The following is a 57,454-nucleotide window of genomic DNA, read 5'->3' on the forward strand; positions in this document are numbered from 1 at the left end:
CGCCCGGCCCCGCGACGACGCAGGCGCCTTCGCCCGGCGCGCCGGCCGTGGCTCCGGCTCGGTCTTCAGACGTCCTCACCGCGCAGACGGGCGACCGCGTCACCGGCTACAAGACGGACCGGACGACCTCGGTCAAGCTCAACAAGCCGATTCTGCAGATTCCCATCGCGGTGCAGACCGTGACGCGTCAGACGATGGACGATCAACAGACGACCAACGTCAGCCAGGCGATCATCGGCAATGTCAGCAGCGTCGCGCCGCTGCCGATGAACTGCACGCTCTTTCAGAATCTCATGATCCGCGGCTTCCAGACCGGCACGCTGTCGATGGCGCAGCTCTATCGCAACGGCGTTCTCGTGCCGAACGAGCGCTGCCCCAGCACCGCGAATCTGCAATCGATCGAGGTCGTCAAAGGGCCCGCCGCCATGCTCTATGGCCGGATCGAGCCCGGCGGCCTTGTCGACATGATCGTCAAGCGCCCCTTGGAGACGCCCTATTACTCCGTCCAGCAACAGGGCGGCTCCTTCGGCGTCGCGCGCACGACGCTCGACGCCACCGGTCCTTTGACCGAGGACAAGAGCTGGCTCTATCGCGTCAACGCCGAATATTACCATAATCCGTCCTTCATCGATTTCGCCCAGGACGACAGATGGTTCGGCTCTGCGACGCTCACCTATCATCCCACCCAGAATTTCAAGCTGAACGTCGACGCCGAATATCAGGACCTCTATTACGTCGACAATAATCCGAACATTCCCGCCATCGGCTATAATGCGGCGCCCATACCGATCAGCCGCTACCTCGGCGATCCGAGCATCACCGTCAACAATCCCGACCACGATATGCGCCGGTTCGTCGGCTATGATTGGAAATACGATCTCAACGAAGACTGGAGCGTCACCAATCGATTCGCCTATAACAATACGCGCTCGATCCAGTCGAGCATGTTCAATATTTGCGTCAATGCGCCGCCTGTTCCCAATCCCTCGCTGCCGCCGGGCGCCTGCCCCGCGAACAGCCCGTTTGGAACCTCCACTCTTTCGCTCAATTACGGGCCGGTCGCCCTCAGAACCATTACCGGCAATCTCGATCTGAACGGCAAATTCTACACGGGCCCGCTTCAACACGCGGCGCTGTTTGGAACCGATCATGTGAGCTTCGCCAATGTCGCCAATATCTATCAGGCGAACGTCGCCCAAAACATCAATGTCTTCGCGCCGATCTATACGCCCTTCGGCCTGTCGCGGTTTCTCATTCCCGCGAATGGCGCCGCAGCGATCAGAAAGCAGGAATGGCAGGGCTTTTATGCCCAGGACATGATTTCGGGCTTCGAGGATCGCGTGCATTTTCTGATCGGCGGGCGCTACGACTTCGCCTCGGCGATCAGTTCGGTCGGACAGTCGAATTCGGCCATCATCAACAATGCGCTCGATCGCGCCAATGTATTGGGCGTTACGACCAAGGATCGCTTCTTCAGCCCTCGCGTCGGCCTTGTCGTTCAGCCATGGCCCTGGCTCTCGATTTACGGCAATTACACCCAGTCTTTTGGCGTCAACAATGGCGTCACCAGATCGAACACGCCGCTCGGCTCGCAGCAGGCGATCCAATGGGAAGGCGGCATGAAGGCCGAATTCTTCGACAAGCGCCTGCTCGCCACCGTCGCCTATTTCGACATTAAGAAATATAATCTGGCGCAGAATACGCCAACCGCTCCCAATGCGCTGAGAGGCTTCGTGGTCGATCTGCTCGACGCCGAGAGCCAGGGCGTGGAGATGGACGTCACCGGGAAGGTCGACGACAATTGGAGCGTGATCGCGAATTTTTCGCATTTGAGCACGCATGTCACCAAGGGTTCGATCCTGCCCCAGAACGATCCCTTCGACATTCGCACGCAGGCCCCCGTCGTCGGCAAGCGAATGCCCGCCGTGCCCGACAACATGGGGAGCCTCTGGCTCAAATATGACGCCGATGGCGACTTCAGGGGCTTGAGCGCTGGCGGCGGCTTCACCTGGATAGGGAACTCCTGGGTCGATCCGGCCAATACCTACCTCAATCCGGCCTATACGCTGGTGCGCGCCATGGCCTCTTACCGCTTCGCGCTCGGGCCGACGCATGTCACGGCGCAAGTGAACGTCGATAACCTTCTCAATCAGAACTACTATTACGGAACGTCCAATTTTCCGGGCCGCTACGCCGGCACGGCCGGCGCGCCCCGGAATATTCTGGGTTCGCTGCGCATGGAGTTCTAGAGCGCTTCCCGATCACATGGAAATCATGTGATCGATAAGGAATCGCTCAAAATCAAAATATTGGAGCAGGTTCTCATCGAAAAAGTCGTCAACTTTTTCGGAGCCTGCTCTAATCGTCGCGATCAAGCCGCGGGCGGGGTAAAAATTCCCTGCCCCGCGGCGACCCGCGAGCAACGCGCCTCTTCCTTCCGCCATCCGCATCGCGCCGCTTCCGTTCTCGCAAGCGGCGCGTTGCGGCTGTCTTGCGTTTGCGCCTTTTGTGGAGAGGATATTAGGAGCGAGACTTACAACCTTTTATATTGCGAGCGCTTCGTTCGCTCGCGCAAATGTTCGAGCGCCTTCGCCAAGCGGCGCTCCACCGTTCGCACCGTCACGCCAAGATAGCGGGCGATCTCCGACTGGCTCATCTCATCGAGCCAGTAGCAAAGAAAGGCGTTGCGGCACGGCGGCGGCAATTCGTCGAGGAAGGCTTCCAATTGCGCCACGGCGATGCGGGATTCAATCTTGGGCGCGGGTTCGGCGACGTCGCCGGATTGCGTCTGGCCTTCGCTGGAGAGATAGCGCGCGCGCGTCATTTGCTTACGCAGCGCGTCCACCGCCGTATTGCTTGCGACGCGAAACAGATAGGCTTTTGGATGCAAGCAGTCGGTGGCGCGTCCTTCCTGAAGCAGTTTCAAGAAGGCGTCCTGCACGACATCCTCGGCCTCGTGGGAGCCGACGCGCTTTCGCGCATAGGCGCGAAGGCTGCGCGCCTGATCCCGATAAAGTTTTTCCAAAACGCTGCTGGCGGCGTTCATGACCCTCTCCATGAACTGGGCGCTCGGCCAAACATCATAAAAATGGACGTCTAGGCCTGGCTTGAGGCGACAATTTCAAAGCTGCGATAAGGCGGCGAAGCACGGTGCGACCGCTCCCTCCGTCAGAAATGGCTAGGAGGCGGGAGCGAACGTCACGCAGTCGTCGCGTCTCCGCGAGCGATCAAATCGAGATGGCGAGATCATCAGGCGCGCGGCGACGAATGGGCGTTGCGCAAAGCGCCGAGGTGCAATCACGAAAATCGATCGGCCGGGAGGACGTCAGCGTGAGTTGGGCGGGCCGCGGGGCGAGAAAGAAAGCGGCCTGCGGAATATGCTTGAATCGGCTTCGGCGAAGCGCCAAACGAGCGACGCGCTCGCAGGCGAATAAAGCAGCGTCTCCGCGCCGGTTCGAGCGAAAATGGCGCCGCTGCAGCAAGACCAACAGGTCAAGACGCAGCAGTCGCCGCGCTGCTCGCTGTGGGGAAGGCTCGTGTCCCCGGCGGAACACGCCGCGCCTGCTTCTATGCCGAAAGCGCCCGCTTGCGCATGCGGTGGGACCAGCGCCGAAATGATGAACAGCCAGCACGTCAAGGCGCCGATCACAGCGCGCGCCGATAATAATTTGAGGCAGGAGACGTGCATGGCGGGCAGTATAATCAGCGCCAGAGAAATCACAATCAAATTATGCGGATTATTAGGCGCCTCCGTTCGGCTCCCCCTTCATCGCGTCCGCAGCTTGACTTGGCGGGGCGCCGCACCACTATGGCCCGCTTCGGCCAATCTCTTGCTTGCGGGCGCCGGCTCCCCTCCGCGCGAAGGCCATGAGCGAAGAAAAGACCATTCTGATCTGCGGCATTGGGCAAACCGCCTCGGCTGTCGCGTGGCGCCTCTTCAGGGAGGATTACGCCGTCGCCCTTCAGCAGGAGACGCCGCCTGCAACGCTCCATCGACGGATGGCTTTCTCCGACGCCTGGTTCGACGGCGTCGCGAGTCTCGAAGGCGTCGAAGCCCGACGCGCGCAGACGAGCGGCGATTTCCTCCTGGGGCTTCGTTCTCGGCAATTCATTCCGATCCTCGCGCAACCGCTCGAAGAAATCGTCGGGCGATGGCCGTGGGATGTCATCATAGGGACTGAAGTGCTTGACGCGCGGGTCAAGCTGAACGATTTCGCCGAATTTTCCATCGGCCTCGGCGCAGGCTATGTCGCGGGCGAGAATTGCGACCTCGTGATCGAGACGTCCGGGCCCGATCCAGGCGCCAGCATTCGCGCCGGTTCCGCGCCCGACAGAGGCGCGGCGGCCAGCGATAAAGATCGATGCCGCGCGGTTCTTGCGCCTGACTCGGGCGTCTTTCGGCCTGCCCGCGCGATCGGCGAGATCGTCGAGCGGGGCGACATCGTCGGCGAAGTGGAAGGAGCGTCGGCGCCGGCGCCCATCCATGGACGCATCGGCGGAATGGCGCGCGCCGGCCGCGCCGTCGTTCGGGGGGAGACGATCGCCGAGATCTTCGGCGCGAGGGCGACGCCAACGACGGGCGTCGACCGTCGCAATCGCCTCATCGCCCGCGGCGTCGCCTTTGCGGTGGAGATGGAGTTCGAAGGATGGGCTCCTATTTCGTTCGACGGCCGCGGTTGACCTGCCGCCGCCGGATGATTTGAACGAGCGGCTCAGAGCGAAGGATAAAATGCGCAAAATCTGGCGCAAGCTCACCGCGCGATCCTGGCTCCTATCGCGCTGGCGCTATAAGCTCCACGGCCTCGAATTGCGCGGCCGTCCAGGCGATGCGGCGTGGTATTTCGCCTATGGCTCCAATATGCATGAGAGCGTCTTTCTGGAGCGCCGCGGCATGCGGCCCAGGGAATGGCGCGTCGGGCGCATCCGGGGCTATCGCCTGCGCTTCAACCTCGACGGCCGGCCGTTAGGGAAGGCCGCGCCCGCCAATATCTGCGTCGATCCCGATGCGGAAGTCTGGGGCGTTCTCTACAGGATCACCGGCCGCGACATGCTGCGCCTCGATGCGAGCGAAGGCGTGCCCGGCAAAAGATATAGGCCGATCTTTGTCGTCGCGGAGGACGCAGACAGCCAGCCGGTCGAAGCCGTCGCCTATTTGGCGCAAGGCAATGAAAAAGACGGCCGCCCGTCGCTGCGCTATATTTCGCTGCTGCGCGAAGGGGCGCGGTCGCGCGGCCTGCCCGAAACGTGGCTGCGACTGCTCGACAGCGTGGAGCATGCAGAGTGAGGACGGCGGCCGCCTCGGCCGCGGGGGCGAAGCGCTATAAAGTTGGCCTAAATTTCGCTTCGTCGCCGGTATGATTTCGGATCATTCAGCCGCCGCGGCGCAAAAGACCCCGCTTTTGACGATGATCGAGGCGCGGGTGCTGCGGCATGATCATGGCCACGGCCTTTCCACCCTGTATTTTGGCGACGGCGAGCTGCGGGTGCCGCTGGTGGGCGCGCCGGTCGATTCCGGCGTCGTCGTCACCATAGACGCGCGTGACGTTTCCATCGCTTTGTCGCGCCCGATGGACGTCTCCATCACCAACCGCCTGCCGGGCGCGATCGTCGATATTCTGCCGCTTGAACTTCCCTTCGCGCGCGTGACCTTCAACCTCGGCGAGACGAATCTCTTCGCGCTCGTTACTCAGGAGTCGGTCGAACGCCTGGCCCTGGAAGAAGGGCTACGGGCTTGGGCGATGATCAAGACCGTGGCGATCAGCAAGGAATGGGTTAAGGCCGCCGAACCTCCGAAGCCGCGCCGCTGGACCGTGGTTCATAATTCGGATTGAGCGACGCCGAAATCTCCTCGATGGACGATCGAGCCTGGGAGCGCGTTTTGCGCTCGATAGACGAATAGAGCGCGACAAGCCGCTCGCCAAAAGGCGTCAATTCCGCGCCGCCGCCCCGACGGCCGGGAAAAGTCGCAAATACAGGCGCTTCGAAAGTGCGATTGAGCGCATCGACGATCAGCCAGCATTTGCGATAGGAGATGCCGGTCGCCCGGCTCGCGCCGAGTATTGACCGCTCCTTGCGGATCGCGGCGATCACCAGCAAATCCTCTTGGGCCAACCGGCCGCCATTCGAGAAATGCAGGGTGATCTCGACTTCCGTCGCGCCCGTGGAGCCGTCGTCGTTCATCATTGATAGATTCGCGCCTCTCCGGCAGGAGAAGAAACCATGTCATGGCCACGCCGCATATCCCACCAAGCGTCGAGGGCCTCCACGCTGGCGTCGATGAATTCGGCAAGCGGGCCTGCGAAGCTATTCCAGTCTTCCGTCACATGTTGCGAAACCGTGGTGATCACCGGAACATCGGCGAGCATCGCGGCGCGAAAGGCGTCGCAAAGGCCGCCGCGCGCGGCCTCCAACTTGCCGAATTTGCTCAAGACGACGACGTCCGCGCCCGCTGCGACCGCCTGCTCCACGAGAGCGCAAGCTTTCGCGAGACCGCCGGGGTCGAGATTGCAAGCCTGCGAGCCGGCCCCCAGATTTTGCGAGATGGAGAAGGTTTCGCCGGAGACGATGTCTTTGACGCTCAAGCTTTTGCATGCGCCGGCGTCATTGCATCGGGATATTTCGACGACGCCCGCCACGCGCAATCCGCCGCGCGCGAGCCTTTGCGCGAAGCCGGCGAGGACATTCTGGATCGCGACGCCCGGCGCGCCTTGCAGCGCGGCGATTCGCCTTGTTGGTCGATCGAATTCAGAAACGCTCATTTGAACCTCCGCGGCGTCAGTGAAGCGTCGCTTCTTTGGACGCAAAACGTCGTCTCGCGCGCGCCATCCCCGCCTTGACGGCCTTCGCCGTCGCCGTCGCGATGGCGCGGCCGCGTTCATCGACGCCAAACCAAGTGGCGTTTCGTCCGCGCGGATCGATTTCGACAAGCTTGACATTCGCTGGCATCAACGTGCCATCGCGGGCGACGCCGCGCAAAAAGCCGTCCATCGGCGCGCTGATGGGAAGGCCGTCGAGATGGCCGAGCACATAGCCCTTGAAAATCCGCGCGCCAATGTCGAGCGGCGTTCGCCATACGCCTTTGCGCTGCGTATAGATGAAGCGCTCCCTGCCGACGCCGCCGAGATCGCGCGCCATGCCGTCAGCGACCTTGGTTCGCCCGATGTCTACCAGCTCTCCCGTGCTCATGGGGTGCGTTTCGATCGCTATGTGGCAATTGCGGTCGACAAAGAAATTCGGGCCGACGCCGACGGCGAGGCGCGCGAGTCCGCGCAAATCCGGGGTGACGCGATATTTCTGCATGCGCGCGTCGACGATCACGTCGGGTGCCCGCAGGGCGAAGAGATCCATCAGATGCAGGGGCGTGACGGCGACCCGCATCGGCCAGCTCAGGGTGGCGACAATCTCGAGCGCCGACGCCGCATGCTGGCCGATGATCCCGTCCACCGTCGCTTCATCGTCGAAAAGCGCGTCGTGAAAAGCCATGCCGCGTCGAATGACGGGAGGATAAGGATCATGACTGAGGATCACCTGAAAGCCATCCCACGCCAGCCGCGAGCCGATGGCGGAGGCGATCTCATTCGTTCCCAAAATGATCGCTAATGGCTCGTTCTGATCGCAGAGAAAATTCTGGCGCCGACGATCGCTCATGGCTGGAGGCTCCTTGTTCGGGAGGGCCAGGAGCAAGCGCCGCGCCAGCTGCGCAAAAATTCTATTTATTATTATTAATCAAAGATATGATGTTCCGCGTACGATATGGCGCGCGGCGGCGGCGGGGCGCCTCTATCTATATTGTATAATATATAGCTGTCGGCGCCTCATATATTGGCGAAAATATAACAAAGCGAACGGCCATCCCCTAGCGCGCAATGAACGGATAGCGGTCCGCTTCATCAGCGCCGGTCAACCGCCGAGGATGATGAGGAGAGCGGCGTCGGGATTGTCGCTTGCGCCCATCTCCTTCGATCGGCGCGTCGCAATAGCGCAGGTCAAAGACGCGCTGCGCGAGAATAGAATCGCGCTGGCCGACATCCTCGAAGCACAAATGGCGCAGGGCGACAGCAGCGCGCCGCAGCGGCGATTCTCCTCGTCAGCCTTTCGTTATATATTTAATTTTCATATATAAGCAAACTGCTGTTTAACATGGCATATAGAATGAAATTCTGGCATGATTGTTTGTAGTCAAAAAAGATAACTTTCCGATATTTTCATAATGCTAAAAGCAAATAGCGCTACGGGAGCAGCATATTGATGCATCGTCGCCTTTCTGACATTGGCTTTGTCGTCTTCTGATCTTTGAGAGGCGCGTTCGCTCAGCTTCCGGCGCCTTGGGGAAGGATTGCGATCATGTCGCTCATCAAGGAAGTCGATTACGGCACGCCGGCGCCCAAATCCGAAAAACTGGTGACGCTGACGATCGACGGGAAGCATGTGAGCGTTCCCGCGGGCGCGTCGATCATGCGGGCGGCGATGGCGATCGGCGTCGAAATTCCCAAACTCTGCGCCACGGACAGCCTCAAATCCTTCGGCTCCTGCCGGCTGTGCCTCGTCGAGATCGAAGGCCGCAATGGTCTGCCCGCCTCCTGCACGACGCCGGTCGCCGAAGGCATTTCGGTAAAAACCTTCACGCCGCGCCTCGACGCCATCCGCCGCGGCGTCATCGAGCTTTATATTTCCGATCACCCGCTCGACTGTCTCACTTGCGCCTCGAATGGCGACTGCGAACTGCAGTCGATGGCGGGCGCCGTCGGCCTGCGGAAGGTGCGCTATGGCTATGACGGCAAGAACCATGTCTCCGCGCGCAATCACGGCCGTCCCAACGAGCAGTGGAAGCCGAAGGACCAGTCGAACCCCTATTTTACTTACGATCCCTCGAAATGCATCATCTGCAATCGCTGCGTGCGCGCCTGCGAGGAAGTGCAGGGAACATTCGCGCTGACCATCGAAGGCAGGGGCTTCGACAGCCGAGTCTCGCCCGGCATGAGCGAAGCCTTCATGGAATCGGAATGCGTTTCCTGCGGCGCCTGCGTCAAATCCTGCCCGACGGCGACTCTCGTCGAGAACTCCGTCATCGCCATCGGACAGCCGGAGCATTCCGCCGTGACGACCTGCGCCTATTGCGGCGTCGGTTGCGCTTTGAAGGCGGAGATGCGCGGCGAGGAAGTCGTGCGCATGGTCCCCTGGAAGGACGGCAAGGCGAATCACGGCCATAGCTGCATCAAGGGGCGCTTCGCCTATGGCTATGCGCTGCACCGCGACCGCATTCTCTCGCCGATGATTCGGCAAAAGATCACGGACCCCTGGCGTGAGGTGAGCTGGGAAGAGGCGATCTCCTACGCCGCCTCGGAGTTCAAGCGCATTCAGGCGAAATACGGGCGCCTCGCCGTCGGCGGCATCACGTCCTCGCGCTGCACCTGCGAGGAAACCTTCCTGATGCAGAAGATCATCCGCAGCGGTTTCGGCAATAATAATGTCGACACATGCGCGCGCGTCTGCCACTCGCCGACAGGCTATGGGCTGAGCCAGGCGTTCGGCACGTCGGCCGGCACGCAGGATTTCGATTCCGTCGAGGAGGCCGACGTCGTTCTCGTCATCGGCTGCAATCCGACCGATGCGCATCCCGTCGTCGGATCGCAGATCAAGCGCCGGCTCCGCCAGGGCGCGAAGCTCATCGTCATCGATCCGCGCCGCACGGAAATGGTGCGCACGCCGCATGTCGAGGCCGCGTATCATCTGGCGCTGAAGCCCGGAACGAATGTGGCGATGGTCACGGCGCTCGCGCATGTCGTCGTCACCGAAGGCCTCGTCGACGAGGAGTTCGTCCGCGCGCGCTGCGATTGGGACGAATATCAGGACTGGGCGGCTTTCGTCGCCGACGAGCGCAACAGCCCCGAGGCGGTCGAGAAACATACGGGCGTTCCCGCCGCTCTTGTGCGCGGCGCGGCGCGGCTTTACGCGACGGGCGGAAACGCCACGATCTATTACGGCCTTGGCGTCACCGAGCACAGTCAGGGATCGACCACCGTCATGGCGATCGCCAATCTCGCCATGGCGACGGGCAACCTCGGCCGTCGCGGCGTCGGCGTCAATCCGCTGCGCGGGCAGAACAATGTGCAGGGCTCATGCGATATGGGCTCCTTCCCGCATGAATATCCCGGCTACCGCCATGTCTCGAACGACGACACGCGCCTTTTATTCGAAAAGGCGTGGGGCGTCGCGCTCGATCCGGAGCCCGGCCTGCGCATCCCCAATATGTTCGACGCCGCCATCGACGGCGTGTTCAAGGGGCTTTACGTGCAGGGCGAGGACATTCTGCAGTCCGACCCCGACATCAAGCATGTGTCGGCCGGTCTTGGCGCCATGGAATGCGTGATCGTGCAGGACCTCTTTCTTAACGAGACGGCGAATTACGCCCATGTCTTTCTTCCCGGCGCGAGCTTTCTCGAAAAGGACGGCGTATTCATCAACGCCGAGCGTCGCGTGCAGCGCGTGCGCCGCGTGATGAGGCCGAAAGCGGGCTATGCGGATTGGGAAGCGACGCAGCTCTTCGCCAATGCGCTGGGGTGCGGCTGGACCTATCGTCATCCCAGCGAAATTTGGGACGAGATCGCGCGGCTGACGCCGCCTTTCGCCGGCATTTCATATGAACGGCTGGCGGAAGTCGGGTCGGTGCAATGGCCTTGCAACGACGGGGCGCCGGAAGGCATGCCGATCATGCATATCGACGGCTTCGCGCGCGGCAAGGGCAAATTCGTCATCACCGAATATGTGCCGACCGACGAACGGACGGGGCCGCGCTTTCCGCTGCTGCTCACCACGGGACGCATCCTCTCGCAATATAATGTCGGCGCGCAGACGCGCCGCACGGCGAACAGCCATTGGCATCCAGAGGATGTGCTGGAGATTCATCCCCATGACGCCGAACAGCGCGGCGTGCGCGACGGCGATTGGGTGCGCGTGCAAAGCCGCGCCGGCGAAACGACGCTTCACGCCAAGATCACCGATCGCGTGGCGCCGGGCGTCGTCTACACGACGTTCCATCATCCTCTGTGCCAGACGAATGTCGTCACGACCGATAGTTCGGATTGGGCGACCAACTGCCCCGAATATAAGGTGACGGCCGTGCAGGTTTCGCCTTCGAACGGCCCGACGGAATGGCAGGAGCGCTATCGCGAAATGGCTGAGAACAGTCGGCGCGTCGAAGCCGAGGGCCTCGCGGCGAAATAGCTCGCGGCGTATCGAGCGGCGCGCAAACGCCCGGCGACAGGCTTAGAGCTCCTATGGTCGCTGCCTATTCATCGGTTGGCGTCGCGCGGCGCGCTCGATCCGGCTCAATCTGGGCTGGCCAAAACACCTATATTCAGCCACTATATAGCGCAAATAATGAGGTTCCCTGGCCATTAAGAGCGCCGCCCGACCGGGGCGAGGAGATCTTCCCGCATCCCGCGGATCGCGGATCCACGCTTCTCTCAACCCCCCTCCCAAGCCACGCCGTTCCGAACAGGAGATTCCAGTGCTTGATCTTTGGCCTTCCGCGCTGGTCGAATTGACGCCAGACGAATGGACAGCGATCTGGCTCTCGCTGAAAATCGCGACCGTCGCCACATTGGCGAGTCTGCCTCTTGGGATTTTCGCCGCCTATCTGCTTGCCCGCTCGCAATTTCCCGGCAAGACGCTCGTCAATGGCCTTGTCCATCTTCCGCTCGTCCTGCCGCCCGTCGTCACCGGCTTCGTGTTGCTGCTCCTCCTTGGCCGGAAGGGATTGATCGGCGCTTATCTTGCCGAGATCGGCATTGTGTTCTCGTTCCGCTGGACCGGCGCGGCGGTCGCCTGCGCGGTCATGGGATTCCCGCTCATGGTTCGCGCCATGCGGCTCTCTTTCGAATCGATCGACCGGAGGCTGGAGCTCGCCTCCGAAACCTTAGGCGCCAACCGGCTCTGGACCTTCTTCATGGTGACGCTGCCGCTCTCCACGCCGGGCGTCATCGTTGGTTCGATTATGGCGTTTGCGAAGGCGCTTGGCGAGTTTGGCGCCACCATCACCTTTGTCTCGAACATACCTGGGGAGACCCGGACGATCTCCGCGGCGATATACAGCTATACGCAGGTTCCTGGCGGAGACGAAAACGCGCTGCGCCTCACTCTCGTATCCGTCTTTATCGCGCTCTTTGCGCTCGTCGCTTCCGAAATCATTCAATGGCGCGCGGAGAAGCGTCTCGGGAGCGTCGAATGATCGAGGTCGACGTCAAACTTAAGATCGGCGCCTTTTCGCTTGACATCGCCTTCAGCAATAAGGCGAACGTCACTGCCCTCTTCGGCCGGTCGGGCTCGGGAAAATCGGTGACGCTGAATATTATCGCCGGCTTGATGAAGCCGGACTCGGGCTATGTCCGGCTCGATGGCGAGCCGCTGGTCGACGTCGAGGCGGGCGTGTTCGTTCCCGTGTCGCGCCGGCGGATCGGGCTTGTGTTTCAGGAGTCGAATCTCTTTCCGCATCTGACCGTGAAGCAAAATCTTCTCTATGGCCGCTGGTTCGCGCCGCGCGGCGCGCGCCGCATCGATTTCGACGCGGTCGTCGAAACGCTCGGCATCGGCCAGTTGCTGTCGCGTCCGCCGGCGCGCCTGTCTGGCGGCGAGAAACAGCGCGTCGCCATCGGAAGGGCGCTGCTTTCCTGTCCCAGGCTGCTGCTGTTCGACGAGCCTCTGGCGTCGCTCGATATGGAGCGCAAGCTCGAGATCATGCCGCTGATCGAGCGCATCCGCGACGAATTCAAAGTTCCGATCGTATATGTGTCCCACGCGGTCGAGGAAGTGGTGCGGCTCGCGCCCTGCGTCGTGATCATCGAGTCGGGGCGCGTGAAATTCATCGGCGATCCGGCGATCGTCTTAAGCCGCTTGGAAAGCGCCCCCGCCGAAGATCGCTTCGAACTTTCCTCGGTTCTCACCGCGCGCGTGGACCGCGAGTCGAATGGGTATGGGCTGACCGCCTTGAAACATCCGGCCGGGACGATCTGGCTCGCAGGACCCGCCGGCCCGGTCGGCAATGAGGTGCGCGTCGTCGTGAAGGCGACGGATGTCGTCCTGTCCCTCGCGCGGCCCGAGGAGATCAGCTCCCGCAGCCTGTTGTCGGGCACAGTCGCAAATATCAAGCTTGATGGACCGCTTGCGACGGTGGAGATCGAACTTTCCGAGAATAATTACCTGCTGTCGATGATCACCAAGGGCGCCCTGGAGGAACTCTCTTTGAAGCCCGGCTCGCCTGTCTATGCGCTGTTCAAATCCGCGGCGCTGGACGAACGATCCCTGGGCGTCAGGAAGGTCGAGGAAATGACCGCGCCTCCCGCCAAAGCCGACGCCGGCGCGGCGCAGGCGGCGTTCAAGGACGCTTGAGTCAATCGGCCGCTTCGCGACCCCGGCGTTAGATTGGTTCGCGCCGCGACGCCGGCGCGAACCGCTCGGCGCGGCTCAATTCTGCGCATCGACGATGCGATAGGCTGCGTGGCAGCCAACGCAATTACGCATGACGTCGCCGAGACGCGCGAACGAACGGTTTCTGTCTTCGCCATTGGCGACGCCCTGCGCGAGGGCGTCGAAGCCCGCCCGCATCGGCCGTCCAAATTGCCGCCATTGCTCGGGGAGCTTTTCGGACAATGTCGCCGGCATGATGTTTTCGGCTTGAAAGCGCCGAGCGCCTCTCGCGGCCGCCGCTTCGGCGGCGGCCGCGGCGTCGCCCAAGGCGAGCGCCGTGACGATCCGCTCCACGCTCTCTACAAAGAGCCGCATCTGGCCAAGGACGAAGGCTTTCTCGGTGGCCGTCAATGCGACAGGCGAGCGCGTTTCAATCTCTTCGCCGATGGCCTGCGTCATCGCGATCGACATGCTTAGGCAAACCGCCATCACTCTCACTGAGCGCCGCATAGCTATCCTCATTCTTGAAGGCCGCGCGGTTCCCGCCACGCCCGCTCTTCACGTCTCGACATATGTCTTCGGGCGACGCCATCGGCGGTCGTCGCGAAGCCATGGCGGTTCAAGATCAACCGTTGATGATCGCCCTTCTTGAATTGTTGACGAGCGCGCCGGTCGACGCCACGCTATGAAGTCGCGGCGCGTGTTCAATGGCGTCCTCCAGAATGGCGTCGGGGATGAGCGGAAACGTCTCCGCCGCATATCGCTCCGCGAATGACGGCGCCATCTCGGGACAGAGGAATATGTTGTCCGCGCCGCGCGCGCCCGGCGCGATCATGGTGACGTCCCCGCCGAGCAGGAGCGAATTCTCGGTGATCAGGAAAGCGATGCGCGGCGGCAGTTTCACGCAACCTGTGGTGCGGAAGAACATAAAGAACGGCTCGTCGTCGCCTTCCCTGCGCCTGTCGACGGCGCCGGCGCCAGCGGGCCGCCGGCCTCGCTCTCCGTGCGTTGCAAGAGTTCGAATCTCATTTGCGATGGACGTCGCCGACTTGACGACGATCGCGACGATTTTGCTCTGTTCGAGCGCAATGAGGGGAATAGCGCCGCTGTCGATCTCGAACCACCGCAGGATTTGCGCTGCGCGCGTCGTGGGCGGATGCGGCCACAAATCTTGCCTGACGGTTCCGCTTTCGTCGCCGGGAAACATGCTGACGCCCGCGCATGCGAGCCCAACGGCAAGATCTCGGTTGTGGACCCGTCGCCACGAGGATGGCCTGGCGTTACGCAATTCATTCTTCCTTTTGGAAAACGCCGCATCGAGGCGCGCGCCTCAATCGCGCAGCCTTTGCGTTTGGAGCGTTTAGAAGATCGAGGCGAGGGTCGATCCGCGAGCGCTCGTCGGCGATCCGCCCGAATTCGCTCCGCGCCGCATAGGCGGAGCGAGTGTCCATCTCGGAATTCTCAGGGGCGCAGAAGAGGCCAAGCCGCGAGGCCTTGCTCAATATCGCCCCTCATTGTTGAACCGCGCGCTGGCGAATCCAACCAGCGGGCGAATCGCCTCCAAGGTCGCCGCATCGCTCCCTCCTGACCACGGCCGAGCGGCCAACGGGCTCGCATTCGCCCGTTGCGCATAGACCCTCAAGCTATATCGCTAAAAGAATAGCTGTGGGTCGGGTCGGCTGAAAGGCCAAATTTGAGGCAAGCCCCTCGCATTCCGCCTCCGTGCTCGCCACAGCCGCGGTTCGGCCTTCTAAGGGGCAGGCGAGGAAGCGCACTCAGGCCGGGCGCGCGCCGGTGTGGATGATCGTCCCGACATGCTCGCCGCGCAGCGCGGCGGTGATCCGACCCGGCGCCAAACCGTTTACGACCTGCACGTGCTCGAGCTGGCGTGCATTTGCCATGACCTCGACGAGCGCATGGTCGAACGGCAGCGAGCCCTTGAGCTTTGCGAGGTCGGCGGCGCTTGTCTCGCGGAGCAACTGCGCCTTCTCACCGCCGGGGGCCTTGGGATCGGCGGTATATACTCCATCGACGTCCTCGACGATCGTAAGGCCGGCCGCTCCAAGCGCGTCGGCGAGCAGAAACGCGCCCGTGTCAGCCCGGTGAGTCGGGATGCGTGAGGTCGGGAACTCGTGGTGGTGATAGGGAGGAAAGGCGCTCCCCACGACCGCGCGAGCGGAAGTGAGGTGGATCGCGAGCTGGTTCGCGACGGTGGGATGCTCGACGTAGGAGACGCCCTCAGGCGCGAGCAGTGACGCGAGGATGTGGCCGTTCTGGCCAGCCTCGCTCGCGGCGAGCGGGGCGAGCGACCCGACCGGCAGGCCGAGGTCAAGGCCGACGCTGTAGATGTGGCGGGCGCGGATGCCGGCGCCGGTCAATATGAGCAGACGGTGCTCGGGCAAGAGCCTCCGAAGCTCGTCCACGACGGGCAAGATCGCCTCCGCGCCGCGATCCATAATGGAGCGCCCGCCGATCTTCACGACCTGAAGCCAGGGGAGGAGACGGACCGGGCGCTTGCCGGCGATGGGGCTGGTGAGTGCGCCGTCGAGAAGGGTCTGACGCGCGAGCGGCGAGGCGACGTGTTTGATGCTGGTGGTGTGTTCGGCCATGATGGCGGCTCTCTAAAACGAGTTCGTTCAAGCTTCTTTATTGCCCATCATTTTAGTCCCAAAAGTCTGCAACTTTTGGGAATGATGACTAGCTCGCGGTGATAATGGTGCCGATGTGCTCGCCTGCGAGCGCGCGGGTCAAATTGCCAGGGACGAGGCCGTTCACGACCTGCACTTCGCGGACATGGCGCGCCGTCTTGAGCAGATCGAGCATCGGGAACTCGAGGATTGAATCATGCAGGCCCTGCGCCTTCATCTCGTCAACCGAGATCTTCGGGATGAAGGTGGCGTCCTTCGAGGTTTTTGGATTGGCGGTGTAAAGACCCTTTTCGTCCTTCACGAAGATCATCGCCTTGCAGCCGAACTGCTCGGCGAGGAGGAAGCATCCGGCGTCGGTGCGGTAGGGCGGAATGACGCCGTCAGGGGCGGCGCGCATCCAGAGGCCGTAGGGCGGCATGCCGCTGAAGATGACGGCGTTCACCTCAGCGAGGTAGAGCGGCACCGCCGAGAGTCCGGCGCCGTCGACAGCGGAAATGCCGTATTTCGCGAGAAGCTGTCCCAGGATCACGGCGTTCTGATTGGCGACCGAGGCGCCAAGCTGCGAGAGCACGCCCGCGGGCAGGTTAAGCCCCGCCGCGATCGAGTAGAGATGCCTTGCCCTTGTGCCGGCGCCGGTGCCGATCAGCAGCTTGTGGGCCTTGCGGACGGCGACGATCTCGTCCACGAGCGGATAGAGGGCCGCGCGGCCGCGGTCAATGATGCTTTGCCCGCCGATCTTGATCACCGTCGCGTCCGGCAGAATCCGGAAATCCTCCGCCGCCTCCGCCGCCGCAAGAAGCTGCGCGTCGTTCAGCGATCGCTGCATGAGCAGCGCATCGAGCCCTGCTGTCGTATCGGCCATGGCAATGCCTTTCATCGTCTCAGTTATTGTTTTTCGTTCAAGCAAAGGGATATGTATTCTCCAATTCCACCACAATATCTGAAATTCATGCATTTTTTACACGACGCGGGGGAAGCGTCGCGCATTGCCCCCTGCCTGGGGAAGAACGACAGAAAATGCAAAAATTCAGCAGTTTTTGTTCCCGCGCATTGCTCGAGACGAAGGCTCAAAGCGGAAAGCCCCCTGGCCCCGCGCCGTTCCCGCAGTACATATGAACCGTTTGAATCGTCATTAAACGGCGCGCGAGGCTGGCGAAAGGGAGCGCTATGAGCGACGCTGTTTTTCTTTCCGCGTCGGTCGTCCCCGAGAATCGTTACACGGACGCCCCCGCAACACTGACTGGACGGTCGATCAGAATTGGTCGTCTTACTCGAGGGACGAGCATGATCGATGGGACCGGCTATTCGGGCGGCAGAAGCAGCTGCTGGTTGGCCGCGCCTGCGACGAGGCGATCGAGGCGATCACGAAGCTCGAACTGTCGTGCGCCGGCATTCCCGATTTCGGCGATCTGTCGAGAAGATTGTCGGCGATCACGGGCTGGAGCGTCGCGCCTTACGGCGAAGGCGGCCACAAAGCGCTGACGCGCCGGCAGTTGCACAATCTGGCGCGGGTCTATTTTTCCATTTTGATCTCTTGCAACAAAGGATTCGGGAACTGCCTACGCCTCGTGATCGCGTAGAAAGCCTCTTTGATTTGGGGCAGCCGACTATGTTCGACGAGCGCGCCGCTCTTCAGCTCTTCAATCACGACGACCGGCGGCGCCAGCACAACGCAAGCGCCCTCGCGCGCGATGAGGCGCAACATCGCCATGTCGTCGACTTCCGCGACGATGATGGGGCGGACGCCAGCGGCGTCGAGAAGCTTATCGAAGGCGGTGCGAACGCCGCTCCCTCTTCCTGGCAATGCGACAGGGATCTTTTTGAGGTCCTGCGGAAAGCGTAGCGGCGTCTTCCTGAGGCCCGGCGCGCCAACGAGACTGACGGACTGCTCGGCGACGAGCGCATTTTGCCAATCGGCGTCCTGATCAAGCATCGCGGGTTGGTTTGCGAGCACAAGGTCCAGGGAATGATCTCCCAGCCGGGCGAGCAAATCGGTGAAAGCGCCGGAGCGCACGACGAGCTCGACGTCGCGGCGTTTGATCAGCGGCCGTAGAAGTTCGATCTGAAAATTGCGAGAGAGAGTCGTGACGGCCCCCACCCGCAGCGTCTGCCGCATTGACGATCCCAGTCCCTGGAGCGTGCTGAGCAATTCGTCGCCAGACTTGAACACCGCGTTTGCATAACCGAGCGCGATCCGACCTGCTTCAGTAAGCCGCAGCCCGCGTCCGTGTCGCTCAAACAGAGCCTGCCCAAGATGATCCTCGAGGGTTTTGAGTTGAATGGACAACGACGACGGCGACACGTTGAGCCTGCGCGCAGCGCGGGTGAGCCCCCCCTCGTTGGCGATCGCCCAGAAATAGCGCAAGTGGTGATAGTTCAAATAGGCCATTGGGAATTCTGTTTTATAAAATAGAAAATCGCAATATTCGATCCTTTAGAAAAGTTAAGTCCCTGCTTTTCGGCCTACCGCATTTCGCAGGCGATGAGCGGTCCAATCGTTAACGTTCGCTTACACGTCATGACGCCAGCGTCTGCCGCTATTTATTTTCGCGCTGTCCGCTTTACAAATACAGTGTTCACAGCCCGCGACCCGCCTTCGTCAGGTCATTGTTCAAATTGTTGTTTTCTGCGGGAACATCGATGCCCCCAACAGGCTGGGGCTTTATAAGTTTCTCATATTGAAGCGCGTCAAAGGGTTGGATATCGTCGTCGCTTGGCAATTTGCCGCGATCCCAACCTCCGCCAAGCGACCTTATGAGATCGACGCGCGACTTCAAAACGCGCGTCTTCGTTTGCGCCGCGTCTATCCGCGCGGTCAATGTCGCGACCTGCGCATAGATGAGATCGAGGCTTGAATTCAGTCCGCCTTTGTAGAGGTCCATCGTAAGATTTTGCGTCTGCAAGGCGGCGGCGACCGCAGCCTCCAATTTTTGGGCGGAGGCGCTCAGTCGATTTGTGAGGCTTAAACCGTCTTCGACCTCTCTGAATGAATTAAGAACAATCGAGCGGTATTTGTCCTCCGTCTCACGATACACGGACCATGAGCGTTGAAGCTGAGCGCGACGCAAGCCGCCATCGAAGATCGGCATCGAGACGCTGGAGCCGTAAGACCAAAAGCTGTTGGCAAGCTTTACGAGATTGATCCCTCGATCTTCGAAACCGCCGTCGAGCTTGAATTCGACTTTTGGAAAAAAAGCCGCCCGCGCAACGCCAATTTCACGGTTCGCTTGCGCCATCTCGCGCTCGGCCGCCGCTATGTCGGGTCGTCGTTCAAGCAGCGTCGAGGGCAGCCTTTGCGGGATCTTTAGCGGCGTAATTACGAGATTTCGCGCGGCAGAAATCTTGAAGCCGGCTGGAGACGTGTTCACCAGGATCGCGATCGCGTGCTCGGCGACCTCTCGCTGTCCCTGAACTTCGAGCTCCTTCGCCTCGGTGCCGTAGAGCAACGCCTTTGCACGCGCGACGTCGAGTTCAGAGGCGATTTTTCCCAAATAGCGCTGATTGACGATATCAAGCGACTGCTTGTAGTAGGCGATCGACTGTTGGTAGATGCTTTCCTGTGCGTCGTAACCACGCAGGGCGAAATAGTCCGAGGCGATTTCCGCCTGCAAACTCAACTGCGCCAGCGCATATTCCGCCGCCTTCTGCTGTGCGAGATAAGTCTTGGCGCGCGTCTCGTTCCGTAAAGCGTACCATAAATCCGGCTCCCAGGAAGCGATTCCGGAGTCCGATACGGATGTGTCATAGATCGGGTTGAGAGGGCCTCGGAACAGCGCATTTTCGGATTGCTTGTTGTCCGAAGCGCCCAAACCGACATTGACCTGCGGCAGCATATGGGATCTTGACTTCATCATCAGGTCACGCGCCTGGACGAAACGCTCAGCCGCAGCCTGCAGATCCGCGTTCGCCGACATCGCCTGGTCTTCGATCCTGTTCAGAACCGGATCGTGAAAGAGTCGCCACCATTCGGAACGTATCTCCGCATCCGAAGGCCTCGCCTCGACAAAGGGGCTGGACCCACGCCAGGAACCGGGGACGACAAATTGCGGCGGGTCATAAGCGGGCGCGAGATCCACACCGGGCATGGCGTTACAACTCGCAAGAATGAGCGCAATTAGCGACGGCGCGCATCGACGAGCGGCTTTGGTCGGCTTAAAACGCATTCGCAAATTTCTCGGAGGGAGCGATCGGAAAGGGCGCTGAACGACTAACGGCCAACATCGAAGGCCTCAGTTCAGATCGGCCGGATCGATCTCGTAGCCCGGAGCAGAGGTCACAATGCGAACTTGGTCGCCTTCCAGAAGCGCGGCGCTCGGATTGTTGACGATACGATCAGAACGCGAGACGCCCGAGTTTATTTCCATGACGCCGTCAAGGATGCGATTGATATGGACCGGATTGAAATGAATTCGACTCTCGGAGGTGACCACTGCGACCTGAGCGCCCTTTTCCTGAAAGACAAGAGCGCTCGACGGTATCGTCAGGGTGTTTTCTTCGAGCGGAACAGTTAGCCGCACGGCGGCGTAAGAACCGGGCCATAAAATGCGATCGTCATTGTCGATGGTGAACTCCGTCACCGCGGTTCGGGTCGTCGGATCGAATCCGTTCGCTACGGTGAGGAACTTGGCGGTGAAATGCCGATTGGGAAACTGTGGCACCGTTATATCCGCGGTCAATCCCGGCTTGAGGATATGCGCGAATGCCTCCGGGACCGAGATGAAGAGACGGAGTTGATGAATGTCCGCGACGGAGAAGAGGTTCGTTACTGCGCTTTTGTCGCTGATATTGCCATCCTTGTTGATATAGTCTCCGACGTTGATATTGCGTGCTGTTACAACGCCATCGTACGGCGCCACGATCGTCTTGAACTGGAGTTGAGCAGCGAAGTTGTTGACATTGTGTTCGGCCGCCTCCAACTGCGCCTTTTCGGCCTTCATATTGGCCTCCTGGACCGAAATTTCCTGCTCCGAAACGGCATGTGACTTTCGAAGCGCCGTCCAGCGTTCGGCGGTAACGACGGAGAGATTATATTTGGCGCGCTCGGCTTCTAGCGCGGCCTTGGCTTGAGAATATTGCGCGTCGAGCGCGGGCGTATTGATTTCCGCGAGGACGTCGCCTTTCTTCACTTGCGCGCCATAGTCCTTGTACCACATCTTCACATAGCCAGAGACTTGGCCGTAAATTGGCGCCTGGAACCATGCCTCGACATTTCCCGGAAGCGTAATCGTTTCGGTCGGAGCGCCGGGCTTCGCCGTCGTTATGGATACGGTCGGGACTGCGTTTGCGAGCGTCTCTTCTCGGATGGCGTCCGCTTCCCGCTGTCGCGCGTAAAACACCAAGCCGAGCAAGACGACCATGGCCAAGGCGACCGCATATCGCGTTCTTTTTTCCTGAAAGTCCGGACTGACATAGCGAAGCAGATCAGTGGTCATGGATGGCCTCGTTCTTTTTAGGCGTTCGCTTGTAGACGAGCGTGTAGACGCACGGCACGAAGAGAAGCGTTGCAAAAGTCGCGATGATCAGTCCGCCGATAACGGCGCGGCCGAGCGGCGCGTTTTGCGAGTTGCTCATCGACATTGGCAACATGCCGATGATCATCGCCGATGCGGTCATAATGACCGGACGAATGCGAGAATATCCGGCTTCAAGCGCGGCGAGCATGGCGTCGCCATGCAGTTCAAGTCGCTCCCGCGCATAGGCGACCACGAGAATGGCGTTAGCGGTCGCCGTTCCCATGCACATGATCGCGCCAGTTAATGCGGGCACCGAAAGATTCGTGTGCGTGAGAAAGAGCGACCACGCAATTCCGGCGAGCGCGCCAGGCAAGGCCGTAATGATGATGAAAGGATCGAGCCAGGACTGGAAGTTGACCACGATCAGAAGGTAGATGAGAACGATCGACGCGACGAGGCCGCCGATCAGTTCGACATATGCGCTATGCATCATTTCAGCCTGACCGTGGACTTCGAGGCTCGAGCCGCGGGGGAGTTCGTGCTCCATTTCCTTCGAAGCGGCCTTTACGTCGGCAAGCACGCCTCCAAGGTCTCGCCCTTCCGCCGACACATAGATATCGAATAAGGGCATGATATTCGCGTGAGTCACTACGCCCGGCGTTCCGACCGCCGAGATCGACGCCACGCTGCCAAGGAGCTGCACCTCATCCGGCGACGCCTCTCCCTCGGTCTTGTTGACGGGAACGGTTAGCAGATCTTGCACCCGCGTAATCTGCGGCTGGGGGGTGTAGACGTTGATCTGATATGAATTGCCCGTCTTCAGATCGAGCCAGAACTGCTGATCGACTTGCTGGCTTCCGGAAAGGGTCATTAGCAAATTGGCTGCGATATCCTTTTCCGTGAGCTTCACGCCCAGGCCTAAGGAGCGATTTCCTTCGACAAGTATCGTGGGGGTGCGCATCGTCTGCTGGATGACGACATCGGCGGCGCCGCTCACCTTGCGGAGCCTATTCGCCAATTTGCGCGCAAACGCATAGCTTGTGTCCTGGTCGCCGCCATTGATTTGCACGTCGATCGGAGAGGGAGATCCGAAGTTCAGAATCTTGGCGGTGAGGTCCGCGGGTTGAAATGTGAATTCCGTTCCCGGATATCTTTCATAGAGGCCCTTGCGCAGGATTCGGCGATAGTCCCAGACTGGAGAAGCATCGTTTCTCAGCGTAATCGTCATATCGCAGTCCTGCGCGCCGATGGTCGGCGTCGGGATGAAGGCGAGATTATGCGGACCAACTGGAAGGCCACAGTTGCTGACGATCCCTTCCACTTGACCCGGCAGCATCCGCTCGATGTCGTTCGAGACGAGCGTCGCGATGCGGCCCGACACTTCAATGCGCGTGCCGAGCGGCGCGCGCATATGCATTTGAAGGGTTCCGGACTTGATCTCCGGAAAAAACTCCTGGCCGTTAAAGTAGAAGAGACTCAACGACGCGACAGCGAGCACAAGAAAGACCGCCACAAAGCGCGCGCGATTTTGCAGCGTCGCGTTCAAAAGTTCGTTGTAGCGATCGCGGAAATTCTGAAAGCCGCTTTCAAAACCCTTCTGTATGCGCACGAAAAAGTTCGGCTTGTCGCCGGAATGATCCGCCGGAACAGGTATGGGAACGGCAAAATGAGATAGCCCACCGTCGCCGGCGAGAGCAGCTCTCTCCGCATCGATCTCGGCAAGGGCATAAATTTCTTCTGGCGTCGGATATTTTCTGCCGCCTGAGGGAGAGGGATTCTCGTCCTCAATCGCGTGATCGGCTCCATGATCATGCGGCGCGTTATGACCAACGAGGAGGTATTTAGCCATCGTTGGGACCAAAGTGCGCGACAGAATGAAGGACGCCGTCATCGCGAACATCACGGCTTCCGCCATCGGCGTAAAGAGATAGCCGGAGACGCCGGTGAGTTCAAAAAGCGGAAACCAGACGATGATGATGCAAAGGGTCGAGACGAAAGTCGGGATGACGATCTGATTCGCCGCGTCGATAATCGCCGTTTCCAACGGCTTTCCCATCTCAAGGTGCGTGTCGATATTTTCGATCATGACCGTCGCGTCATCGACGAGAATGCCAACTGCGAGCGCGAGACCGCCGAGTGTCATCACATTGATCGTTTGACCCGCCCAATGAAGGCAAATAATAGCCGTGAGAATAGACAACGGAATTGAAGTTGCGATAATGACCGTGGCCCGCCAGGAGCCTAGGAACAGGAGAACTACGACGCCCGTCAGCGCCGATGCGAGGGCCATTTCCCGCAGGACGTCGATGATCGAATCGTCGACAAACACCGATGCGTCGTTAAGCAGCTCTACCTTCACGCCCGGAGGCGCAATTTGTTCGATTCTGGGTATCGCTTTCTTGATTCCGTCGACGACCTCGAGAGTTGACGCTTCGCCGCTTTTCATGACGACGATCAGGACGGATTGTTTGCCGTCGACCAGGACGGCGTTGATCTGCGGCGGTCCGCCTAGCCGCACGTCCGCCACGTCGCGCATATAGATTGTAGCGTTTCCAACGGTTTTGATTGGGATGTTATTGAAATCAGCGACTTGCATCGGCGTGGCGTTGGTTTGCACCATCCAATCTGTCGCTTTGAGTTTCATATCGCCCGCTGGAAGCACGATGCTTTGTCTGCCGAGAGCATTGTGCACGTCTGCCGCGGTGAGGTGGCGCGCGAGAAGTTTTTGCTGATCCAGAGAGACGAGAAGCTGCTTGTCCTGTCCTCCATATGGATGCGGCAGGATGGCTCCAGGGATGGTGACAAGGAACGGACGGATCTTGTTTTTGGCGAGGTTGTAGAGATCCGCGGGAGTCAGGTTTTCCGCTGTGACCTTGAGCATCGCCACGGGCACGGATGACGCCTCCAGCCGCATGACCATGGGCGGAGAAATGTCTGGCGGGAGCTGTTTGGTGACGGTTTGCGAGATCGAATCAATATCGGCTTCAGCCGCCGCAAGATCCACGCCCGGTTGCAGGAAGATTTTGATGATGCTGCTGCCATAGTAGGAATGGCTCTCGAGATGCTCGATGCCCTCGACATTCGATGTTAGCTGCCGCTCGTAGAGATAGGTTATGCGGCCCGACACCTCCGTCGGCAGAAGTCCCGCATACGCCCATACGACCGCGACAACGGGAATCTTGATATTTGGAAAGACGTCGGTCGGCGCTTTGAATACCGCCATTACGCCGAATATTATGATGCATATGGATAGAACAATGAATGTGTAGGGACGACGAAGAGCAAGCACCACCACGCCATTCATCGGCACGCTTCCATGTTGGTTTCGCTATTTGTGATTGACGCGAGCGCGCATTGAGATTGTGGCACGCTATTTATTGACAATGGCGTCAATTAGCTGGCCAATGTCGCATTCATTGTCGCACATATCACCGCGTTGTGAGTTACAGTGACAATAGATACGCTGAATTCATTTCATCTATATTTCGATATAGCCGCCGCATTTGCCACTTCATTTCGTAAATACGGCATGAACGTGTCTCGTGTGGCGCCATCTGCAGTATTAAATTGGCATTAATGCTTTGAACGCCGCCGGTTGAGGCAAGCGCAGGAGAACGGCTCCCTGCGACCCAGTCTAAGCGGAACCGTTTGTTAAAGTGATTTCTTTTTTTTTGATATCTTGTTCAATTTAATAGAACGATCGCGGCGTCGACGCCAATGCCAATTGCGCCGAAACGTCAGAGCTAATTTTCGGGGCTTGCCCGGGCAAAACGGGCTCGGGCTTGGCGCGCGCCGGCGCCGATTCCGTCCTTCCCGGCACAGATCGTCCAGCGAAAGCGCGGCAGCGCTCCTTCAGGATCCTGAAGAAGCGGAACCCTAGATTAAGATTGGGGCGTTTCGGGGGAACCAGGTCAACCGGATCCGGCAAGGCATTCCGCCATTCGAAACAACGCGCGATCGCACGCTGTGGCGGATTCGAACGCGATCTCGCCACGGTCGAAAATATTGAGCACATGGAAAAGCAATTTCGGAGCGATCAGCTCACTCATACTCCGACAGGACAAGAACGAAAGACGCCGCCATTTTGCGTCCTACAGCGCATGACGATTAAGCCAATATAGGCGCGGATTGCTTCGCCGAGGCCAGCTGCGCACGTATCCATTCATACAAGACCTGCGTGCCCGCCCCGGTGCGCGCTGAGACTTCCACAATTTCAGCGTCCGGATTGACAAGACGAATGTTTTCTCTCGCCCGCTCCATCGAAAAATCGAGATGCGGCAAAAGATCGATCTTATTGAGGATGACGATCCCGGCAGCGCGAAACATATGCGGATATTTCAGCGGCTTGTCCTCGCCTTCCGCTGTCGAATAGATGACCGCCTTGGCGCGCTCGCCCAGATCGAATAGGGCCGGGCATACGAGGTTGCCCACATTCTCGATGAAAACGACGGAGCCCGCCGTGGGCCTGAGCTCGGCGAGAGCTTGCACGATCATCTCAGCGTCTAAATGGCAACCGGTTCCGGTGTTGAGCTGAACGACGGGCGCGCCGGCCGCGCGAATGCGCGCGCCGTCGTTGGAGGTCGCTTGATCCCCCTCAATGACAAACAGTGAAAGCTCCATCGCCAAATCCGCGATGCTACGTTCTAGCAGCGTCGTTTTTCCGGCCCCTGGAGAACTAACCAGATTGAGCGCGACAATCTCACGGCCTGCAAACCATGCGCGACATTTAGCGGCCGCCGCGTCGTTCTTGGCGAGAATGCGCTTTTCGATTTCCACATGATGATTGGATTGGCCATGAGGGCGGCCGTCATGATCGTGATCATGATGATGGCGATCATGGTCGTGAGTGTGATGTTCGTCGTGGGAATGACTGTGCCCGTGGTCTCCATGCGCAGCTTCTCCATGCGCATGGAAGTGGCCGTGTTCATCCATCGCGGCGATCGGCGCGCTCGCGCCCGTCTGCATGTTGGTCATCGTGGCTCCTTCGCCCTGGCAGCCGCAGCTCGCGCACATTACATAGCCTCTTCGAGTTCGATGCTTTTGATGTTTAGTTCCTCGCCCCGCAAACGCTGGAACTGACGGGAGCCGCAGGGGCACGCCGAAAGCATGTCGGGCGTCGGGAAATCCGCCCCGCAGATTTCGCAGCGCGCCTCGGCGTCGACTTCCCGGATATCCAGAGTTGCATCCTCGACCGGCGTGCCTCGGGCGACCTCCGGAAAGCAGAAAGCGATGGCCTCAGGCTCGACGCCAGATAATTTGCCGATCTCAACCGTCACGCGGCGCACCATACGACCGGCGGCGACTTCCGCCACCAGTTCGACGATGTTGCAAACGATCGACAGTTCGTGCACGTCAGCTTCCTCAACAAATGCGCGGCAGTTGCTCGCCGACCAGCATGTCGACGATGCGGCGGCCTCCGAAAGTCGTGCGCATGGTGACTCGGCCAGGCTCGCCGGCGACCACTTTGCCGATGATGCTCGCCGCTTTACCGAGCGGATGCGCGCTCATCGCGCCGAGCGCCTGCTGGGCCTCCTCGGGCGGCGCAATCGCAACGATCTTGCCTTCATTGGCGAGGTAGAGGGGATCGAGGCCGAGAATGTCGCAAAAGCCGCGAACTTCGTCGCGAAGCGGCGTCGCTGATTCTTCAATCTCGATCGCGACCTGGGCGGCCTCGGCGATTTCGTTGAGAACGGTCGCCACTCCGCCCCGCGTCGGATCGCGGATGAACCGCGTGTTCGGCGCGGCGCGAAGCAAAGCCCCAACGAGATCCTGCAGCGGCGCGCAGTCGCTTTCGATCGGCGATTGCAAGGCCATGTCGCCGCGGGCGCAAAGAATCGCCGCGCCATGATCGCCGAGCAGTCCGTTGACGAGCACGGCGTCGCCCAATCTGGCGCGATGCGCTCCGAGTTCGACGCCGGCGGGAACGACGCCAATGCCCGTGGTGGTGATGAACATTCCGTCGCACGCGCCCTTGTTCACGACCTTGGTGTCGCCGGTAACGATGGCTACCCCGGCGCCTCGCGCCGTCGAAGCCATCGATCCGGCGATCTGACGCAGGAAGTCGATAGAAACGCCTTCCTCGATAATGACGGCGCAAGAGAGATAGAGCGGCGTCGCCCCTCCAACGGCGAGGTCGTTCACGGTGCCGCAGACGGCGAGCTTGCCGATATCGCCCCCGGGGAACACCAGCGGATCAATCACGAATGAATCGGTGGAGAACGCCAGCCGATCGCCCTGACAAGCGAGTTCGGCAAGATCGAGTCGCGCCTGATCGTCGAGCGGCGCGAGCAGCGGGTTATCGAAGGCCTCGACAAACACATCGTCAATCAAATCCTTCATCGCCTTGCCGCCGCCGCCATGGGCAAGCGTCACGGTCGGCACATGTACCTTGCCGCGCGGACGCCTGGGAATGAAGGAAATCACGTTCATGCCGCGCCCGCCTCCACCGCCGCTTCGTCGCTTCGGCGTCTAACGCCGCCATATTGATAATAGGCTGCGCAAGCGCCTTCCGACGACACCATCAGCGCCCCGAGCGGCGTTTCCGGAGTGCACGCGCTCCCGAACACCTTACATTGCCATGGCTTGATGACGCCCTTGAGCACTTCGCCGCACTGGCAAGATTTGGGATCGGCGATTTTCAGGTTGGGCATCGCGTATTTGCGCTCGGCGTCGAAGCCCGCATATTCGGCGCGCATCTTCACGCCGGAATGATCGATCGAGCCGAGCCCGCGCCACTCGAAGAATTCGCGGAGCTCATATACGCGCGCAATGGCCTCGAGCGCGACAGCGTTGCCCGATTCAGGCGCAGCGCGGGCGTATTGATTCTCGATCTCGCAGCGGCCTTCCCTGATCTGCTTGAGCACCATCCAGATCGACTGCAGGATGTCGAGCGGTTCGAAGCCCGCAATCACCATCGGCCTTTTGTAATAGCGCGCGATAAACTCGTAGGGCGTGTTGCCGATCACCACTGATACGTGGCCGGGTCCCAGGAAGCCGTCGAGGCGCAGATCGGGACTGTCGAGGATCGCCTTAATGGTCGGCACGATCGTGATGTGGTTGCAGAACACCGAAAAGTTCTCGACGCCGTCACGTTCGGCTTGCAGCACGGTCAGCGCCGTAGAGGGCATCGTCGTCTCGAAACCGATGGCGAAGAACACCACCTCCCGGGACGGATTTCGCCGCGCGAGAGCAAGCGCGTCCATAGGCGAATAGACCATGCGCACGTCGCAGCCGTCGGCCTTGGCCTGCAACAAGCTTTTGCGGGAGCCCGGCACGCGCATGGCGTCGCCAAAGGTCGTAAAGATCACGTTCGGACGTTCAGCTATGGCGACGCAATCATCAATGACGCCCATCGGCAACACGCAGACGGGACAGCCAGGTCCGTGCACAAGCTCGATGGATTTTGGGAGCATGCCTTCAATGCCATAGCGGAATATGGAGTGAGTATGCCCGCCGCACACCTCCATAATCTGCAGCGGCCGGCTTTGGTCGCGCTTAATTCCCGCAACCAGCCGCTCGATGTCCTTGACCAAAAACTCCGCTTTGGCCCGATCGCGAAATTCGTCGACATATTTCATGCCGCGACTTCCTTGTTTGCGGCCGAACCGCGAGTATCGGCCAGCAGCGTGTGCACGAGGTCCCAGAGGATGTGATAGGCGTTGACGTGACACTCCTGGATGCGATGGATCGACGTTGTCGGCACGACGAGACAATGGTCGCAGACTCCAGCGGACGCCATTTTGCCGCCGTCGCCTCCAGAGAGGCCGATCGTCGTCAGGCCCATCTCCTTGGCCTTGGCGAAGGCCGCGATTAGATTTGTCGAATTGCCGCTCGTGGAGAAGCCTACCAAACCATCTCCCGACCGCCCATGGGCGATAATCTGCCGCGCGAATATGTGTTCGAAACCGACGTCATTGCCGACCGCGGAAATCATTGCGGTATCGGCGACCAAATTTATCGCGGCGAGCGCCGGCCGACCGGCGGTGATCGGATGGAGGAACTCCACAGCGAGATGGGAGGCGTCGCAGCTCGAGCCGCCATTGCCCATGGTGAACATCCGGCCGCCCCGCCGATAGACCGCGGCCAACGCTTTGGCGGCATGGACCAGGCTATCGCCCTGCTCGCGGAAAAACCTGGCGTTGGTTTCGCGCGAATCCCGCGCCTTCTCCTCGACAGAGTGCAGCAAGGCGGCGTCGACAGCGGCAGGATCCTGCTGGTCGCCATGGAGGAACGGATAAAGGCTCTCCAATACGCTCTTGCTGCACATGAATTCTATTCCTCCGCGACGAACGCCCTGGACGCTGCTCGCATGTTTTCCATCTCGGCCTGAACTTCGCCGAGCTCTTGAAGCAATCTTAATGTCTCGGCGGCTTCCTCCTCATTTATCCGGCTCATCGCAAAGCCCACGTGGATGAGGACCCAATCTCCGACGCAGGATTCGACTGGATGCGCCTCATCGACCACGCAAGCAATATTGATTTGCCGTCGCACCCCGCTCACATCCACGGTCGCAACGAGATCGTCGGCGTCATCTATGCTGACGATGCAGCCGGGAATGCCGAGGCACATGTTTTGTCCTTTCGGATTGCGATCGCGTTGGCTCGGATGACATGCGCCGCGCCGATGGCCGCTTGGCCTAGCGAAAGCCCGCCATCATTGGCGGGAACTTGCGCATGCGTCAGCGTCTTAAATCCGGCCTCTCTCAGTCTCTCGACCGTGCTCTCGAACAGCACGCGATTCTGAAAGCAACCGCCCGACAGCGCGATCGTCTCGAAATATCTCCGGGTCGCCAGCCGCGTGGCGACTTCGACGATCGACTGGGCCAGACCAAGATGGAAGCGGCGCGCGATTACCGCCGCCGAAACGCCCCGTTGCAGATCATCGAAAATTGCGCGCCATAGCGGCGCTGAGCCAATCTCCATCAGACCCGCGTCAGGGCGATCCAAAATCTCCAAATCGTAGCCCTCTCGCACGTCGACCCGCGTCGCTGCGAGAGACTCGAGCAGCGCCGCGGCTTCGCCCTCGTAAGCCTGACGATCGGCGCAGATGTCGAGCGCGGCGGCCACCGCATCGAACAAGCGTCCGCAAGACGAGGCCAATGGCGCATTAATGCCCCGCGCCATCATGCGCTCGAGCAAGGCCAGCGGCTTGCCGTTCAATGCAGCCCATTTGGACGGATCTGCGAGACCGGCGGCGCCTGCGGCCTTTGCGGCCATCACATGCGCATAAAGATTCCGCCAGGGTTCGCGCGCCGCCCGAGAGCCGCCAAGCATCGCGACGGGCGTCAATCGCGCTAACCGTTCGTAGCCAACATAGTCGGCGAGCAAGAATTCGCCGCCCCATATCGTGTTGTCGTCACCGAATCCCAGGCCATCGAGAACGACGCCAAGCACCGGCGGCGCATCGAAGGATCGGCCGTTTTCAGCAAGACAGGCGGCGACATGGGCGTGATGGTGTAGCGCCTCAATGACAAGCGCCCCGCGCCGATCCGCCTCGATCCGCCCGCGTTTCGACGAGAGATATTCGGGATGGCGGTCGATCACGATCGCCGATGGCGCGTGATCGAACATCCGCTCATAGAGCGCGAGGTTCTTGCGATAGTCATCGAAGGTCGCGGCGTTCTCGAGATCGCCCTGATGCTGCGACAGGATCGCCTGACCCTCCTTGACCAGGCAAAAGGCGGCTTTGAGCTCTCCCCCCATCGCCAAAAGGTCCGGCGCGCGATCAAAGCCCGCCGGGAGCCGAAGCGGCGATGGCGCATAGCCGCGCGCGCGGCGAAGAACCCTTGGCCGCCCGCTCATAACGCGTACGACCGAGTCATCCACCCGATTGGCGATGGCGCGGTCATGTACTAACGCAAAGGATGCCACATCGGCCAGGTCTCGACGCGCGTCTGCATCATCGATTATCGCTGGCTCGTCCGAGAGGTTGCCGCTGGTCATCACCAGCGGTATGTCCAGTCCCTGCAACAGCAAAAAATGCAACGGCGTCGTCGGCAGCATGAATCCAAGCGTGTCGAGTCCCGGCGCTACTGTGTCGGGCAAGCGCGCCGGGCCGTCCGCGCGCAACAAGACGATCGGCGCATGAACGCTCGTGAGCTCGCGCTCCTCGACGGCGTCGACCGCGCAGAAGCGGCGGATGACGGCAAGCTCGCGCGCCATGAGCGCAAAGGGCTTGGCGTCGCGGCGCTTCAGCCGGCGCAGACGCACAATTGTCTCGGGTCTCGTGGCGTCGCAGGCGAGGTGATAGCCGCCCAGCCCTTTGATGGCGATGATCTCGCCTCGAGCGAGGAGACGCGCGGTTGTTTCGATAACGTCGGCGTCGCCCGAGCGAGGAATCGCGCATCCGCTCAAAGCAATCAGCGACGCCGAAGGCCCGCAGCGCGGGCACGCCATAGCTTCGGCATGGAACCGCCGATCCTTCGGATTGCGATATTCAGCCTCACAGGCCGCGCATAGCGGGAAAGGCCTCATGGTCGTCGTCGCGCGGTCGTAGGGAATCGCCGTCACAATGCTGAGGCGCGGCCCGCAATGCGTGCAATTGGTGAATGGATAACGATAGCGTCGTTCGCCGGGATCGCGCATTTCCGCCGCACATGCCGCGCACAGCGCCGCGTCGGGCGCGACCTGTGTGCGGGCGGGCCCCTCGATGCTTTCGGCGATGCGAAACTCGTGCGGCAGTTCGCCACCGTAACGCCGCCTCTCGATGCCGTCGATATGGGCCAGCGGCGGAGGGTCGCGCTCTATCTGCTGAATCAGAGCGGCGATGCGCGATTGATCGCCTCTGACCCGGAGCAACACGCCTTCGCCGTCATTGAGAACCTCGCCAGAAAGCCCCAATTCGCGCGCCATGCGCCAGACAGCCGGGCGAAAGCCGACGCCCTGAACGCGGCCGCGCACACGAAATTCGAACGCTGGCGATTGTTCTACCGTTACGAAGCTCATGGGTTTGGCTCGCTCAGCCTCACATGTTGCTGATCTTGAAATAGCGATAGATGTCCCTGGCGTTCATAATCAGCAACCCAACGACGATAACGCCGAGGATAATACCCGCAATTGCCCATCCGCTCATGATTTTGCTCCCCGCTCGCTCGACCGCTGCACGTCGGACGGCGCCAAGATGGAGTCGCGTTGCGCTGCGATCATTTCGTCAATCAGCTCTTCGATCGTCTCGGTTGCGACGCCCACCGCCGCCGCGACGGGTTCGCTCAAACCGATGACGCCTTCGTCGCCGCCTAAGTAGAGCGGCTCGCAGGCGACAAGCACCACCCGCCGGCAACTTCCGCCGAGCGCCGAAACCAGTCGAAGCGCTTTCGCCGGATCGAGTTCATGCGGCGACAGCGCCAAATCCTCCGGCGCCGGCGCGCCCGCCTCGGCGCGCTCTGGCTCCACTACCGAGACGACGCCAGGCGTTTCCCCCCGTTGCGCCGCGTCGACGAGAATTACAGCGTCGTAGCCATCCATCAGCGCGTAGGTCAGATCGATTCCACGAATGCCGAAGTCGATCACCTGTACGCCGTCCGGCAGCGCGGCATGCGCAAGCCTGCGAGCCACTTCGACTCCGAAGGCGTCGTCGCCGCAAAAAATGTTGCCCACGCCGGCCACGAGGATGGAGGTCATGGCGTTTCTCCCGTGGCGAGCGGCTCGATTTCGTCCCGGCTGAAAAAGAAACGATGTCCGGGATATCCAGCGGCGCCGAGATCGCGGCCCGGGTCGTCAAGCAAAGTTACGGCGACGTGGACGCGGTCTTCGAAGTCGCGTTCGATGGCCTCGACGATCGCGACCTTATCTTCGAGCGCCATGTCCAGGATGTCGCCGCCCGACTTGGGATGCAGCCGCACGCGGGCGCCAACCGAAAGATTTAAGCCGCTTTCCAATAGCGAGACCAACCGAGGCTTCTCAACCGCCTTTGTTTCCGACAGCGGGTCATGCACATCGGTCGCAGATGGACCGTTGCGCATGACTCCGTGCAGCCGCGCCATATCCTCCGCGGTAAGCGCATGAGTGCGTTCGAGGAGAGCGCGCGCGCGCGCGTCGACGGAGGACATCTCGCGCTTCTCGGCGTCGGTCATCGCGAGAATGCGGAGCGTGAGAATTTCATCGATCTCCGTGCCGTCGAACAGCTCCCCGGCGCTTTCCGGCGCGATCGCGGGATTGTCGTAAAGAATGATCGGCGATGACAGCATGGCGCTATTGTCCTCGCCGCCGACCAGCACGGGGAAGGTCCCGGCATTCTGGCATTGCGCCACGTCCGCGCGAAGATCGTCTGGAGGTTCGAGCAGCGAGACAAAAGCGCCATCGCGGACTGTGAGGATGGAATGCGTGGAAGCGAATGCGCGCAGTTGGGCGGCGGCCCGATCGGTAAGAATCTCATTTGAAAGCGGCGTGATATTCTCGATCCGAATCGTGAGCTTCCATAAGTCGGACGCGAGCTTTCGCGCTTTCGTTTCGATGAGGCCTTCGATCGCATGAGACGTGCGAATGAGCGCCCCGACGACGGCTCCGTCACGCGCGCATATCGGCTCCAATTCGCGCGCCGCCTCGAAGCGGAACGGCATGACGCTGGTTTGGCTAGTCAAATCATCGAGGCCGAGGCCGCGGAGGGAGATCTCACGCTCGATCGCCTCCTCCCAAGGCAGCAATTCCCGCCCGTCGACGTTGAGGCTATGAACCAACGTCAGCGCCGGCTCGCCATCCGTAGGCAACGCGCGCGCCGGCGACGCAAGACATCCGACCTCGCGTTTCACGATTTGAAGGAAACGGACATGCGCATCAACCGCCGCCCGGCCGCCGCCGCGCACGAGAACCTGCGTCTCCATATGCGAGGCGTCGCCTTGCCGATCAAACGCAATGGGAAAGACGCCCCCGAAAGTCCAGCGCTGTCGATTCTTTATCGACGACGGTCGATAAGGGTAGAGGATATAGCCCTCGTAAAGAACGGCGTTAGCCACATCCTTGATTCGGTCGAGTTTCATGGCGCACTCGCCGCGCTGGCGTCGAGCAGCTCTTGCAAGGCGCTCTCAAAAGTCGGAAGCCCTCTGCGTCGCCGGTAGCGGTACAGCTGTTCGAAAGCATCCCGTTGCAGGCAGAGCCACAGACTATGCGGATAGTAATGCTCCATCATATCGCGCCACACCGAAACCGGCAGCCGGTAGGCGCAGTCCTTGGTCCAGGCGATCTGGCTGATTTGCAACCGGCCTTCGCCGTCGCGGTAAAAAATCGAGCCGCTGAACAGGAAATTGAGCGGCACGTCGCCCCGCTCGAGGCCATGAAAGTATTTCGTCGCCGCGATATTGAAATCATAGCTGCAGGGCACCGGTAGATCGACTTTGCACGCGGCGCCGAAGGCGGGCGTGGCCATTCCTGCATGCGTCCAAAGAAGACTGCGAAGCGTCTCGCCCCAGCGCGACGGCTCGCCGAACAGATCCGATAGGCGGTCATGCTCGTCGCCGTCATAGCGCCGCCGAGTCGGCTCGATGCGGATCTGGCAGTTGAGCATCACATTGAGCACCGGCAATTCCGGCGTCTTGTTAACGACGCGCAGCGCGAACAGCAGCAGCGGCGCAGCCGAATGCTTCTCGACCTTGACGTCCTCAATGGCGAAGTCGAGATCAACCATGGACCATGTCTCCCGGAGCGATCTCGTCGCGCAGCTTCGTGAAATAATCATGCACCGCGTCCCAGACCTCGGCGCCGCCAGACAAGCCGCGCCAATGCATACGGATCAACCCAATCAGCGAATAGCAACGATCGATCGAAACGCGGTAATATTCGCGCGCGCCATTCATGCGATTGACCAGCAACGCCTCGACGTCAGGGTCGAGATCGGCCAGCATCGGATGGGCTGCGACCACGCGCGTCCAAGCGGCGACGCCAAGTTGCGACTGCGTTGCGCCTGCCGGTCCGGGATAGATAGCTACCGGGCCTTGCGCCGGCGTGCTGTGGAAAACGAAGGCGAGATCGATCGGAATCCGGAAGTCGTCCCATTCCGCGTCGGTAAGATTAAAGTCGGTCAGCGCATGAGTGCGAACAACTAACGCGACAAAGCGGTCACCCGTCCCTAGTACCAGCGCACATTGTGGACAGGCGCAAAAGAACTTCCCTGTCGCGCGTTCGATGAGGTGCGAATGCCGCGGGGCAATGGCCTTCGAGCAGAAGTCGCAATGCTCCTCCCGCTCGGCGACGACGAAACGCCGCAGCTTAGACGCCCAATTGCCGGGCCGCGTCCTTTCCATCGATCTGCTCTCTCTCCCGGGGGGGCGGTTCCGCGTATATCGCCGTCATGTCCAGTTCGATCAGGATGTCGTCGAGGTCGGGCGCGGCGTCGACCAGGATATTTTCGATCTCCAGCCGCAACTGATCCGGCGGCTCCGCGCGGCCATTCCTTTGCAGCTGAACGATTGCCGACGTTGGTCCGGCGCTCACCAGATCCACACGGAGGCCGCTTGCGCTCCATTGCGGTTGCATGCGTGCGATCGCCTCGCACAGACGCTCTCCGGCGCTACGCGGATGTAGTCCATGCAGCAGCCAGATCGCACGGACATGTGGATCCTTCGCCAGTTGCTCGATCAGCGTCGGCCCTTCGGCCCGCGCCGCAATGATTGCGTTGAGACGCTCGAGCGAAAGCCGATGCACGTCCAATACCACCTCCAGTAGCGCCCGCGCCGCCTCACGTCCCTTGCTGTCCGCAATGTCATTGAGGTCGGCGGTCAACGCTTCCAGCCGGATCAAGGATTGCTCCAGCGCAGCGTCGTCGTGAAGGTCGCCGCTCATTCACTATCCCTTCCGCGACGCGCCAAACATCGGCGAATGCGTTGTTTTGACCGTCTTGCCGCCGCCGACATACATATGCACGCCGCATGGCAAGCAGGGATCGAAGCTGCGCACCGCCCGCATGATATCGATGCCCTTGAATTTGTCCGGCCCGTTCTCCTCGAAAATCGGCGTGTTCTGAACGGCGTCCTCGTAAGGGCCCGGCGTTCCGAAATCGTCGCGCGGCGTCGCGTTCCACGGCGTCGGCGGATAGGGATGATAGTTGGCGATCTTGCCGTCCTTTATAACGAGATGATGGGACAGCACGCCTCGCACCGCCTCGTGGAAGCCGCAGCCGATGGCCTCGTCCGGAACCTTGAATTCCGTCCAGGTCTTTGTGCGGCCCGCCTGCACTTCGGCGAAAGCTCGCTCCAGGAAATAGTAAGCCGCCGCCGCGCAATATGCCTGGAAGTAGGTGCGCGCCCGATCACGCTCGATCGCATTGCTCCACTTCGGCGCCTTCCATTCAAACTCGACCGCTGGTTTGAGCGCGGTTTTAGGCAGATGGATCTTGACGCTATGGCCAGTGGCTTTCACAAAACCTCCAATGTCGACGAGGCCCGCGAGCGCGGTGGAAAACAGGCGCGCGAAAGCGCCGCCGCCGGTATCTAGCGGAAGATGATCGCCGCTGCTTTTGTCCAGCCAACGCGGGCACATTACCCAGGAGTAATTCTTGTTGAAGTCCCGCTTCTGGGGCCTGGGAATGGTCGTCTGATTCCAGGGATGCTTTTGATCGACCGGATTGCCCAGCGGGTCCGTCTTGACGAAGGTTTCGCAATTGTCCCAATCGTCATAGTACGACTGCCCGCGCAGGATTCGGATTTGCAAATTGATGTCGACGAGATCGTTCGTGACGAGTTTGCCGTCAACGACGACGCCAGGCGTCACAAACATCTTGCGGCCCCAGTCGGTCATGGTTTTATAGCTGTAGTCGCAATGATCAGGATCCTGGAACGCGCCCCAGCATCCAAGCAGGATGCGCCGGCGGCCGACCTCCTCATAGCCAGGCAGCGCCTCGTAAAAGAAATCAAACAGATCGTCGTGCAGCGGCACGCATTTCTTCATGAATTCGGCATAGCGCACGAGTCGCGTCAAATATTCGGTGAACAGCTGCACCGACGGCACAGTGCCGACGCCGCCGGGGTAAAGCGTCGATGGATGGACATGGCGTCCTTCCATGAGGCTAAACATTTCGCGGGTATAGCGGGCGACTAGCAAGGTCTCACGATAGAACTCGCCGGTGAAGGGATTGAGCGCGGTCATGATGTCGGCGATAGTGCGATACCCGTGCGCATCTGAATTCGGCGCCGCCGTTTGCTGCGCTTTGGCCCAGACGCTCGGATTGGTTTCCTTGACCATCTGCTCACAGAAGTCGACGCCGACCAGATTGTCCTGGAAGATGTTGTGGTCGAACATATATTCTGCGGCCTCGCCGAGATTGATGATCCATTCCGCCAACGCAGGCGGCCTGATGCCATAGGCCATATTCTGCGCATAAATCGAACACGTCGCGTGATTGTCGCCGCAGATGCCGCAGATGCGGCTGGTGATGAAATGGGAATCGCGCGGATCTTTTCCTTTCATGAAAATGCTATAGCCGCGAAAGATCGACGACGTGCTGTGACATTCCGCGACGCGGCGTTTCTCAAAGTCGATCTTGGTGAAAATCCCAAGACTGCCAACGATTCGGGTGATCGGATCCCAATTCATCTCCACGAGATTGCCGGGAGCCTTGTTGGCGCTGGACGGCGCCGAAGGTATTGTTGCAGTTTCGGCCATGATGGCGGTCCCTTGACTTAGAGTGGGTGAGTCTTGTTTGGCCGATCAGGATCGTAACCGGTGGCGTAGGCGGGCTTCCTGTTGCGCCACTTCGGCTCTCTGTTAAGCGTGTGGTTGGTGATCTTGCGGAGGTTGCGGATGAGGAGGCCATATGGCTTGATCAGCGTCGATGAGAGGCGCGCGCCGGGCGGCTCGTCCATGAAGGGCATGAATTTATCGGGAAAGCCGGGCATGGTGCAGCCGATACAAATGCCGCCAACATTTGGGCAGCCGCCGAGCCCGGCGATCCATCCCCGCTTGGGCACGTTGCACTGGACCACGGGACCCCAGCAGCCCATCTTCACCAGGCATTTCCGCGAGCCATACTCATGCGCGAACTCCGCCTCTTCGTAATAGGCGGCGCGGTCGCATCCTTCATGGACGGTGGGACCGAATAGCCAGCGAGGCCGACCGAGCTTGTCGAGCGGAATCATCGGCGCCAAGCCCGCGAGCTGACGCAGCAGATAGAGAAAGGTTTCCATGAAATTGTCCGGCTGGACGGGACAGCCGGGCACATTGACGATCGGGAGCCCAGCCTTGGATTTCCATTCAGCCCCGAGATAATCTTGAAGTCCCATGCAGCCGGTCGGGTTTCCTTTCATGGCGTGGATTCCGCCGAATGTGGCGCATGTGCCAGCGCCGATCACGGCGATCGCTTTCGGCGCCAGTCGGTCGATCCATTCCGTGGTTTTAATCGGCTGACCGGTCGCCGCATCTGTTCCAACCGCCGCCCAATATCCATCCCCGCTAAGCTTCTCGTTCGGGATCGAGCCTTCAAGAACGAGGACGAAGTTTTCAAGTTCGCCCCGCGCTGCTTGATGAAACGGCTTCATGAAATCTTCGCCGACGTCATAGGCCAGAACAGGATTGTGCAAGTGAACTTTTGGCAGGCCCGGGATCGCGCCCAGGATAACGTCTTCTATGCTCGGCTCGCTGGCGGCCGTGATTGACACTGAATCGCCGTCACATCCCAGTCCCGCCGTAATCCATAGAACGTGCACTTCTTCGATTTTGGAAGGCGGCTGGTCTTTTCCCTTGGCGGCGGCATGAGAGGAATCAACCATCGGACAATCCTTTCACCGAAAGAAGCGGAGCCTGTCCGGCCAGCACAGCCTGCGCAGATGTGGCGTTTTGAGATTCGGCGGGGGAGCGCAAGCTTGATCGCAGGCGGCGCGCATGAGCGAGATTCCCATCGGGCGTCTTGCATCCGAACGTTGCATCGGCGTCGTCAGGAGGTCGCGCATTTACGAACTCTCCCCTCGCCGTCCGTCACTTGGCGGACAGCGTAATTTACAACGATCCCAATCTACGAACCCGCTCTCCGCGAAAAGGTTCCTCAAAAGACGAACTCTTTTGTCCGGTGGCCAACCGAAACGAAGAGCGCGGACACTCGGCGCCGACAGCCGCGAAGGGTTGGATTGAAAAAATGCCGAGTAAGACCTTGCGCTTGCCCTCATAAGCTGACGGTTCAAGTCGCTGCAACGCCTCCAATTCGCCAGAGGCAGCGCGAGCGGAGCGTCACGCTCCAGCTAAACTAAAGGCGTCGCCGGCTGGCGTGCTCGTCGCGGATCAACGTGGCGACGACCCCGCGGCAATCTGATCTGGACGATCACATATACGATAGGTCTCGACGCTCAATCGACATGTCCCGCGCTGGCGCCGAACATCAAACGTCTCCTCTGACGACGAGAAAATACGGTGAGATACAGCCAGCGCGCCCATTGCGCCGATTGGTGGCTAATTCCGCTTCGGCGCGGGTCGGCCCTTATATAGCGGTTAGAAAGCGTTACAGTCTCCCCGGCCGGAGGGAAGATGAAGAATTCTGTAAAGATTGCGCTTGCGGGCGCTTTTCTCATAGCGCTCGGTGGGTCCTATTGGTTCTATCGACACTGGGGCGGCAAACCGGGGGAAGGTCCGCCGCGGCCTGTTCCCGTCACCGCCGCGATCACGCAGACAGCGGATTTTCCTCTCATCCTGCGGGGACTTGGAACGGTGACGGCCTTTAATACCGTCAACGTGCAGAGCCGGCTTCTCGGAAATATCGTAAAGATCAATTTCATCGAAGGACAAAGCGTCCGGCAGGGCGATATACTGATAGAGATTGATCCCCGCCCCGTTCAAGCCGCCCTCGACCAGGCCAAGGCGACCCTCGCGCGCGATCAGGCGATCCTCGTGAGCGGCCGTAAGGACCTCGCGCGCTACTCCAAATTACTCGGCCAAAATTATGTTTCACAAATGCAGTATACGCAACAGCAATCGACGGTCGACGCGGGCGAAGCGACCGTCAAAATGGACGAAGCGGCCGTCGACTCGGCCCAACTTAACCTCGAATATTCGACCATACGGTCCCCCATCGACGGCGTGACGGGAATAAAGCAGATCGATATCGGGAATCTCGTCCCGGCGAACAGTCAAACGCTCGTCGTCGTCACGCAGATCAAGCCGATCTATGTGATCTTCACGCTTCCGGAGACGGACACGCTCCGCGTCCGCAAGGCGATGCAGGACGGTCCGCTGACCGTGCTCGCTTATGACGAGGCGGACGAAAAGCAAATCGCGCAAGGCGTCCTCAATCTCGTCGACAATCAGATCGATCAGACGACCGGGACAGTAAAACTCAAGGCGCAGTTCGCGAATAATGACGGCAGCCTGTGGCCGGGACAATTTGTCAATGCGCATCTCGTCGTCGAAACGGTGAAGAATGGCGTGACCGCGCCGAGCGTTGCGATTCAGTCCGGGCCGAAGGGGCGCTACGCCTATGTCATCGGGCAGGACGACGTCATCGAGATGCGGCCCGTCACCGTCGTGCAGACCGAGCGTCAGATCGCGCTGATTGGATCTGGCCTCCGTGGAGGAGAAAAGCTGGTCACGTCGGGCTATTCGCAGCTCGCTCCAGGGATGCGCGTCGACGTCAAGGAGTCATCGCCGACTGTTCACGCGGGCGACTTTGGCCGATGAATATTTCTACGCCCTTCATCCTCCGGCCGATCGCGACTTTCCTGTTGATGCTCGCGCTCTTCGTCGGCGGCATGACCGCCTATTTCCTGCTGCCGATCGCGGCGATGCCGGAAATCGAATTTCCAACCATCGCCGTTACGGCCAATCTGCCAGGCGCTGATCCCGAGACCATGGCGGCCTCGGTCGCGCAGCCGCTCGAGCGGCAATTCGCGGCGCTCCCCGGCATCACCCAGATCACGTCCACGAGTATACTCGGCTTCACCCAGGTCACCCTGCAGTTCGACCTCTCGCGGCCGATCGACGGCGCAGCCAGCGACGTCCAGGCGGCGATAACCGCGGCGCAGGGCAATCTGCCGAAGAACCTGCCCAACCCGCCGACCTATCGCAAGGTCAATCCGGCCGACAGTCCCATACTCATCCTGGGCCTGACGTCCGACGCCCTTCCGATCGAAACGGTCGATCAATACGCCGACCTCAATCTAGCGCGGCAGATTTCGACGATGCTCGGCGTCGGACAGGTGGTGATCTTCGGCCAGCAGACCTATGCGCCGACCGTCAAGGTCAATCCCGCCGCGCTCGCCTGGCGCGGCGTCGGACTCGACGAAGTCGCCAACGCCGTTTCCACGAGCTCGGCCCAATTGCCAGTCGGCACGCTGCAGGGACCCGACCGCGCCTATCAGATCGGCACCAATGGGCAATTGTTCAGCCCCACCGACATCGGCCAGGTGATCGTCACCTATCGCAGTGGCGCGCCGGTTCGGCTCAATCAGGTCGCCGATGTCGTCGTCGGTCCTCAGGACTCGCTGCAGGCGGGATGGGTGAAAGAGCAGCGCGGCGAGATGATCGGCATCTGGCGCCAACCCGGGGCCAATACCCTCGCGCTCGTCGATTCGATCAAGGCCGCCCTGCCGCAGCTCAAACGAGGAATTCCCGCGAGCGTCAATCTCTCGGTCGTCAGCGATCGTTCGATCCTGATCCGCGAAAGCTTCGAAGACGTCAAATGGACGCTGATCGCGGCAGTGATCCTGGTAATCGTGGTGATCTTCGCCTTTCTGCGCAATCTTGGCGCGACGGCGATACCGAGCGTCACCGTGCCCTTGTCGCTCGTCGGCACTTTCGCGGTCATGTATGTCATGGGCTATACGCTCGACAACTTGTCCCTAATGGGTCTGACGCTCGCGGTCGGCCTTGTCGTCGACGACGCCATCGTGATGGTCGAAAACATCTATCGCTACCTCGAAGAAGGCCTCGATAGAAAAGCGGCCGCGATCGAGGGCGCGCAGGAGATCGGCTTTACGATCGTTTCCATCACCATTTCATTGGTCGCCGTCTTTATTCCCATTCTATTCATGAGCGGCATCGTCGGGCGGCTTTTCCGCGAATTCGGCGTCGTCGTCTCGAGCGCCGTGGCGCTTTCCGCGGTTATCGCGCTGACGCTCTCGCCGATGATGGCCTCGCTCCTCTTGACCAATCCGAAATCCCACCGCCACGGACGACTTTACGAGCATAGCGAGCGGGCGTTCGACTGGGCCATCGCTCAATATATAAAAGGACTCGAATTCACCCTGCGCCACCAACCGGCGACGATGGCCCTCAATATTGTTTTGATCGTTGCTTTCGGATGGATGTTCTATGTCATGCCGAAGGGGTTCTTTCCCCAGGAAGACACGGGCATCGTCTTCGGCGTGACGCAAGCCGACCAGGACATCTCGTTTGAAGGAATGTCGCGACGACAGGCCGAAGTCGCGGCGATCATCGCGCGGGACCCCGACGTCGAATCATTCGGCTCCTTCATCGGAGGCGGCGGCAGCTCTGGCACGAATAGCGGGCGTTTCTTCATACAGCTCAAGCCCTATTCCGAGCGCACGGCCAGCGCCGACGGCGTTATTGCAAGACTGCGCGCCAAATTCGCTCAAATTCCAGGCGTATTGACCTTTCTACAATCGATCCAGAACATTCGCATCGGCGCGCGACTGACCGCGACGCAATATCAATTCACGCTAAGGGATAGCGATCTCGCCGAACTGAACGAATGGGCGCCGCAAGTGCTCGCGAGAATGCAAACCTTGCCGGGGCTTCACGACGTCGCAAGCGACCAGCAGGCGGGCGGCTTTCGGTTAATGATCAACATCGATCGCGACGCGGCCGCGAGACTTGGCGTGAACGTCACCGGCATCCAGCAAACGCTCTACGACAGTTTCGGCAAGCCTTTTATCGCGCAGCTCTACGGATCGACCAACACCTATCGTGTCGTCCTCGAGGTCGAAAAGCAATACCAGACGAGCGAGTCGGCGCTCTCGCGCATTTACGTTCGCAGTTCGAACGACAAATTGATTCCAATCCGCCAATTCGCCACGCTCGAACCCATGCAGGCGCCGATCGCGATCAATCATGAAAATCAGGTTCCGTCGGTCACGATTTCTTTCAATCTCGCGCCTAAAAAGTCGCTCGGCGACGCGGTTGACGCCGTCCAGAACGCCTTGGTCGAGATGGGCGCGCCGATTTCGCTACAAGGCTCCTTTTCCGGCACGGCGCGTGAGTTTCAGCGTTCGCTCGCGACGCAGCCGCTGCTGATCGGCGCGGCGCTCTTCGTCGTCTATATCGTGCTTGGCGTCCTCTACGAGAGCTTTGTCCACCCGATCACGATCCTGCTTTCGCTGCCCTCCGCCGCTGTCGGCGCCGTGTTCTTTCTCTATGTTTTCGGGTTCGATCTGACGATGATGGCGATCATCGGCCTGGTGATGCTGATCGGGATCGTCAAGAAGAACGCGATCATGATGATCGACTTCGCGATAGAGCGCACGCGAGGCGGCCACATGCGGCCGGAAGAGGCGATCCATGAGGCGGCGATCCTGCGTTTCCGTCCGATCCTGATGACGACGATGGCGGCCGTCTTCGTGACCTTGCCGCTCGCTGTCGGGATCGGCGCCGGGGCCGATTTGCGTCAGCCTCTGGGCGTCGCGGTTGTTGGCGGGCTTCTGGTTTCGCAGGCGCTGACGATGTTCACGACGCCCGTCACCTATCTTTACATGGAGCGGCTGAGTCACTGGATTTCGGGGAAGCGCGGGACCTAGCTCTCCAGACCGGAGGAAGTTCTCATCCCGGCCAGCAATTCAGGTGATGCGCGCTCCGGGCGTCATATATCGCATGTCGAGACACACTATATAGCTAGGTATCACGCACTCATGAGCAGCCTGCTTACGCGGCACACCGATGATCGAGAGGATTGCCGAAGATGAAGCTTCCACCTCCCCTCCGCGCATGTTTTGCCGTTCTCGTCATTTCCGCCGCGAGCAGCGCCTTGGCCGCCCCCAGAACCATCGAGGTAGCCGGCGCCCAAGCTTACCCAGAAAGCATTACAGCGGGGCCTGACGGCGCGCTCTACATAAGCAGTCCGGCATCCGGCGGCGTTCAGCGCGTTGCGCCTGGAGCCGCCCGAACCGAGACGTGGATCGCTCCAGGCGCTTTCGACACCCGCTCGACTTTCGGCGTTTATGCCGAGGCCAGGACGAACACGCTCTGGGTATGCTCCAATGACGCCTCAGGGCTCGGAGTCGCCGGACCGAGCGCGGTCGCCGGCAGCTACCTAAAGGGCTTCGATCTCGCGACCGGCGGCGGCAAGGCGAGCTACAAGCTCCCCGGCTCGGCCACGCTGTGCAATGACCTCACTGTCGCGGACGACGGCGCGATCTACGTCACGAACTCGCTCGCCCCGCAGATTCTGCGTCTTCGACCCGGAGCCGAAGAGTTCGAGGTCTTCGCCGAGGACAAGCGATTTCAGCCGCTCAATGGGGCCGGCCTCGATGGCGTCGCCATCGGCGGCGACGGCAATCTCTACGTCAACACCTTCAACGGCGGCGAGCTCTTTCGCGTCGAGATCGCTGGCGGGAAAGCGGGCGCCATCGTCAAGCTGAAGACGTCGCGTCCGATCAGCTTGCCGGACGCCCTACGGCGCGTCTCTGGAAACGCCTTCTTGATGGTCGAGGGCGGCGGCGCGCTCGACCGTGTGACGATCTCGGGCGACGAGGCGACGATCGAGACGATCAAGGGCGATCTCAACGAGCCGACATCCTTTGCAACGATAAAGGGCGTCGCATGGGTGACGGAGGGCCAGCTCTCGCACCTCTTCAACCTCAAAGAGAAGGGTCCGCCGTCGCTTCCGTTCAGGATCACGCCAGTCCAGGTCGGCGAGTGATCCGATCATCGACTTCGAGGAGAATGTGATGATTTTGGCAAATTCCTCCCGCCAACGCGCCTTCGCTTTCGCGGCGGGCGTCGCCGTCTCATCCTTGGCCGCCTTTGCGTCGGCCCGCGCCGAGGACACGAAACCCGCTTGCTCCGAGGACGCCGGCCTCTCTCTGCCGAAGGGCTTTTGCGCCACCGTTTTCGCCGACGGCGTCGGACATGCGCGGCAGTTGGCGGTCGCGCCCGACGGCGCGCTTTATGTCAACACGTGGAGCGGGGTCTACTACGGCAACGACAAGCCGCACGACGGCGGCTTTCTCGTCGCGCTAAAAGACACCAAGGGCGCCGGCAAGGCTGACGTCAATGTGCGCTTCGGACCGAGCTTCGCCGATGGCGCCCATGGCGGGACCGGCGTCTGGCGCTACAAGAACTGGATCTATGCCGAAGCGAACGACAAGATTGTCCGCTACGACATCGGCTCCGGCCTCCCGGCCGCCGATGCGCGGCCAGAGATCGTGCTGAGCGGCATGCCGATCGCCGGCGATCACCCGATGCATCCGTTCGCCATCGACGCTCATGGCAATCTCTTCGTCTCCATGGGATCGGCGACCAACGCCTGCGAAGTAAAGAACCGCATGCCGCACTCGCCGGGCAACGATCCCTGCATGGAACTGGAGACACGCGCCGGCGTCTGGCGCTATGACGCCAACAAGCTCGGTCAGACATTCTCGCCGAACGAGCGCTACATCTCTGGCAGCCGGAATTCGGAAGGGTTCGATTTCGACTCCGCCGGGCGCCTCTTCGTCACACAGCACGGCCGTGACCAGCTCCACGAAGACTGGCCCGAACTCTTCACCGCGGAGCAAGGCTTCGAACTCCCTGCGGAGCAAATGATGATGGTGAAGGGCGGGGCTTGGTACGGCTGGCCGAATTGCTACTTCGATCCTCGCCGGAAGAAGCTCGTCCTCGCGCCCGAATACGGCGGCGACGGCGGCGAGAAGATCGGCGTGTGCGAGAAGGCGGAGGCGCCGATCGCATATTATCCTGCGCACTGGGCGCCGAACGATTTGAAGATCTATAGCGGCGCGCAGTTTCCCAAAGCCTATTCCGGCGGCGCCTTCATCGCCTTTCACGGCTCGTGGAACCGCGCGCCGAGTCCGCAGGGGGGCTACAATGTGGCGTTCCAGCCGCTCGCCGACGGCAAGCCTGCGGGCGATTACATCGTCTTCGCCGACGGCTTCGCGGGACGCCACAAGGACCCGGGGCGCGCCGCGCATCGTCCCAGCGGCCTCGCAGTCGCCCCCGACGGCGCGCTCTTCATCTCGGACGACCAGGCCGGACGCATCTGGCGCGTGACCTATGTCGGCGACAGGGGCGCGCCGATCGAAGCGGCGCCTATAGCCCGCACGCTGGCTGCTTCATCGCCGCTGGCGACCCCGCCCGAGGGCGTTCATCCCGACGCCGGCTCACAGACTGCGCTTCCCGTTCCGCCCGGCTCGAGCGCTGAGAAAGTCGCGCTCGGCAAAAAAGTGTTTCATGGCGAAGTCGGCGGCGCGACATGCGCCGGTTGTCATGGAGCCGACGGCGTAGGGACGCCGGTCGGCGCCGCGCTGAACACCGGCTTGTGGCTCTGGTCGGACGGCAGCCTTTCCGGCGTCATGAAGACCATTGAGGAGGGCGTGGCCGAGCCCAAGCAGCATCCGGGCGCAATGCCGCCGCTTGGAGGAGTCGAGCTCTCGAAAGAGAACCTCGAGGCGGTCGTAGCCTATGTCTGGGCGCTCGGGCACGCGCCAAACAACCGATGACGCGCTCGGTTGGGATGCGCAGGTCGACGGCAATCCGCTGCGGCGGGCGCTCAGCATGTTGTCAAGCCGTTCGAATATCTTCTGCCGCGACAGCATCATCGTTTGCATGATGGGCACGACTTTGTCGTCCGCAAAGTCGGCTCGGCTTGGCGTCAGCGAATCGTAGGCGATCAATGGGTGCGGCGCTTTGAGCAAGCCGGTTCGCGCGAAGCGGCCAGAATGGGCGGCTACAAGCGGCCGAAACTGGAGCCGCACGCGCCTTTCTGGAAAGGCTTCGCTAAGAAGCCAGACATGACCCTGCAGATCAGGCTGGCGGCTTTTGATCGACCGATCTGCTTTCCTACATCCTGATGGTCCTCCCGATGCAGACGCACGAGATCGCCGAACGTCTTGGCGTTCTTTCGCGCACATTCGGTTGGAGATTCACCGCGATCAATCTGTCGCTCGATGTCCAGCGCCCATTCCTCCGCATCGCGACGGCGGAGAAACGACTCGTTGACATATTTTCCTTTGCGCCGAACCTGAGCGCGCCAGGACCCCGATTTGAGCTTCGTGAACGTCGCCATTTCGTGTGCGCTCTGTGTGCACTGAGAAGTCGAAAAACGGCGAAAAATGTCGTATCGAAGCGCAGACTGGCGCGCATATGACGCGTTCTACGCTGTTAGGGCCAAACTGAAAAATAATGCTGACCACCGAAGAAATTAGATTCTCCGTCGCGCCGATGATGGATTGGACGGACCGGCACTGCCGGTATTTCCATCGGCTGCTGACGCGGCGCGCGCGCCTTTACACGGAGATGCTGACCGCCGGCGCCGTCATCCAAGGAGACCGCGCGCGGCTGATGGAGTTCGATCGCTTCGAGCAGCCTGTCGCCATGCAGCTTGGCGGCGCCGAACCGGAGGCGCTCGCGCGCGCGGCGCGCGTCGTCGAGCAGTTCGGCTATGCGGAAGTCAATCTCAATGTCGGCTGTCCGTCGGATCGCGTCCAGAACGGCGCCTTCGGCGCCTGTCTCATGCGCGAGCCCGCGCTCGTCGGCGATTGCGTCAAGGCGATGAAGGACGCCGTCGCCATTCCGGTCACGGTGAAATGTCGCATCGGCGTCGACGATCAGGAACCTGAACAGGCGTTGTTCGCGCTCGCCGAAGCGAGCGTCGCGGCCGGCGTCGACGCGCTTTTCGTGCATGCGCGCAAGGCCTGGCTGCAGGGCCTATCGCCTAAGGAAAATCGCGACGTTCCGCCGCTCGACTATGCGCTCGTGCATCGCCTCAAACGCGCGCTGCCGGAAACGCCCGTCGCCATCAATGGCGGATTGACGCGTTTTGCCGAGATGCGCGCGCAGCTCCAATATGTCGACGGCGTCATGATCGGGCGCGCCGCTTACCAGGACCCCGCGCTGCTCCTTGACGTCGATGCGGAGTTTTTTGGCGCGCCGGCGCCGCTCGAGGACGCTTTCGCGGCGGTCGACGCCTTCATTCCCTATGTCGAAGCGCAATTGGCGAAGGGAGAGAAGCTGTCGGCGATGACGCGCCATGTGCTCGGCCTCTTCCCCGGCATGCCCGGCGCGCGCGCCTTTCGACGCAGGCTCGCGCTCGACGCCGTCCGCCCCGGCGCCGGCATCGAGACGCTCCGCGGCGCCGTGGACGAAGTGCGCCAAGCGATGACGCGCCATGCGGAATTTCTCGCGGCGGCGCAATAGTCTGTAGAGGATCAACCCGCCGAGAGCGACAGCAGGATGGCGATTTCCGCGACCTGCTGCGCGGCGCCCAGCACATCGCCGGTATAGCCGCCGATCTGTTTCCTTGCGAGCGCCGCGACGAGCGCGCCGCCGGCGAAGGCCGCGATGATCGCAACGACAAGCTGCGCAAGACCCGCGCCCACGAGCCAGGGCGCGACGCCAAACGCCGCCGCATAGGCCCATGCGCGCGTCAAGGCTTCGCGCGAGGGCGCGGCCGCCGCTGCGGCGAGCCCATCGGCGCGGGCCGGCGCCAGCGTCGTCATCGGGACGAGGCCGGCGACGCGCGACAGCGCCGCCGCGAAGACGAGCGCGAATGCCGACAGAAGAATCCCACGCTCGACGAGCGCGGCGAGCGCAGCCGCGCGCAGCAGGACGGAAAGCAAAAGCGCCAGCGCGCCATAAGATCCGATGCGGCTGTCGCGCATGATCGCAAGCTTTGCCTCTCGCGTCGCGCCGGCCAATCCATCGGCCAGATCGGCGAGCCCGTCTTCATGCAGCGCGCCCGTTATAATGATCAGCGTCGCGACGGCGATGAGCGCGCAGACGAGCGGCGGCAGATGGCAAATGCGCGCGACGATGAGGCTCGCCGCGCCAAATGCGCCGATCAGCGCGCCGGCGAGCGGAAGCGCTGGCGCGAGCCGCGCGAGATCGGGCGGCGCGTCGGCGCGCGCGCGCCCGATGGGAAGCCGCGAATAGAATTGCAGACAAATCGAAACGTCTTCGAGAAGCGCGCGCCACATAGGCCGTTCTTGCGGCGCCGCGCCCGCTTTGTCGAGCCTTTCCCCGCCATTGCCTCGCGTGCGCGGCGGAAGGCGCGCCCGGCCCCCTCAGATCGTCTGATTATAGGCGCCGACCTCGGGATTCTCGCGCAAAATCGCGTCGATCGCGTGGAACATCTCGCGCATCCGCGCTTCCGAAACGGGGCTTTCGACGACGACGACGAGCTCCGGCTTGTTGGACGAAGCGCGCACCAGCCCCCAAGTGCCGTCGGCGACCGTGACGCGCACGCCATTGATGGTGACGAGATCGCGGATCGGCTCGCCGATGATCTTTTCGCCGGCGGCCCGCATCTTCTCGATGCGCGCCGTCACCTTGTCGACGACGCCATATTTCTTTTCGTCGTCGCAATGCGGCGACATGGTCGGCGAACCCCAGGTCTTCGGCAATTCGCCATAGAGGTCCGCCATCGTCTTCGTCGGATTGCGGTCGAGCATTTCGAGCACATGCACGGCGGTGAGGAGGCCGTCGTCATAGCCGCGGCCGATCGGCTCGTTGAAGAAGAAATGGCCGGATTTCTCGAAGCCGGCGAGCGCCTTCTTCTCGCTGACGCGGCGCTTGATATAGGAATGTCCGGTCTTCCAATATTCGGCGACGACGCCGCGCGCGACCAGCTCGGGGTCGGTGGCGAAGAGGCCGGTCGATTTTACGTCGACGACGAAAGTGGCGTGGGGATGGAGCTTCGAGAGATCGCGCGCCAGCATGACGCCAATCTTGTCGGCGAAAATCTCTTCGCCCTTATTGTCGACGACGCCGCAGCGGTCGCCGTCGCCATCGAAGCCGAGGCCGACGTCGGCGCCGGTCTCGCGCACTTTGTCAGCGATCGCGTGCAGCATGTGCAAATCTTCCGGATTGGGATTATAGCGCGGAAAGGTGTAGTCCGGCTCAATGTCGAGCGGAATGACCTCGCAGCCGATACGCTCCAGCATTTGCGGCGCGAAGGCGCCCGCGGTGCCATTGCCGCAGGCGGCGACGACCTTCATCTTGCGCGAAAAGGGCGGCCGTCGCGTCAGATCGTCGAGATAGCGCGCGCCGAAATTTTCGACATAGCGATAGGAACCGCCCTCCTCCTCGCGAAATTCTCCGGCGAGCACGATCTCCTTCAACCGGCCCATCTCTTCCGGGCCGAAGGTCACGGGACGCTGCGCGCCCATTTTGACGCCGGTCCACCCATTGTCATTATGCGAGGCCGTCACCATCGCCACCGCCGGCGCATCGAGTTCGAATTGCGCGAAATAGGCCATCGGCGACAAGGCGAGGCCGATGTCGCGCACGCGCACGCCCGCCGCCATGAGCCCGGTCACCAGCGCCAGTTTGATCGAGGCGGAATAGCTGCGATAGTCATGTCCGACGACGATCTCCGGCGCGACGCCCAATTCGCGCAAAAGCGCGCCGAGCCCGAGGCCCAGCGCCTGCACGCCCATGAGATTGAGCTCCTTTTCGAACAGCCAGCGCGCGTCATATTCGCGAAAGCCGGTGGCCTTTACGAGCGGCGTCCGCTCATATTCGAATGTGTTGGCGCGCAAATTCTGAACGGGCTTGGGAAACATAGATGATCCTTGATGCGTCGGAGGTCGCTTCGGCGCATCGTTTACACCGTCGCGCCGCGCCAGCAAAATATCGAAACTGCGGCAGGCCGATGACGACAATGGGGACGATCATGCGTGCAAGAGGAATTCTCTCGCTTTCCATCGCCTTTCTGCTGTCTCCGGCCGTCGCCGGCGCCGCGGCCGAGCCGCCCCGGCGAAAGCCGGGATTATGGGAAATCCATACCGAAATGAACGGCAAGCCCTCCCCCGTCGGCGCGATTCAGAATTGCATCGACGAGAAGACCGACAATCTCCTGAAAGAAGGCGCGACCGACTTGCAATCGATGTGCGAGGAGACGAGCTGGTCGAAGGAAGGCGATTCCTACGCGATCAAATCCGTCTGCAAGATCGGCAAAAGCGTCGCGACGACGCAAGGGAAATTCACCGGCTCCTTCGATTCCGCTTATCGCGGCGACATGCATATGACTTACGAGCCGCCGCTGCACGGCATGTCCAAATCCGACATAACGCTCACGGCCACATGGCTCGGCCCCTGCAAGCAGGGCCAGAAGCCCGGCGATATCGTCATGCCGAACATGCCGTCAATTCCCGGCCTGCCGAAGACCATCAACATGGAAGACATTATGAAGCTGCGCGACCAGATGAAGCGCATGCAGTCGCGCTGAGGCGGCCCGGAAGGCGCGAGCCTACTGGCCGCGCGGCTTGGCGCGCGTCGTCGGCTGCGCCGCCGCCGGATCGTCCGGCCAGGGATGGCGCGGATAGCGGCCCTTCATCTCCTTCTTCACCTCGCTCCAGGAGCCAGCCCAGAAGCTCGGCAGATCGCGCGTCGTCTGGATCGGACGATGCGCAGGCGACAGCAGTTCGAGCGTCAGGGGCGCGCGCCCGCGCGCGAGCGTCGGATGGCGCGAGAGCCCATAAAGCTCCTGCACGCGCACAGAGAGCAACGGCCCGTTCTCCGCGGCGTAATCGAGCGCATGGCGCGCGCCGGCCGGCGTCTCGAAGAAGGCGGGCGCCTCCTCGTCGAGCCGCCGGCGCATGTCATAGGGAATGAGCTGCGCGAGCGCCGCGTCGAGATCGTCCGGCGCAATCTCCGCGAGCGAGGCGCGCCCGACGATGAAAGGCGCGAGCCAATCCTCGACGCTTTCGGCGAGCGCCGCGTCACTGACATCCGGCCATTCGTCTCCCTCGGCGCGGCGCAGAAAGGCGACGCGGTCGCGCAATTGAATTTGCGCTTTCGTCCAGGGCAGGCGCGACGCGCCGAGACTCGCGACGCCGCGCGCGAGCAGCCGCGCATTTTCTTCCGAAGGCTCTATGGAGAGATTGCGCTCCGAAAGACGGATCGCGCCGAGACGCCGAAAGGCGCGCCGCCTGAGCGCCGCGTTCGCGGGATCGAAGATGGTTTCGTCGCGGGTCTCGATGCGTTTCGCTGCGATCGCCTCGATCTCTTCGGCGTCGAGCGCGCAGGCGGCGAGAATGCGCGCCTGCGCCGCGACGCCGGCGACTTCCGCGACGGCGAGAAAGGGCGCGCGGGCGAGCGGATCTTCGAGGGGAAGCGTCGCGGCGCGGCCGTTCGCCATGAGAAATTCGCCGCGCGCGCCGCGCGATTTGGCGAGCCGGTCGGGATAAGCGAGCGCGATCAGCGCGCCGTCGGAAAGCGGCGACGGACGAGTTTCCTCGTCCTTCGAGACGCCGCTCCGCGGCTCCTCAGGATGAGGAAACTCTTCTTCGCGCCTCCCCGTCCTCGATCTCATCCTGAGGCGCGAAGCCATCGGCTTCGTCTCGAAGGACGAGGTCGAGGACGTGATATCCATCCCGGCCGCCGCCTGCGCCTGCTTCGCCCATTGGGCGGCGAGGCGCAGCGCGTCGCGCGCGCGTTTGGCGCGATCGCCCTGCAGCCGCTCCAGCCGATGCGTCAGATCCGCGTCCGAGCCGCCGAGCCCCCGCTCCGACAGCAGCATGGCGAACTGCGCGCCGCGTGCCGCTTCGCCGCAACGCGCCGCCTCGACCACCATATGCGCGAGACGCGGCGCGAGCGGCAGCGCGCGCATCGCGGCGCCCGTGTCAGTAAGTCTTCCGTCTTCGTCCAGCGCGCCGAGATCGCGGTCGAGCGCGACCGCCTCCTTCCAGGCCGGCGCCGGCGGCGGATCGAGCCATTTGAGCGAAGCCGGATCGCGCGCGCCCCAATGGGCGAGATCGAGCGCGAGGCCGGAGAGATCGGCGGCGAGAATCTCCGGCGCGGCGAAGGCGGGGAGCGACGCCGTCTGCGGCTCGTCCCACAGGCGATAGCAGACGCCGGGCTCCGTGCGCCCGGCGCGCCCGCGCCGCTGATCGACGCTCGCCCGCGCGGCGCGTTGCGTTTCGAGCCGCGAGAGGCCAAGGCCGGGTTCGAACCGCTGCACGCGCGCGAGGCCGCTGTCGATCACGATGCGCACGCCCTCGATCGTGAGCGAGGTCTCCGCGATGGAAGTGGCGAGCACGATCTTGCGCCGTCCCGGCGGCGAAGGCGAGATGGCGCGGTCCTGCTCGCCACGCTCCAGCGCGCCATAAAGCGGCGCGACATCGACGCCCTCCAGCCGCGCTTCGTGGAGCCGTGACGCGACGCGCATGATCTCGCCCTGCCCCGGCAGAAAGGCGAGGATGGAGCCCTTCTCCTCGCGTAGCGCGCGCAGGATCGCGCGCGTCATCGCCTCTTCGATGCGCGCGTTGGCGTCGCGGCCGAGATAGCGCGTCTCGACATCATAAGCGCGGCCTTCGCTCGTAATGGTCTTCGCGTCCATCAGCGCCGCGACGCGCGCGCCATCGAGCGTCGCCGACATGGCGATGAGGCGCAGATCGTCGCGCAACGCGCCCTGCGCATCGAGCGCCAGCGCGAGACCGAAATCCGCGTCGAGCGAACGCTCGTGATATTCGTCGAAGAGAACGGCGGCGACGCCCTCGAGCGACGGATCGTCGAGGATCATGCGCGCGAAGACGCCCTCGGTGACGACTTCGACGCGGGTCTTGCCAGAGACTTTCGATTCGAGGCGCATGCGCAGACCGACGGTTTCTCCGACGCTTTCGCCAAGCGTCGCGGCCATGCGGCTCGCCGCCGCGCGCGCCGCGAGGCGGCGCGGCTCCAGCAGAATGAGCTTGCGTCCTTTCCTCCAGTCCGCGTCTAGAAGAGCGAACGGCGCGCGCGTCGTCTTGCCGGCGCCGGGCGGCGCGACGATGACGAGATTAAGCGCCGTCTCCAGCGCCGCGCGGATCGCCGGCAGCGCTTCGTCGATAGGCAAGGGAGAAAGCAGTTGCGTCAACGAGGGCGCCAATCGCATTCGCTCTCTTGAAGAAGCGCCGCGCGCGCAAGGTGACTCTCCACACTCGCCTTCAAGGGGAGAATGGAGATAAGCGGCCTTGTCATTCCGCGCTCGCCTCCACCTCAAGCGCCTCCAGAATGTCGCCCGGCTTTTTCGTCAAGGCGTCGAGGGCGTTGACGCCTTTCGGCGCGACGAGCCGCAGATGCAGGCGTTTCGGCTTTAAGATGAAGGCCGAGACGGCGCCGGCGATTCGCTTGGCCTTTTCGCCGCCGCCGGCAAGCTCCGCGATCGCGAGCGCGGCGGCGCTGGCGTATTCCGCGCGCGCTTGGTCGAGCGTGGTTTTCCGTTCCTTGGCTTCGAGCGCGAGCGTGCGCTCGATGAGACCGCCGCCCTCGAGCATCAGATCGACGGATTTGACCGAGACCGCGAGCGCCGCCGCGCGCGAGATCATCGGGGACGAGGAAAACACCGCGCCGGACACGTTGTTAAGCGTCGCGGAGAGGCGCGCCGCGCCCATATCCGCGCCTTCGATCGACAGCGGCTCCAGCGCGGCCTCCCAGCTCTTGTCGCGCCATTCGCCGGCCGCGAAGGCGGAGAGATCGAGGTCGCGATAGCCGAGCGCGAGGAATTGCGCCGTCCCCTGCGTCTCGCCGCGCGCCGCGAGATCGACGACGAATTTGTCGAAACGGGCGGAAAGTTTCGTCGGCGTCGACTCGACGAAATTCGCAAAATCCGCGCTGGCGTTTTCGAGCCGAAATTTGATCCGCGAGTTCGCGCTGGCCTTCGCATCCGGCATGTCGGCGATGACGTTCTTGATCTCCACATGCGCGAATTTCGGATAGGCGCCGCCCTGAAGGACAGGCGCAAGCTCCACCCCGCCCAGGGCGAAACGCCCGGCCGAAAGGACTCCGCCATCGGAAGCCTGAAGCGAAAAATCCTCAAGAAACATCTCGCCGACGCCGGCGCCGGCGAATTTCGTCGCGCCGAGGCGCGTGATGTTTATGCGATAGGGCTTCTCCGCCGGCGCGCCCTTGCCCGTCGCGACGATGTCGCGCGCTTCGGCTGCGGACGCCTCAAAGGAGAGAAGCGCGTCCAAAAGATCGCGCGTCAGCGCGGCGTCGTTCTCGGGCTTGGCGGGATCGAGCTTTTCGAGCCGCTCGATGAGCTTGCCCGGCGGCGCGGCCAGCGCCCGCCCGCGCAGCCCGGCGAGCGTCAGCCGTCCGGTCGCCACGACAAAATTTTCGGCGCTGTCTTCGAAACGCGAGGATTCGACCGTCTCCTCCTCGACGAGCGGCTTTAGAGGTTCATCGGCGCCGCCGCGGCCGGAGAGCGCCACATGCATGAGCCCGCGAAGATCGACGCCCTTGGAGACGGAGGCGCCCCAGGAGACGCGCTGAACGCCGCCGTTTGAGGATTCGGCCGTTTCCTCGCCGCCTTCGCCGCGCGCGACGGCCGCGCGGCCGGAGACGACATTCTCGAAGACGAGGCCGCGATAGGTCGCGCGGGCGACGCGCGTCTCACTGCGGCTTTCCGCGGTGAGCGAGGGGATGACGATGCGGCGCGCGGAAAGACGGGCGAATCGCAAATCGATCTCGCTCTCCGAGCCGGCAAAAAGCCGCGCCATTTCGGCGCGCGGCAGACTCGCGCCCTCGATGTCGACGCGCGGCGCGCGATAGGTCGTTCCCCCGAGCGTGAAGACGAGATTATCGAGCGAGAGCGGCGTTTCGGCGGCCCGCGCCGCAAGGGCGAGAAAAATCGCGACGCAAAGGGCGAGGAATTCGCGCATTGACGAACCTTCCGGGAGAGGACAGCCCAACTTGCACGGCGGGCCTTTCCGCGTAAAGACGGCGGGCTTTTGTCGCGGCCGGCGCTTCCATCCCGGGGCTGGCGCCCTGCCCGGCCCCGCCGTGTTAGAGCATGTTCACAAAGCGATGATTCAAGGACACGCTCCTGTTTCACAGGCTGACGCCTTTTCCGCGCTGAATGGGCGTCCGCTTCCGCGGAAAATGCTATTTAAGAGGCTACATGCGTCGTCTTCTGCTCCTGCGCCATGGCAAGGCCGACCGGCATTCCGCCGGCGGCGATCACGAACGTCCGCTCACCCGCCGCGGCGTCGAGGACGCCCGGCGCATCGGGGAGTTCCTCCGGGACGAGAAGATGATCCCGCAGCTCGCGGTCGCCTCGGACGCGCTGCGCGCCAAGCAGACGCTGGAGCGGGCGCTCGAGGCTCTTCCGATCCATGTCGCGCATATGTTCGAAACCACCATCTATCTCGCGCCGATGGAGCGCCTGATCGAAACCTTGCGCCTGACGCCGGACAAAATTTCGACTCTCCTCGCGGTCGGCCATAATCCCGGCTTTGGGGATCTCGCCTCCTGGCTCGCCGGCGCGGGCGATCCTGAAGAACTCAAGCTGATGCGCGAGAAATTTCCGACCGCCGCCCTCGCCGTGCTCGATTTCGAGATCGATCATTGGGAAGAGGTCCAGCCGGGCGGCGCCGGGTTGAAGCGTTTCGTGACGCCCGCCATATTGCGCGGCGACGCGGGGGATGAGCCGGACTGAAACCCCCGCGCCGCAGGCGGTCGAGCCCATGGTGATCGAAGCGCTTTTGATGATGCTCGCGACGGCGGCGCCGCAAAAGCCGCCGGCCGCGGCCGTCGCGCCCGCTTCGCTTTTCGCCCTGGCCCCCGCGCCCGCCTATAGGCCTGAGGCGCGCGCCGTCGACAATTGGCGCTTAGAGAGCGCGCTGGCGCTGGAGATGGCGCCCCTCGCCGCCGCGCGACGCGCGTTTGGCGTGGGGGAGGCCGAGCCCGGCCGCTGCGTCAAGCTCAACAATTACTGGTGCATAAAGAGCGCCGGCTGGAACGGCGAAATCGCCGCCGACGCCGAAGGGCATGTGGCCTTCGCCTCGGCCGAGGAAGGCGCGGCGGTCGCCGCGCTGCTGCTGCGCCGCTATTACGTCGATTATGGGCGGCGCAGCGCCCGCGCCATCGTCGCGCGCTGGGCGCCGGCGCAATG

At 61.8% G+C, this 57,454-nt stretch carries 46 protein-coding genes and 1 pseudogene; 15 read left to right on the forward strand and 32 right to left on the reverse strand.

Features of this window, described 5'->3' with window-relative positions; translation table 11 throughout:
• A partial coding sequence (locus V3H18_RS08765; RefSeq protein ID WP_332081645.1) for a TonB-dependent siderophore receptor occupies nt 1–2,249 on the forward strand: 2,249 nt, incomplete at its 5' end.
• Nucleotides 2,250–2,261: 12 nt separating this feature from the next.
• Here V3H18_RS08765 and V3H18_RS08770 read toward each other — a convergent pair.
• Nucleotides 2,262–2,450 (reverse strand): hypothetical protein, encoded by a 189-nt coding sequence (locus V3H18_RS08770; RefSeq protein WP_332081646.1) that lies wholly within the window; start codon nt 2,448–2,450, stop codon nt 2,262–2,264.
• A gap of 83 nt (nt 2,451–2,533) precedes the next feature.
• Nucleotides 2,534–3,046, reverse strand: coding sequence for an RNA polymerase sigma factor (locus tag V3H18_RS08775; RefSeq protein WP_332081647.1), 513 nt, complete (start codon nt 3,044–3,046; stop codon nt 2,534–2,536).
• Nucleotides 3,047–3,867: 821 nt separating this feature from the next.
• Between V3H18_RS08775 and V3H18_RS08780 the strand changes: the two genes are divergently transcribed.
• From V3H18_RS08780 to V3H18_RS08790, 3 genes are all read left to right on the forward strand, one after another.
• Nucleotides 3,868–4,680 carry a hypothetical protein gene (locus tag V3H18_RS08780; protein ID WP_332081648.1) on the forward strand — a complete coding sequence of 271 codons (813 nt, stop codon included), beginning with the start codon at nt 3,868–3,870 and terminating at the stop codon, nt 4,678–4,680.
• Nucleotides 4,681–4,729: 49 nt separating this feature from the next.
• A complete protein-coding gene (locus tag V3H18_RS08785) occupies nt 4,730–5,284 on the forward strand; it encodes a gamma-glutamylcyclotransferase family protein (RefSeq protein ID WP_332081649.1) in 555 nt (184 codons plus the stop codon).
• Nucleotides 5,285–5,405: 121 nt separating this feature from the next.
• Nucleotides 5,406–5,831 (forward strand): TOBE domain-containing protein, encoded by a 426-nt coding sequence (locus tag V3H18_RS08790; protein WP_332081687.1) that lies wholly within the window; start codon nt 5,406–5,408, stop codon nt 5,829–5,831.
• Here the strand turns inward: V3H18_RS08790 and V3H18_RS08795 are convergent.
• Genes V3H18_RS08795 through V3H18_RS08805 form a run of 3 tightly spaced genes read right to left on the reverse strand, consistent with a single transcriptional unit; the run spans nt 5,773 to nt 7,647 of the window.
• On the reverse strand, nt 5,773–6,183 hold the full coding sequence (locus V3H18_RS08795) for a winged helix-turn-helix domain-containing protein (RefSeq protein ID WP_408631775.1): 411 nt from the start codon (nt 6,181–6,183) through the stop codon (nt 5,773–5,775). The genes V3H18_RS08790 and V3H18_RS08795 overlap by 59 nt on opposite strands.
• The gene (locus tag V3H18_RS08800) at nt 6,180–6,758 is read right to left on the reverse strand and encodes a DUF2478 domain-containing protein (RefSeq protein WP_332081650.1); all 579 of its coding nucleotides are present in this window, start codon (nt 6,756–6,758) and stop codon (nt 6,180–6,182) included. Before V3H18_RS08800 ends, V3H18_RS08795 begins: the two co-directional genes overlap by 4 nt.
• A gap of 16 nt (nt 6,759–6,774) precedes the next feature.
• Complete coding sequence (locus V3H18_RS08805; protein ID WP_332081651.1) at nt 6,775–7,647, reverse strand: xanthine dehydrogenase; 873 nt, start codon at nt 7,645–7,647, stop codon at nt 6,775–6,777.
• 696 nt (nt 7,648–8,343) lie between these two features.
• Between V3H18_RS08805 and fdhF the strand changes: the two genes are divergently transcribed.
• The 3 genes from fdhF to modC all read left to right on the forward strand — a co-directional run bounded on the left by fdhF (nt 8,344) and on the right by modC (nt 13,386).
• Nucleotides 8,344–11,223, forward strand: a complete 2,880-nt coding sequence (fdhF, locus tag V3H18_RS08810; RefSeq protein ID WP_332081652.1) for a formate dehydrogenase subunit alpha — start codon at nt 8,344–8,346, stop codon at nt 11,221–11,223.
• A 286-nt stretch (nt 11,224–11,509) separates the two neighbouring features.
• On the forward strand, nt 11,510–12,229 hold the full coding sequence (gene modB / locus V3H18_RS08815) for a molybdate ABC transporter permease subunit (RefSeq protein WP_332081653.1): 720 nt from the start codon (nt 11,510–11,512) through the stop codon (nt 12,227–12,229).
• Entirely contained in the window at nt 12,226–13,386 is a 1,161-nt protein-coding gene (gene modC, locus V3H18_RS08820; protein WP_332081654.1) for a molybdenum ABC transporter ATP-binding protein, read from the forward strand. Before modB ends, modC begins: the two co-directional genes overlap by 4 nt.
• Before the next feature lie 75 nt (nt 13,387–13,461).
• Here the strand turns inward: modC and V3H18_RS08825 are convergent, their stop codons facing one another.
• The 22 genes from V3H18_RS08825 to V3H18_RS08930 form a co-directional block, all read right to left on the reverse strand.
• Nucleotides 13,462–13,875: a hypothetical protein gene (locus tag V3H18_RS08825; RefSeq protein WP_332081655.1), complete on the reverse strand. Its 414-nt coding sequence runs from the start codon at nt 13,873–13,875 to the stop codon at nt 13,462–13,464.
• A 154-nt stretch (nt 13,876–14,029) separates the two neighbouring features.
• Nucleotides 14,030–14,611, reverse strand: a complete 582-nt coding sequence (locus tag V3H18_RS08830; protein ID WP_332081656.1) for a hypothetical protein — start codon at nt 14,609–14,611, stop codon at nt 14,030–14,032.
• Between the two features lie 568 nt (nt 14,612–15,179).
• The gene (locus V3H18_RS08835; RefSeq protein WP_332081657.1) at nt 15,180–16,013 is read right to left on the reverse strand and encodes an amino acid kinase family protein; all 834 of its coding nucleotides are present in this window, start codon (nt 16,011–16,013) and stop codon (nt 15,180–15,182) included.
• 88 nt (nt 16,014–16,101) lie between these two features.
• Nucleotides 16,102–16,914: an amino acid kinase family protein gene (locus V3H18_RS08840; protein WP_332081658.1), complete on the reverse strand. Its 813-nt coding sequence runs from the start codon at nt 16,912–16,914 to the stop codon at nt 16,102–16,104.
• A 651-nt stretch (nt 16,915–17,565) separates the two neighbouring features.
• On the reverse strand, nt 17,566–18,441 hold the full coding sequence (locus V3H18_RS08845; protein ID WP_332081659.1) for a LysR family transcriptional regulator: 876 nt from the start codon (nt 18,439–18,441) through the stop codon (nt 17,566–17,568).
• Nucleotides 18,442–18,628: 187 nt separating this feature from the next.
• Nucleotides 18,629–20,137 (reverse strand): efflux transporter outer membrane subunit, encoded by a 1,509-nt coding sequence (locus V3H18_RS08850; RefSeq protein WP_332081660.1) that lies wholly within the window; start codon nt 20,135–20,137, stop codon nt 18,629–18,631.
• A gap of 144 nt (nt 20,138–20,281) precedes the next feature.
• Entirely contained in the window at nt 20,282–21,559 is a 1,278-nt protein-coding gene (locus tag V3H18_RS08855; protein WP_332081661.1) for an efflux RND transporter periplasmic adaptor subunit, read from the reverse strand.
• Nucleotides 21,474–24,809, reverse strand: coding sequence for an efflux RND transporter permease subunit (locus V3H18_RS08860; RefSeq protein ID WP_332081662.1), 3,336 nt, complete (start codon nt 24,807–24,809; stop codon nt 21,474–21,476). Before V3H18_RS08860 ends, V3H18_RS08855 begins: the two co-directional genes overlap by 86 nt.
• An 803-nt stretch (nt 24,810–25,612) precedes the next feature.
• Nucleotides 25,613–26,518, reverse strand: a complete 906-nt coding sequence (gene hypB / locus V3H18_RS08865; protein WP_332081689.1) for a hydrogenase nickel incorporation protein HypB — start codon at nt 26,516–26,518, stop codon at nt 25,613–25,615.
• Nucleotides 26,518–26,856 carry a hydrogenase maturation nickel metallochaperone HypA/HybF gene (locus V3H18_RS08870; RefSeq protein ID WP_332081663.1) on the reverse strand — a complete coding sequence of 113 codons (339 nt, stop codon included), beginning with the start codon at nt 26,854–26,856 and terminating at the stop codon, nt 26,518–26,520. The genes hypB and V3H18_RS08870 overlap by 1 nt, the downstream gene beginning before the upstream one ends.
• Nucleotides 26,857–26,866: 10 nt before the next feature.
• On the reverse strand, nt 26,867–27,934 hold the full coding sequence (gene hypE / locus V3H18_RS08875) for a hydrogenase expression/formation protein HypE (protein WP_332081664.1): 1,068 nt from the start codon (nt 27,932–27,934) through the stop codon (nt 26,867–26,869).
• Nucleotides 27,931–29,082, reverse strand: coding sequence for a hydrogenase formation protein HypD (hypD, locus tag V3H18_RS08880; protein ID WP_332081690.1), 1,152 nt, complete (start codon nt 29,080–29,082; stop codon nt 27,931–27,933). The genes hypE and hypD overlap by 4 nt, the downstream gene beginning before the upstream one ends.
• On the reverse strand, nt 29,079–29,771 hold the full coding sequence (locus V3H18_RS08885; RefSeq protein WP_332081665.1) for a D-sedoheptulose-7-phosphate isomerase: 693 nt from the start codon (nt 29,769–29,771) through the stop codon (nt 29,079–29,081). The genes hypD and V3H18_RS08885 overlap by 4 nt, the downstream gene beginning before the upstream one ends.
• A 5-nt stretch (nt 29,772–29,776) precedes the next feature.
• On the reverse strand, nt 29,777–30,073 hold the full coding sequence (locus tag V3H18_RS08890; protein WP_332081666.1) for a HypC/HybG/HupF family hydrogenase formation chaperone: 297 nt from the start codon (nt 30,071–30,073) through the stop codon (nt 29,777–29,779).
• The gene (gene hypF / locus V3H18_RS08895) at nt 30,037–32,448 is read right to left on the reverse strand and encodes a carbamoyltransferase HypF (RefSeq protein ID WP_332081667.1); all 2,412 of its coding nucleotides are present in this window, start codon (nt 32,446–32,448) and stop codon (nt 30,037–30,039) included. The genes V3H18_RS08890 and hypF overlap by 37 nt, the downstream gene beginning before the upstream one ends.
• Nucleotides 32,449–32,571: 123 nt before the next feature.
• Complete coding sequence (locus V3H18_RS08900) at nt 32,572–33,123, reverse strand: hydrogenase maturation protease (RefSeq protein ID WP_332081668.1); 552 nt, start codon at nt 33,121–33,123, stop codon at nt 32,572–32,574.
• The gene (locus V3H18_RS08905) at nt 33,120–34,478 is read right to left on the reverse strand and encodes a hypothetical protein (RefSeq protein WP_332081669.1); all 1,359 of its coding nucleotides are present in this window, start codon (nt 34,476–34,478) and stop codon (nt 33,120–33,122) included. The genes V3H18_RS08900 and V3H18_RS08905 overlap by 4 nt, the downstream gene beginning before the upstream one ends.
• Nucleotides 34,475–35,122, reverse strand: coding sequence for a DUF6084 family protein (locus tag V3H18_RS08910; RefSeq protein WP_332081670.1), 648 nt, complete (start codon nt 35,120–35,122; stop codon nt 34,475–34,477). The genes V3H18_RS08905 and V3H18_RS08910 overlap by 4 nt, the downstream gene beginning before the upstream one ends.
• Nucleotides 35,115–35,738 (reverse strand): DUF5947 family protein, encoded by a 624-nt coding sequence (locus V3H18_RS08915; RefSeq protein WP_332081671.1) that lies wholly within the window; start codon nt 35,736–35,738, stop codon nt 35,115–35,117. Before V3H18_RS08915 ends, V3H18_RS08910 begins: the two co-directional genes overlap by 8 nt.
• Complete coding sequence (locus tag V3H18_RS08920) at nt 35,704–36,276, reverse strand: nitrogen fixation protein NifU (protein ID WP_332081672.1); 573 nt, start codon at nt 36,274–36,276, stop codon at nt 35,704–35,706. Before V3H18_RS08920 ends, V3H18_RS08915 begins: the two co-directional genes overlap by 35 nt.
• Nucleotides 36,277–36,279: 3 nt before the next feature.
• Nucleotides 36,280–38,094 (reverse strand): nickel-dependent hydrogenase large subunit, encoded by a 1,815-nt coding sequence (locus V3H18_RS08925; protein WP_332081673.1) that lies wholly within the window; start codon nt 38,092–38,094, stop codon nt 36,280–36,282.
• 17 nt (nt 38,095–38,111) lie between these two features.
• Complete coding sequence (locus V3H18_RS08930) at nt 38,112–39,197, reverse strand: NADH-quinone oxidoreductase subunit B family protein (RefSeq protein ID WP_332081674.1); 1,086 nt, start codon at nt 39,195–39,197, stop codon at nt 38,112–38,114.
• Nucleotides 39,198–39,945: 748 nt separating this feature from the next.
• On the opposite strand from V3H18_RS08930, the gene V3H18_RS08935 reads away from it, so the two are divergent.
• The 4 genes from V3H18_RS08935 (at nt 39,946) to V3H18_RS08950 (ending at nt 47,081) form a co-directional block, all read left to right on the forward strand.
• Nucleotides 39,946–41,091 (forward strand): efflux RND transporter periplasmic adaptor subunit, encoded by a 1,146-nt coding sequence (locus tag V3H18_RS08935; protein ID WP_332081675.1) that lies wholly within the window; start codon nt 39,946–39,948, stop codon nt 41,089–41,091.
• The gene (locus tag V3H18_RS08940; RefSeq protein WP_332081676.1) at nt 41,088–44,165 is read left to right on the forward strand and encodes an efflux RND transporter permease subunit; all 3,078 of its coding nucleotides are present in this window, start codon (nt 41,088–41,090) and stop codon (nt 44,163–44,165) included. The genes V3H18_RS08935 and V3H18_RS08940 overlap by 4 nt, the downstream gene beginning before the upstream one ends.
• 227 nt (nt 44,166–44,392) lie before the next feature.
• On the forward strand, nt 44,393–45,286 hold the full coding sequence (locus tag V3H18_RS08945) for a Vgb family protein (protein ID WP_332081677.1): 894 nt from the start codon (nt 44,393–44,395) through the stop codon (nt 45,284–45,286).
• A gap of 28 nt (nt 45,287–45,314) precedes the next feature.
• Nucleotides 45,315–47,081 (forward strand): PQQ-dependent sugar dehydrogenase, encoded by a 1,767-nt coding sequence (locus V3H18_RS08950; protein ID WP_332081678.1) that lies wholly within the window; start codon nt 45,315–45,317, stop codon nt 47,079–47,081.
• 227 nt (nt 47,082–47,308) lie between these two features.
• On the opposite strand, the gene V3H18_RS08955 is transcribed toward V3H18_RS08950, so the two are convergent.
• Nucleotides 47,309–47,647, reverse strand: a complete 339-nt coding sequence (locus tag V3H18_RS08955) for a hypothetical protein (protein WP_332081679.1) — start codon at nt 47,645–47,647, stop codon at nt 47,309–47,311.
• Nucleotides 47,648–47,763: 116 nt separating this feature from the next.
• Between V3H18_RS08955 and dusA the strand changes: the two genes are divergently transcribed.
• The gene (gene dusA, locus V3H18_RS08960; protein ID WP_332081680.1) at nt 47,764–48,777 is read left to right on the forward strand and encodes a tRNA dihydrouridine(20/20a) synthase DusA; all 1,014 of its coding nucleotides are present in this window, start codon (nt 47,764–47,766) and stop codon (nt 48,775–48,777) included.
• An 11-nt stretch (nt 48,778–48,788) separates the two neighbouring features.
• Here the strand turns inward: dusA and cobS are convergent, their stop codons facing one another.
• Together cobS and V3H18_RS08970 are read right to left on the reverse strand one after the other, a co-directional pair.
• Entirely contained in the window at nt 48,789–49,556 is a 768-nt protein-coding gene (cobS, locus tag V3H18_RS08965; protein ID WP_332081681.1) for an adenosylcobinamide-GDP ribazoletransferase, read from the reverse strand.
• Between the two features lie 87 nt (nt 49,557–49,643).
• Nucleotides 49,644–51,143: a phosphomannomutase/phosphoglucomutase gene (locus V3H18_RS08970; protein ID WP_332081682.1), complete on the reverse strand. Its 1,500-nt coding sequence runs from the start codon at nt 51,141–51,143 to the stop codon at nt 49,644–49,646.
• 110 nt (nt 51,144–51,253) lie between these two features.
• On the opposite strand from V3H18_RS08970, the gene V3H18_RS08975 reads away from it, so the two are divergent.
• A complete protein-coding gene (locus V3H18_RS08975; protein ID WP_332081683.1) occupies nt 51,254–51,808 on the forward strand; it encodes a DUF3617 domain-containing protein in 555 nt (184 codons plus the stop codon).
• A gap of 21 nt (nt 51,809–51,829) precedes the next feature.
• Here the strand turns inward: V3H18_RS08975 and hrpB are convergent, their stop codons facing one another.
• Entirely contained in the window at nt 51,830–54,454 is a 2,625-nt protein-coding gene (gene hrpB / locus V3H18_RS08980; protein WP_332081684.1) for an ATP-dependent helicase HrpB, read from the reverse strand.
• An 82-nt stretch (nt 54,455–54,536) separates the two neighbouring features.
• Nucleotides 54,537–56,222, reverse strand: coding sequence for a hypothetical protein (locus tag V3H18_RS08985; RefSeq protein WP_332081685.1), 1,686 nt, complete (start codon nt 56,220–56,222; stop codon nt 54,537–54,539).
• A gap of 239 nt (nt 56,223–56,461) precedes the next feature.
• On the opposite strand from V3H18_RS08985, the gene V3H18_RS08990 reads away from it, so the two are divergent.
• Both V3H18_RS08990 and V3H18_RS08995 read left to right on the forward strand, forming a co-directional pair.
• Nucleotides 56,462–56,998, forward strand: a complete 537-nt coding sequence (locus V3H18_RS08990) for a SixA phosphatase family protein (RefSeq protein ID WP_332081686.1) — start codon at nt 56,462–56,464, stop codon at nt 56,996–56,998.
• Between the two features lie 28 nt (nt 56,999–57,026).
• Nucleotides 57,027–57,454, forward strand: a pseudogene (locus tag V3H18_RS08995) (hypothetical protein); the annotation flags it as partial.

The organism is Methylocystis borbori, from assembly GCF_036576025.1.
GTDB classification, from domain to species: Bacteria; Pseudomonadota; Alphaproteobacteria; order Rhizobiales; family Beijerinckiaceae; genus Methylocystis; species Methylocystis borbori.

What these genes read in the sequence shown, in the direction of transcription:
- V3H18_RS08885 (WP_332081665.1), bottom strand. Translation starts at nt 29,771, where the DNA reads ATGTGCAGCAAGAGCGTATTGGAGAGCCTTTATCCGTTCCTCCATGGC.
- V3H18_RS08900 (WP_332081668.1), bottom strand. Translation starts at nt 33,123, where the DNA reads ATGACCTCCATCCTCGTGGCCGGCGTGGGCAACATTTTTTGCGGCGAC.
- V3H18_RS08970 (WP_332081682.1), bottom strand. Translation starts at nt 51,143, where the DNA reads ATGTTTCCCAAGCCCGTTCAGAATTTGCGCGCCAACACATTCGAATAT.
- hypF (WP_332081667.1), bottom strand. Translation starts at nt 32,448, where the DNA reads ATGAGCTTCGTAACGGTAGAACAATCGCCAGCGTTCGAATTTCGTGTG.
- V3H18_RS08915 (WP_332081671.1), bottom strand. Translation starts at nt 35,738, where the DNA reads ATGGAAAGGACGCGGCCCGGCAATTGGGCGTCTAAGCTGCGGCGTTTC.
- V3H18_RS08850 (WP_332081660.1), bottom strand. Translation starts at nt 20,137, where the DNA reads ATGCCCGGTGTGGATCTCGCGCCCGCTTATGACCCGCCGCAATTTGTC.
- V3H18_RS08780 (WP_332081648.1), top strand. Translation starts at nt 3,868, where the DNA reads ATGAGCGAAGAAAAGACCATTCTGATCTGCGGCATTGGGCAAACCGCC.
- V3H18_RS08925 (WP_332081673.1), bottom strand. Translation starts at nt 38,094, where the DNA reads ATGGCCGAAACTGCAACAATACCTTCGGCGCCGTCCAGCGCCAACAAG.
- V3H18_RS08830 (WP_332081656.1), bottom strand. Translation starts at nt 14,611, where the DNA reads ATGTTTCCCGGCGACGAAAGCGGAACCGTCAGGCAAGATTTGTGGCCG.
- V3H18_RS08955 (WP_332081679.1), bottom strand. Translation starts at nt 47,647, where the DNA reads ATGGCGACGTTCACGAAGCTCAAATCGGGGTCCTGGCGCGCTCAGGTT.
- V3H18_RS08805 (WP_332081651.1), bottom strand. Translation starts at nt 7,647, where the DNA reads ATGAGCGATCGTCGGCGCCAGAATTTTCTCTGCGATCAGAACGAGCCA.
- V3H18_RS08985 (WP_332081685.1), bottom strand. Translation starts at nt 56,222, where the DNA reads ATGCGCGAATTCCTCGCCCTTTGCGTCGCGATTTTTCTCGCCCTTGCG.
- modC (WP_332081654.1), top strand. Translation starts at nt 12,226, where the DNA reads ATGATCGAGGTCGACGTCAAACTTAAGATCGGCGCCTTTTCGCTTGAC.
- V3H18_RS08990 (WP_332081686.1), top strand. Translation starts at nt 56,462, where the DNA reads ATGCGTCGTCTTCTGCTCCTGCGCCATGGCAAGGCCGACCGGCATTCC.
- V3H18_RS08800 (WP_332081650.1), bottom strand. Translation starts at nt 6,758, where the DNA reads ATGAGCGTTTCTGAATTCGATCGACCAACAAGGCGAATCGCCGCGCTG.
- V3H18_RS08775 (WP_332081647.1), bottom strand. Translation starts at nt 3,046, where the DNA reads ATGAACGCCGCCAGCAGCGTTTTGGAAAAACTTTATCGGGATCAGGCG.
- V3H18_RS08930 (WP_332081674.1), bottom strand. Translation starts at nt 39,197, where the DNA reads ATGGTTGATTCCTCTCATGCCGCCGCCAAGGGAAAAGACCAGCCGCCT.
- hrpB (WP_332081684.1), bottom strand. Translation starts at nt 54,454, where the DNA reads ATGCGATTGGCGCCCTCGTTGACGCAACTGCTTTCTCCCTTGCCTATC.
- V3H18_RS08770 (WP_332081646.1), bottom strand. Translation starts at nt 2,450, where the DNA reads ATGCGGATGGCGGAAGGAAGAGGCGCGTTGCTCGCGGGTCGCCGCGGG.
- cobS (WP_332081681.1), bottom strand. Translation starts at nt 49,556, where the DNA reads ATGTGGCGCGCGCTTCTCGAAGACGTTTCGATTTGTCTGCAATTCTAT.
- fdhF (WP_332081652.1), top strand. Translation starts at nt 8,344, where the DNA reads ATGTCGCTCATCAAGGAAGTCGATTACGGCACGCCGGCGCCCAAATCC.
- hypB (WP_332081689.1), bottom strand. Translation starts at nt 26,518, where the DNA reads ATGTGCGCGAGCTGCGGCTGCCAGGGCGAAGGAGCCACGATGACCAAC.
- V3H18_RS08950 (WP_332081678.1), top strand. Translation starts at nt 45,315, where the DNA reads ATGATTTTGGCAAATTCCTCCCGCCAACGCGCCTTCGCTTTCGCGGCG.
- V3H18_RS08890 (WP_332081666.1), bottom strand. Translation starts at nt 30,073, where the DNA reads ATGTGCCTCGGCATTCCCGGCTGCATCGTCAGCATAGATGACGCCGAC.
- hypD (WP_332081690.1), bottom strand. Translation starts at nt 29,082, where the DNA reads ATGAAATATGTCGACGAATTTCGCGATCGGGCCAAAGCGGAGTTTTTG.
- hypE (WP_332081664.1), bottom strand. Translation starts at nt 27,934, where the DNA reads ATGAACGTGATTTCCTTCATTCCCAGGCGTCCGCGCGGCAAGGTACAT.
- V3H18_RS08790 (WP_332081687.1), top strand. Translation starts at nt 5,406, where the DNA reads ATGATCGAGGCGCGGGTGCTGCGGCATGATCATGGCCACGGCCTTTCC.
- V3H18_RS08785 (WP_332081649.1), top strand. Translation starts at nt 4,730, where the DNA reads ATGCGCAAAATCTGGCGCAAGCTCACCGCGCGATCCTGGCTCCTATCG.
- V3H18_RS08835 (WP_332081657.1), bottom strand. Translation starts at nt 16,013, where the DNA reads ATGGCCGAACACACCACCAGCATCAAACACGTCGCCTCGCCGCTCGCG.
- V3H18_RS08920 (WP_332081672.1), bottom strand. Translation starts at nt 36,276, where the DNA reads ATGAGCGGCGACCTTCACGACGACGCTGCGCTGGAGCAATCCTTGATC.
- V3H18_RS08795 (WP_408631775.1), bottom strand. Translation starts at nt 6,183, where the DNA reads ATGATGAACGACGACGGCTCCACGGGCGCGACGGAAGTCGAGATCACC.
- V3H18_RS08935 (WP_332081675.1), top strand. Translation starts at nt 39,946, where the DNA reads ATGAAGAATTCTGTAAAGATTGCGCTTGCGGGCGCTTTTCTCATAGCG.
- V3H18_RS08905 (WP_332081669.1), bottom strand. Translation starts at nt 34,478, where the DNA reads ATGAAACTCGACCGAATCAAGGATGTGGCTAACGCCGTTCTTTACGAG.
- V3H18_RS08940 (WP_332081676.1), top strand. Translation starts at nt 41,088, where the DNA reads ATGAATATTTCTACGCCCTTCATCCTCCGGCCGATCGCGACTTTCCTG.
- V3H18_RS08910 (WP_332081670.1), bottom strand. Translation starts at nt 35,122, where the DNA reads ATGGTTGATCTCGACTTCGCCATTGAGGACGTCAAGGTCGAGAAGCAT.
- dusA (WP_332081680.1), top strand. Translation starts at nt 47,764, where the DNA reads ATGCTGACCACCGAAGAAATTAGATTCTCCGTCGCGCCGATGATGGAT.
- V3H18_RS08825 (WP_332081655.1), bottom strand. Translation starts at nt 13,875, where the DNA reads ATGTCGATCGCGATGACGCAGGCCATCGGCGAAGAGATTGAAACGCGC.
- V3H18_RS08840 (WP_332081658.1), bottom strand. Translation starts at nt 16,914, where the DNA reads ATGGCCGATACGACAGCAGGGCTCGATGCGCTGCTCATGCAGCGATCG.
- V3H18_RS08975 (WP_332081683.1), top strand. Translation starts at nt 51,254, where the DNA reads ATGCGTGCAAGAGGAATTCTCTCGCTTTCCATCGCCTTTCTGCTGTCT.
- V3H18_RS08845 (WP_332081659.1), bottom strand. Translation starts at nt 18,441, where the DNA reads ATGGCCTATTTGAACTATCACCACTTGCGCTATTTCTGGGCGATCGCC.
- V3H18_RS08860 (WP_332081662.1), bottom strand. Translation starts at nt 24,809, where the DNA reads ATGAATGGCGTGGTGGTGCTTGCTCTTCGTCGTCCCTACACATTCATT.